The sequence below is a fragment of the Pseudarthrobacter sp. MDT1-22 genome, assembly GCF_054511035.1.
Genome location: NZ_JBTNDK010000009.1, coordinates 55,944 through 113,099, shown reverse-complemented (window position 1 = coordinate 113,099; position 57,156 = coordinate 55,944). Strand labels below are relative to the sequence as shown.

Genomic DNA, 57,156 nt, shown 5'->3' with positions numbered 1-57,156 from the left:
AAGTCCAAGAAGATTATCGTGACCGGCTTTAACGCCAGTCAGGACGGACTTGATGCCGTGAAGAACGGAACCATCGATGCAACGTGGGACTACAAGCCGGTAGAGGTGGGCCAAACCTTGGGCCGTCTGATCCAAACCTCAGTGGTGGAAAAGAAGCCGATCGGGCACTTCTACCAGATGGACGTAAACATTGTCACACCGGAGAATGTTGCTTCGTTCGTGCCGTGGTCCGAACGGGTGAAACAGATCGCCGATGGAAAATACCTTGGCCTCCCCATCAATTAGTGTCCGCCGTTCCAGCGACTCGGAAGGACCATGATGCTCGAGATCAATAGCTTGGTGAAGACGTACCCGGGCACGACGGCGTTGGACGGCGTAAGCCTTTCAATCTCCTCCGGCGAAATACTCGCCATCGCCGGCGAAAACGGCTCCGGGAAATCAACCCTCATGAAGATTGTTGCAGGCCATTTAGCGGCCGATTCCGGCCAACTCCAGGTTGACGGGAAGGCAGTGAAGTTCAGCAGTCCCAGCGATGCGGTTGCGGCGGGTATAGGACTTGTGGAGCAGGAGCTGGCCGTCGCTCGTCACCTGACCGTTGCCGAGAACATCATGCTGGGGGCCCTTCCCACGCGGCGCGGAATCGGGTTGGGAGTCGACTGGACGCAGGTCCGGAAACGTGCCAGGGAGATTCTGGATGTCCTTGGGATTGATGTCGATCCGAAGGCCATCGTGGGGCAGCTACCCATCAATATCCAACAACTGGTGGCGATCGGCAGTGTCCTTGCACGCCGTCCCCGCCTGATGCTGCTGGACGAGGCAACCAGCTCGCTGTCCGAAGATGAGACCGACCGGCTGCTTGGCACCCTGCGGCGGCTCAAGGAGGACAACGGCATGGGGATTGTATTCATCTCCCACCGCATGCGTGAAATGCGCGAAATCGCCGACCGGATCGTCGTCCTTCGGGATGGGTGCGTCAGCGGTGCGGCCCCCATGCGAGATGTCTCAGATGGGGACGTCGTCAAGATGCTGGTCGGGCGCGTTCTGGATAATGTCTTCACGTCGGAACGGACGGTCACTGAACGAATCGTCCTCCAGACTGAGGCTTTGTGCGCTACCGAATTCATCGAAGACGTGACCATGACGGTGCACGCAGGCGAAGTGGTTGGCTTGGCCGGGCTGATGGGCTCCGGCCGCTCCACTCTGGCCCAGACCATTTTCGGCGCCGTCCCGCGGACTTCCGGGACCGTCAGGATTGACGGGCGGGAGGTCAGATTCACGCACCCCGCCCAGGCGCTGAAAGCCGGCGTCGGGTTCGTCGGGGAAAACCGGAAAGCTCAGGGAATCTTTCCCGGCAGATCCGTACGGGAAAACATGTCCGCCGCCAATCTGGCCAAGAACTCCCAAGCGGGAATCATGTCAGCGACACGTGAAAAAGGTCTCACCCGAAAGGCCATTTCAAAATTTGGCGTTAAATGCGCAGACATTGAGGACCGCATTGAGGCGCTTTCCGGCGGCAATCAGCAAAAAGTACTGCTGGCTCGTTCTATCGTTCGTGAACCGAAACTCCTGATCCTCGACGAACCAACGCGCGGCGTTGATGTCGGAGCTAAGGCCGAAATCTACGAACAGATCGCCCAGGCCGCTGCCAAGGGTATGGGCTTTTTGGTGGCCTCATCCGAGCTCACAGAACTGCTGGGCCTTTGTGACACCATCTACGTCCTCTCACAGGGACGAATCGTGGGACACCTCGATCGGGAATCAGCAACAGAAGAGCGCATTGCCGCGTTGGCCTTTCATTCAGAACAAGCTAAGGAAGTGGCCTGATCATGGCAATCTCAACACCGCAGACCACGAATTCTGCCAAGAACACCCCTGCAGCTCAGAAGCCGGCAGCAAAGATCATCTCCTTCAGCCCAAAAATCACACTCTCCATTGTCCTTGTTCTGCTGATCATCTTTTTTGCCGCATTCCAGCCCAACTTCCTGACCATGGAAAACTTTGTAAACATCCTGCGTCTTCAAACAGTTCCCCTGATATTAGCCGTGGGAATGACAATGGTCGTTCTGACAGGCGGCGCTGATCTGTCGATCGGATCCTCCTTGGCACTCTCGGGAATCCTCGCGGGAACGATGTATCTCGCCGGTGTCCCCGCGGTGGCCGTCATCGCCATCACCCTGCTCGCAGGCATCGCCTTGGGCCTCCTTAACGGCGTCCTGGTAGGCGTCCTGGGCATGTCATTCTTTGTGGTCACCCTGGGAACGCTGTCCGGATATCGAAGTCTTGCCCTGGTGGCCTCGGAGGGGAAATCCATCCAGCTCGGGGATGCGCCACTGTTCCTCCAAATTGGTGACGGAAGCCTTGGGCCCCTGCCCATTCCGGTGCTGATCGCCGCCATCGTGGTGGCCCTTGGCTACTTTGTCCTCGCTCATACGAGCTGGGGGCGCAAGATCTACGCGGTCGGCTCCAGCAGGGAAGCGGCACGGTTGGCCGGCATCCGGGTCCAACGTGTCCTGCTCTCCGTCTACGTGACGTCTGGCCTGCTGGCTGCACTGGCGTCCATTATTCAGATGGGCAGACTCACATCAGCCTCCCCCGTCGTGGGCACCGGAATCGAACTGCAGGTCATTGCCGCCGTACTACTTGGCGGGACCATCATGTCCGGCGGTTCCGGCGGGCTGGGCGGTACGGTCATGGCCGTCCTCATGATGGGTGTGCTCCAGAACGGCCTGACACTCTCCGGGGTCCCGGACTTCTGGCAGGGGGCCATCACCGGAACCATCCTCATCGTGGCCGTCTACATGGACCACGTACAGCGACGCCGCCGCGGCCTGGGCGCCGTTTGACGACCTTCCTGAGTCGGTCGCCGCGAAATGAAGAATTGCTGAAAATCCTGAGATTTATCTAATGAGGAGCTCGAAAAATGGTTACATCAAGTTTACTGACTTCGGCCTTTAGCCCGCTAAAGAAGAAGATACGGGACGGTCGGATCGAGGCCCTGTGGGCAGAGATGAAGTCTGAAGGCCTGGGCGCACTGATCGTGGCAGGACGAGGACTCATCACCCAATACGGGTATCTCGAATACGTGACAGGCTACTGCCCGCAGGTTCGTCTCGCGTATGCAGTAGTCATTCCCGGCGAGGAACCGATCATGGTCCTACCCACCACCTCCGATGCGTGGTTCGCCAAACAGGCCACACAGTTGGCAGACGTCAGGGCAGCGGGCCAGGGTGATGTGATCTCTGACCAGGACAGCCTTCCCCAGGTGATCGCCGCCGTCGTCAATGAACACCACGCCGACGGCGGGAAGATCGGGGTCGTCGGCCTTCGTCACATCGTTCCCGTCGGAGACTACGAAATGCTGCGGGCCGCCCTGCCAAATGCGCAACTGACTGACGCAACCGCACTGGTGGGCCGGATCAAGGCCGTGAAGGTCCAGGAGGAAATCGATGAAGTCCTGCGGTCCGCAGTCATTGCCGATGCAGGCCTGCAAGTCTTCCACGAACGCGCGGCCGTCGGAGTTTCCGGCTGGGAGTTGTGGGGGGACATGCAGCGCGAGGTCCGCCGGAGGGGAGCGCGTGAGGTCCTGATCATGGTGGGGACCAAACCGTACTTCAACGACGTTCCAACGGCTGATCCGCTCGTTGAAGGCGATCTCGCCAGCGTCTATGTGGAAATCACGGGGCCCAACGGATTCTGGGTAGAGAAGGCAAGCCTGTTCGCCATCGGCCAGATCAGTAGCGAGAAGCGCCGTATGGCCGAGACCACACTGGCCGCCCATGAGGCCGCGCAAACCCAGATGCGGGTGGGCAAGACTGCAGCTGACGTAGCAACCGCGATTGAAAAGATTGCGGCGCCGGAAGGCGTCGATTTCGGGATCTGGCACGGTCATGGCGTTGGTATCGACCATGACACGCCCGTCCTGACCGAGAGCGACAACACGATGCTGCTCGAGGGCATGGTCCTGGCATTGCACCCGAATTTCGTGAATTCACAACTCACTGAAGGGGCAAGCGTCGCAGATACCTTCATCATCCGGCAGGGCGCTCCCCTGCAGGCTTCCAACATTGCTCAAGAAATATTCCAGATCGGAGAGGGAAACTAATGTCCTATCAAGTTGGTGTCGACGTCGGCGGAACGTTTACAGATTTCCTGCTGGTCAATCAGGCAACAGGCGCGAAGCGCCAGCACAAGACCTCGACGACTCCTGCGGACCCCTCCAATGGGATCCTGAACGGGCTGTCGGAATTGGCGGTTCTCGAAGAGCTATCGGAACAGGATTTCTTTTCGCAGATTGAGCTCATCGTGCATGGCACTACCGTAGCCACAAATGCGGTCTTGACAGGGCGGGGCGCCAAGACGGGGCTCATCACGACAGAGGGGTTCCGCGACATCCTGGAGATGCGCCGCGGCATTCGGAGCCGAAAGCACCTTTACGACAACAAGTACGTAGCGCCAGCACCTCTTGTGCCCCGGGATCTGCGTAAGACTGTTTCCGAGCGCGTAGATGTAGATGGCAGCGTCGTAACACCCCTGGAGGTGGAATCACTTCGTCAAGCAGTCGCGGAACTGGTCGCCGAGGGCGTTGAGGCCATCGCCGTCTGTTTCGTCCACTCCTATCAGAACGCGGCACATGAGCAGGAAGCCCGGAAGATCATCGAAGAGTGTGCGCCGGGGGTCTTCCTGTCCATCTCATCTGAAGTGCTGCCGCAGATTCGGCTCTACCCACGGATCAGCACCACGGCCATGAATGCCTACCTTGGCCCTGTGGTTCAGCGGTACATGAAGAAGATTGTTGGGCGGTTGGCCGAACGTGGCGCTCACGGGACGCTGATGGTGATGCAATCCAACGGCGGAATCACGTTGCCCGCGACCGTGGCCCATCTGCCAGCCTCAATAACGATGTCCGGGCCTGCGGCCGGTCCCGTGGCCGCATTGGCCTACGTGGGACAGCGCGGCTGGGCAGACTGCACAGTGGTTGATATGGGAGGCACAAGCTTTGACGCCTCCTTGGTCAAGGACGGTGAAGTCCAGATCACCCGTGAAGGCGAGATCAACCGCCATGTGATCTCCCTGCCGACGACGCACGTAAATACCATCGGCGCGGGCGGCGGATCCATCGCCTGGATCGACGACGGCGGCATGTTGCGCGTGGGTCCGCAGAGCGCGGGCGCCGATCCGGGGCCCGTTGCTTATGGCAAGGGCGGTGAGGAACCAACCGTCACGGACGCCGGCGTCGTCCTCGGGTATATAGACCCCGACTATTTCCTGGGCGGACGGGTAAAGCTGCGGAGTGATCTTGCGGCCGCAGCCATTGCGAACAAGGTAGCCGGTCCGCTGGGCCTCACCGTCGAAGAGGCAGCTGCCGGTATCTACGAGATGGTCAACCTGGAGATGGCCGCGGGAACCAAAAACATTTCCGTAGAACGAGGCTACGACCCCAGGGAATTCCCGATGGTGGTGGCTGGCGGCGCCGGACCCGTCCACGCGGGCATGATTGCCCATGAGCTCGAGATACCTGTAGTGGTCATCCCGCGACTGTCCTCGGTGCTGTGTGCAGCGGGTATGTTGATGGCCGACCTGCGACACGATTTTGTCCGTGCTTTCAGTACCAGGTTCTCGCAGATCGACCTGAACCGGGCCCACGCGCTGATCACGGAAATGTCACATGAGGGCGACGCGCTGCTGGACCTCGAAGGGGTTGCCGCTGAGGATCGCGCCGTCATCGTTTCTGCCGACATGCGCTACATCGGACAGCACCACGAGGTTATTGTCAGCTTCAACGCCGGAGATTTGGATCCAGCGGATCCGGCCGGGCCGGGCAGGGTCGCCGAGCTTTTCCACTCCCGGCATGAACAGCTGTACGGCTTTTCAGCCGCCGGTGCCGACCTGGAGATGCTTAGCCTCCGGGTGGCCGTGGTCGGCCGCAGGCCGGCGCTAGACCTCACTGAGACTGCTGCCGGATCCGAGTCTGAAGCTCCTCCCAAGGGGCGCCGCGACGTCTACCTCAAGTCGCTGGGCCGGAAGGAGTCGGTGCCGGTTTACGACGGGCAGTCACTTCCTGTGGGACAGCAGATTGTAGGCCCGGCCATCGTTGAGGAACCAACCACGACGGTGTTTGTCCCGGAATTCTTTGACCTTGAGCTCGACGGCTCGGGTAGCTACGTCATGACGCGAAAAAACTTTGACGCCTCGTCTCTGCTCACGGAAGGACAAAAGTAGACATGTCACAGGTACAAGCACAGGCGAGGAAGGCTCTCAGCCCGATTCTTACCTCAGTCATAGCCAGCCGGATCAAGGCTATTGGCGAACGTATGGGCGTGGTGGTTGAACGCAGCACGAGATCCCCCCTGCTGGTGGAGGGCCGCGACTTCTCTTTGGGCATTTATGACCAGGATGGGCGGCTCATCGAGCAGACGGAATACATTCCGATCCTTGGCTATGCCGCTGCGCCGGCGATGCGCCATATCGCCGAAAAATTCAAAGGCAGAGTCAAGCAGGGAGACGTGATTCTCCACAATGATCCGTATACCGGCGGCAATCAGGCCTCCGACTGGAAGGTCACCAAGCCGGTCTTCCATGAGGGGGAACACATTGCCTGGGTTGTCATTACAGCCCATCAGGCCGACGTCGGCGGCGCGGTTCCGGGGTCATACAACCCCAACGCCACGGATCTCTGGCAGGAAGCGCTCAGGCTGACTGCAGTCAAGGTCTACGACGGCGGTGTCCTGCGCGATGACGTATGGGACCTGATCTTCGGCAATGTCCGTCTTGGCGTCGTTGCAGAGGACATTCGCGCAATGATCGGCGCTTGCACAGTTGGCGAACGCGAACTCCAGGTTCTGGTGGAGCGCTACTCAGTTGAGACATTCAAAGCCGTCGTCGACAGCATGCTCGACTCTGCCGAGGCCATGGCCCGTCAGATCATCACCAGGATGCCGGATGGTGTCTATAAGTCCCAGTGGCAGGTCAATTACGACGGCATCACCCCTGACAGCACCATGCAGATCAGGGTTGAGATTACGGTCAAGGGCGACCAGCTCGTCTTCGATTTTGCCGGAACGGATCCTCAGACACCCGGATACGTCAACGCGCCTTTGGCGGTGACCCTCTCCTCCGTCATGATTTCCTTCTTTATGTTGGCGGATACGGAAATTCCGCACAACGACGGCATCATGCGTTGCATCGAGGTCAAAGTACCCGAGGGCAGCATCCTGAATTGCCAATATCCGGCGGCCTCAGGATTCGGTAACCACCTTTCAGACCAGATCTGTTCAGCCATCATGCTGGCCTTCTCCGAGGCCCTTCCGGAGCGCGTAACCGCCGGCTGGAACCCGCTGCTGTGCTCCATTCTGAACGGGCAGGAAGATCGGAACGATTCACCCTTCGTGGACATACTCATCAACGCCTGCAAGGGCGGCGGAGGCGGGACCCAGGGTGCCGACGGTTACGACCATGTGGGGCTCATAGCTTCCGGCGGCGCGCTCGGGGCGCAGGACCCAGAGATGTTCGAACTGATGATGCCCATCTTCATTCGTAAGTTTGAATACCTGCAGGACTCCGGCGGCGCAGGAGAGTGGCGCGGCGGGCTGGGGGTCGAGTCGATCTTCGAGTTCAAGGCCCCCAGCATCCAGGCCAGCATCTTCGGCGACGGCGATACAGACGAATCAGCCGCGCCAGGGCTCAACGAGGGGATGCCCGGCTCGGTGAACCTTATCGAATTCACTTACCCGGACGGTGACGTAGTCGTCCCGAAGTCTAAGGATCTGATCACAGGGCTGCCGGCTGGGACGCTGTATCGGCAGCTCGCCGGCGGTGGTGGCGGATTCGGAAATCCCCGAGTGCGTCCAGCCGAACGGGTAGCTGAAGAAGTCCGATTCGGATATGTGTCCGTTGCCTCAGCCCGTGAACACTACGGTGTTGTTGTTGATGAAGCGGGGATAATCGATCAGGTATCCACTGACGCACTTCGCGGCGTCGCATAGCAGAGGGTTCTGGGACGCCAGCCGCTGGCCCGGGCACCACGGTCCGGGCCAGCGCGTTGAAGTATCAAAATTCGTTGGCCTGCGTCCCTGGCCACTATGCAATGTCGGATCTGGCGCACCTGCGTCTCTCGCGAACGTACAGCACGTCCCCCGTTACCTGCGTCTCTCGCGAACGTACAGCACGTCCCCCGTTACCTGCGTCTCTTGCCGGCTGAGGGTGCTTCACGAGTGCACCTGCATCTTGCGCGCGTTCAGGGCTCGTTGTGAACTCACCTCCGCGTCTTGTGCACACGGATCCCCGCTCTCTCGTTCACCCGCCAGCCGGCATTGGACCCCCTCTGGCTTCTCCTGCTAGCGCGGTCCAACTGGGGCGGCTGCCCACAGCCGCGAAAAACCCCCCCCTCGGATCAGGCCGGACCTCCCGCGCGGGAGTGCCGAGGCGTTGACAAGAATTCCAAGCACATGGCCTGTGGTCAGGGCGTCAGGACCAGTCGCCCGACGCTATGAACCACGCCGCTGCCCCGATGTGGCTTGGCCAAACAATCGCGACCTCATCGCAAAGCGACCAGCCCCCGGCCACGTGGGCAGGACTGCCGCGAGAATCAGGAAGAACGTACGGAGTCGTTGGAGCTGCGTGTCCACTTGGCCAAACACCTTACCGTCACCAGCGACACTGGGCTTGAGACCTTGGGCCGCTGGACATCGCCTAGCCAGAGCTCCGCCCCCCAGAGACCTAACATTCCGGGCGAGCCCGGCAACGAAGACGTGGGGGCAACGCTCACGTGTAGAACTACGACAACCGGTACTTCAACGATGGCGCCCGCCGGGGCGCGTCACACACCTATCAGCCACTCAACCATTTTTCACTCGCGATGGATGTGGGCCAGTAGGCTTCAACTGCAGGGATGGCACCCTCGAGTCCGGTTAGACCGGCTTCTCGGCCTGCAGCTTTTTACGCTTGCGCCGCAGCAGGTGGTGGCCAGGTCGGTGGTGAACCAGAGCCAGATCGCCACTACAGCCCAGTACAGCACGTTGAGTGCGGTAGCTGCGTAGTCGCTCATTGTGCGCGGCAATGGATCACCTGCCCATTCTTATTGACGCTTGTGATTTCGATTATCCGCCCCGGCGCGTGGCATGGCCACAGAGGACGTCGGTAGATAGGGGGTGGGGGGAGACCCTAAACCGGTATCGGCCCCCTCCCGGCCGTGGTAGCGCCTGGGGTCGCGTACGGGTTAAAAAGCAACTGAAATAGGTTGATAAAGTGATTGATCAGCCGGTATGGGCTTCGATCCAATCCAGTACCTTATCGATGGTCTGGCGCCGCATGGGGGTGATCTGCTTCGCGCTGGTGAACCTCCAGGACGCGGACGCCATGGTTCTGAGTTTGGGACGGAACACCTTCTCCGCCGGTCAACCGTCGTCGTGGCCGCGCGCCTATGTAGACGCCCCGGCCCGGCGAAGCAAGCCTAACCGAGCTGCTCCAGCCGGGATCTCAACCGGGCAAATACTTCCGACGGCGCCGCCGGATGCGGCTGCACCAGGGGCGGCGGCTCCGGCTGCTGCTGCTGCTGCTCCGCCCGCTCCTCGGCTTCCTGGAAGTCGCGGACCCATGCGCCCTTGTCCTGGGCGGCGTACCACCTGCGGGTCCCCGTCCACTTCCGCCAGTAGCCTCCCCCCGCTGCGGGGCCAGGGGACTCCGCCCACGGCTTCGGCGGCTCAACGCTGCCAGCGCTGCCGGTCGCCGCTCCACCGGCCTGCTCCAGCTTGGAATTCAATCGGCCATATACCTCCGCTGGGACCGGCTTCGGCTTCGCCAGCACCGCCAGCTTCGGCTTCGGCTTTTTGAAGGCCATGAAGAGGAAAATTAAGAAAGCCGGGATACCGACGTAACAGAACAGCACCCAGAGCAACATCAAAAGTAGCGTCTCCATGGCCAACGTTAACTTCTAAGCGGTCCATTACGGAAGGGTCCGGCCTTGTCGGCACCGGTCCAATACTTCTCCCCGTTCTCGGGAGTGGGCGGGTTAAATGTGGCCTCCGGATCTGCAGCCGTTGTGGTGGCGACGGACATACAGGTGGCATGCTCCATTGCGGCGCGGAGTAATGCGTAGTGGTAACACCGCCACTGGACGGTGGCAGAATCATCGGCGCTGGGGCCTCAGCCTCCCGCTCGAGCGGTGAGCTTTCGAAATGCACGCCGGATCAGGCCGTCTCATCCCATCCAGGCATGAACAATGCCTCCCAGGCCATGCGCCCGACCGGTTTCACGCACTCCTTCGCTGCCGGTCAACGGCGCGCCAGCGGCCCTTTTGGTGACGCTGTCAGCCGACGAGGAACTTCCGGTGCCATACACCAGCACCGTTGTCAGAAATACTCCGCACAGGGCCTGTCGCGTGGCATTCTGGCACGTATCGTGGGAGAAGTTTCGCGCCACCGCGGGAGGGTCCGGGCACAGCCAGGTGGGCGGCACCGACACCGCTGGCTGGAGGCCATGCACATGTATCCCTTCGGCCCTGCCAAGCCAGGCGGGCCTGGAAGCCGCTTCGCCAACGGCAACATTGTTATTGTGCCGTTGGGGCGCGACGGCACGCTCGGAATCGTGCTCACCACTTTCATGCGGGAAGGGCAACGGCCCGAAGAACCGGAATAACGTCGGCCCAGTCCTTCGTTTCGCAACTGTTCAACGCCGGGTCCTGGGCGTTTCTATTGACGCTGTCAGGCGGGGACGGGCTCCTGGGAGCCGTGCATGGCTACCGGTGTCAGAATTTCCCCGTACAAGGCCGCTACTGACTCATGTCGGGGCGGACACCGACCGAGAACTTGGCCCCGCTACGCGGTGAGTCGGAGCGCCACTTTCCTGGCCTGGCGCGAGGAAACCTATCAACGATCGGCTGGCACTCGTGGCAGGGCTGCTTGGTGACCCTGGAGAACCCCAGCTGGTGTCCCCACGCAGCCTGCGCGGCGCAAGCGCGGCAAAGTCCGAGACGCTCATAGTGGCGTTTTTTGGTTTCAAAGGACTTCGCCTGCCGGAGAGTTTCAACGCGATCCTGGGCGCGATGGGACATGGAAGCTTTCATGGTGGCCTCGGGTTCTTGTCGTTTGGTTGGTTGCATTTGACACTGAGCAATGCGAGAAATCGTTGAGTTGCGCGGAGCTTGCTCCGCCCTCCGGGCTGCGCGGCGCTCCGCTGGCCTTCACAGCCGAATCGATGGTTCGGTTGCGGACCGGCTCGGATGACCTTGCCCTCAAGGCAAGGGTCATCTCTTTCCTTGACCAGGAAATGGGCGGCCAGGGATGGAGTTGCCTGGTTCTCCCTTCCTTCGGGAAGGGTGCCCCTTGTTTTAGGCAAGGGGCACCAAGGATTCATCCCACTCAGTGCGGGACCGGTAGAGAGGTAGTTGCTGTTGAGGTAGTTGTTATTGAGGTAGAACTACTGAGGTAGTTCTCCCTGAGGTAGAAAGCTGAGGTAGTTAGGGGCGGGTATTTCCGGGGTCCCGGGAAAGGAAACCAGGGGTGCGGGCAGACGACCTTTTTGGGGTAGCCCCCGGGCTTCTGGCCACCCATACATGGCCTTACCCGGGTGCCGCCTCAGTGATTTCTTGGGTGTTAGTAAGGCCGCCTAGTAAGAATCGGGGTCTCCGCTCCAGGTCTCAAAGACCAGTGGCCTCGCCGGCGCCTCCTCCGCCGTACTGGTGATCGGGGGCGCAGGGGCTTCCTCCACGACGGGGGCAGGGACGGTGATGTAGTAGTCGATTGAGCTGTTGAACTTCCGCACCTTCCGCAGATATCCGGCTGCTTCTGCATGGCCCGTGTGCTTCGAGACGGTTTCCCCGGAGAGCCCCACGGCCGTAGCTATCTGTTCTACGGTCGGGAAGGCCTTCCCCGTCTTGTTGTTGGCGAAGGTGGCAATCGCCCAGCAAGTCGCCCTGACGCCCGACGGCAGATTGGACTCCCTGATAGCTTTCCCGTACTGCAAAGGACGTGATGGCTGGCTCGGTACTACGCTCACAGCTCTTCCTCCGGAATCAGGAGCGTCCAGCCGTAGACAAACGGGTCGTCGACGTCGCGGTCGAGGTATCCCTCCAACTCGAGTTCTGACATGATCTCGAACACCGCGAGATCCCTCCTGTCGCGCCCAAGCGCGGCGTTGATGCGCTGCCAGTCAGTTAAGGCCACGCGGCCGAAACCAACGGAGCGGGCCATCACGCTTGCTACGGCGAGTGCTTCGGACGGCAGACGGTTGTCGAAGGCGATCTCGCGAAGCCAAAGGACCAGGAACTGGTTCGTTTCGGCGACCACCAGGCTGATGCCGGTGTTCTGTTCGGCGCGCCGCGGCTCGTCGGTTTGCGGCGGAGGGCCGACCTCAGATGAGGACAGATCGGTCAAGTGGGACATTGGTTACCTCCATTAGTGGGGAAGAAGACATGGCCGATGCGGCCTGAAATGGTCAAATAATTAGGACGAAGGAACGGACTGGCCTCCTGCCTTTGGCGGCGGGGATTTCTCTCGCCGGCTTCGGACCAAATGAGAGTCCCGCTAGTGCCGGCCTTCATGGGTGGACATGAAGGCGTCTAGGGCTGCGACCGAGTAGCGCACGAGACCCCCCACCTTGATGTATCTCGGCCCGCGCCTCGCATTGTTGGCGAGCCAGGATGAGGGCACGTTCAGGTAGCGCGCCGCTTCCGCCCGGGTCAGGTAAATCGAGCGTGAAGCGTCCGGCTCCGGGACGTCGAGAAGTTGCCCTCCGTGCGGTTCTGCCATGGCGTCCTTCCAAGTGGTAGTCTTCGATTCAAAGCTTGTGGGTTTAAACGGAACGACATAAACTTAGGGAGATGGAATCGAAGTTGTCAACTACGGACCGAAGAAGATGACTATGAGCCACTACTGTGAGGTTATGAAGTCCGAAGACGCCAGTCCTGCCCTCCGGAAGCTCACCGAGAATTTCGCTCGGCATATGATCCACGGGCTTCCTCCGACGGAGCGCATCGACGAGACGTTTGTTCTGCTCGTCTGCCCTGCGGGCGACGACTGGGCAATTGGCCTGAGGATTGACTTCAGTTCGGAATCATGGTCCATCGCTGAGGTCGTGGCCCTGCCGGCGGGGCCAGTACGGACGCTTCCCGATGCGAACAGTGTGGGTGTGCGGTCCTACGTTGAAGCCGCTGTCGACAAGGCGAGGGCTAGGCGGCGAATAGGGGCGGAGCAGTTGATGAAGCTGAGAGAAAATGCCGAGTTCATTCAGGAACGCTTTGAAGCGTGGCGGGACAAGGCTTCGCCGAAGAGCAACGTCGAGTACGCGGCGCTGGCGGCCAAGTACGCGGAGCAGATTCGTGAGGGCAACACCCGAGCCACGGCAACCCTTGCGGACCTGGTGAATATGTCGCCTTCAGTCATGGCGCAGCGGATCAAGGAGGCCCGGCGACGGGCACTCCTGACCCCTGGTGAGCGGGGCAGGGCCTCCGGTGCGCTCACTCCGCTTGGGGTCCTTTATGCCGATCCCGAATTCCCTGGGGTCTCCCAGCTGAGGGCGGCAGGCATGACCGAACGGCGAATTGCTGACAAATTTGGAATAAGTGAATCGCTCGTGTGGCGGGCTATCGCCGCATCGCATGGTCCTGACGAAGCGGAGATCTTCCCTGAAAGCGCTCAAATGTCAACGGAAGTTTTTTTGCCTGAATACGGTCGGGGGGAGTAGGCATGGCAATTCGGAAATTGGATTGGGCTGTTTCGTATTCGGCGGTCTCGGGAAAGCGGCTCCGAAACGAGTACGACATTGAGGTCAGGGCCCGGGATTTTGCGGCCCGGCAGGCGACGCGCGCGCGCGACCTGCGCCTAGACCCGCCGGTCGTCTCCCGGCTGAGGCCGCGGCGGTGGGAGGCCGGCTATCAGGACCCCCAAGGCAAATGGAAGACTCGCCGGTTTGCAACCCGAGAAGAGGCCGCCGAGTTCGTTGAGGACCAGGCTAAGTCCGTAAGGGCCGGTACTTACATCGATCCCAAATCCGCGGCGGGAATGACTGTCGCCGATCTGCATGGAGTATGGATCGATCGAATCAAATCGGCAGGTGCATCTGGCAGGCGCCCTGCGACGCCCAAGACGGTGCAGGGCTACGAGTGGCTGTATTCCCGAATGATAAAGCCTCATTGGGGGGACTACCCACTAAGTAGGGTGACATATTTAGGTGTCGCCCGGTGGACGCAGACTATGAAGGGGGTCGATGGCACTATCGCTAGCCCTGACACAAGGGCAAGAGCATCCAGGCAACTGTCAAGAATGCTCGATCACGCGGTCGGACTAAGAGTTTTGGGAATGAATCCTGCCAAGGATGCCGCCGGAGAACGAGACTACGTGCCACAAATGAACACACCCCGTCAGTCTGTTTACCTCACTCGTCCGCAGCTTGAACGGCTCGCTTTATGCTCCGGCCGATACGAACTCCTGGTCCGCTTCACTGGACTTACAGGCCTGAGATGGGGGGAGGTCACGGCGCTGGTCATCGGGGATCTCGATCTGGGCCCCAGGCCCTGCGTTTCCGTTTCCAAGGCCTATTCGGAGGTGAACGGTCGGCTCGTCCTCGGGGAAACAAAAGGCCACGCGGCCCGTGAGGTGCCTCTTCCAGCTTCACTTGTCGCGGATCTCCTTGCGCTAGTGGAGGGGAAGCCGGCACGGACTTTGTTGTTTCCATCCTCTCAGGGTTTGCCCATGCGCAACTCCAACTTCACGAGGCGATACTACGAGCCGGCCAGGCTGCTGGCGTCGACAAGTCTGAGCCGAATTCAGGCTGCTTTGGGTATCACTGAGACGAGGCGCGGCCAGCCAGTGTTCGGCGACGTTACCCTTGCGGCACTGACCGGCTTCCAGTATGACCGCGGGTTACCAGATCTCGGAGCCATCGGCCCGGGAACTTGGACGGAGCTCGCATCCGAAGCTGGCGTTACGGATGAGCAGCGTGATTTGCTTCTTCGGTCGGCAGGGATCGTACTCCTTTATGGGGACATGGACTTCAGGCCGCCTGTGTTCCATGACCTGCGACATACGGCTGTCAGTTTGTACCTGTCCGTAACCAAGAATGTAAAGCATGTTCAGCGGATCGCTGGTCACAAGGATGGTACGACAACCATCAACACATACGGGGAACTTTTCGATGACGACTTCTTCAAGGCTGCGGCCGGGCTAGATGCCCTGATTCAATAAAAAGATTGTAAGCACCTCTGGTAATCCTCTGGTAATGCAGCAACTCGACCTTGCAGACGTTGAAATCAAGGCTCATTCACCCTCCGACTGAAAATCGAAAGGTCACCGGATCGACGCCGGTCGGAGCCACCACTGGGAAGCATCAGTTCTTCGGAACTGGTGCTTTTCTTCTTTAACGGCCCGTCCTACGACGCGCATACTCCTTGTCGACGCGCAGATTCCCTGGCGACACCGAAATATAGGTGTCGCCAAGGATTTTCCGTGTCGGAGGGTAATTTGCGTGTCGTGAGATCCGATACCAGGCGCAGTCAGGCACGCTGACGGTTGACCGGTCCGCGGCCGGGACCTCAAACTTTTCGGACAAGTTCAGCCCCTACCACCAGGTGAGCCTGCCACTGGTGGACGGAAAACTGAAGCTGCGGATCCTGCTCGATACCTTGTCAGTGGAGGTGTTCGCCCCCGGAAGCGGCACTGTTGTCACAGACCTCTTCCTGCCCGACTGGGCCGACACCGATACGTCGGTGTTCAGCGAAGGCGGAAAGGCCGGATTTACGCTGACCGGCCGGAAGCTGGCCTGACTCGCCACGGATTCCCGTGCGTTCCCACACGCACGGGATAGGGTTGGGATCAACAGAAGGGGAAGTGTCTGATGGAATACCAGAACCCACAACCCGATGCGGGCGTCGAGCGCCGGCTCGCTACCAGCCAGCCTGCTACCAGCCACCATGCCGCCAGCCAGGCGCCCGTGCCCGGTCATGGCCGGACCGTGATCGCTGAGACCGCCGTGGCAAAAGTTGCCGGCATCGCTGCCCGTGCCGTGCCCGGCGTCTATTTTTTGGGCTCGGCTCCGTCGCGTGCGCTGGGGGCCATCCGGGACGCCGTCGGCAGTTCGGACCATGCTGCAGGCGTCCGAGCCGAGGTCGGTGAGACGCAGGTGGCGGTGGACATCAGCCTGGTGGCCTCCTACGGCACGCCCCTGCATTCCCTGGCCAATCAGGTGAGAGCAGCCGTTTACCGCGCGGTCGAGGAACTCGTCGGCCTGCAGGTCATTGAAGTGAATGTCGAAATAACCGATGTCTACGTGGCGCCGCCGGCGAAGGCCGGAGCCCCTGCCGTCGCCGAGAGGGAGGCACTGCTGTGAATCTGACCGTTGTGGGCATCGCCATGGGCGCCTTCGTGGCGTTTATGTCCTTCCAGTTCGGGCTATGGGGCTTTCTGGTCTCGCTTCTCTTTATGGCCATCGGCGCCCTCCTGGGCCGCGCAGCGGAAGGGAAACTGGACCTGCGCGGCGTCCTGGATGCCATCATCGGCCGGCGCTCATCGTCATGACGGCAGCCGCACCATCCATTCAGGGTCGGGTCCTGAGCGGCCACAACCGCATCAGCACGCAGGCCCTGACCAGCCTTGCCAGGACAGCCGCCGCGGAAGCCCTGGGTGTGGAGCCCCACGATGTCCGGGCGGACTGGACGGACGACGACGGCCTGCTGGCGTTGTCGCTGGTGTCACCGATCAGGATCCCGCCGCTGGCCACCGTGCTCAGGGATGCAAGCCGGGTGGCCGCATTCGGTGGATCCATTTGGGACCGGACGGTCGATGCCAAATCCAGGATCATGTCAACGGTCACGGCCCTCAGCGGCGCCAGTCTGAGCAGGGTGGATATCCGCATCAGCGGCGTTAAGCCGATCGAGGGAGGCCGGGTCCAGTGACCGGAGGATCAGTGGACGGGGACCTGGATTCGAGGCAAACAAACCGCGCCCGAGCCCAGCGGCCACCTGATATGCGCAGGGTCGTCTACCGGGAAACCCATTCCTCGCGGGCAGCGGTGGCCACGGTGGCAGCGGTCCTGGTGATGGGGCTGGCCGGTTACGGTCTTCTCGAATCGGCCGTGCACGCCATTGGTCAGCCGGCCTGGCTGATCGAACCGCAACTGGCGGCGGAGCGCATCGTTGCTCTTCCGGCGGGTATCCCGCCGTTGCTGCTCGGTGCCAGCGGCGGCGTAGTAGCCATGGTGGGGCTGTTTTTCCTGCTCAACGCCGTCCTGCCGGGAAGACGAGCCCGGCACGTGCTGAACGGCACCACGCTGAACGGCACCGGAAATTCGTCCGCCGTGGTGGTCGATGACGAGGTCATCGCCTCCGCCCTGGCACGCAGCGCACGGCTCGCTGCCAATGTCACCCCGGAGCAGGTCATGGTGGTGGTGTCCCGGCGGCAGATTATCGTCAACGTGCGCCCCACCTCAGGGGTTCCAGTAGCGGAAGCGGCGGTGCTGGCCGCGGTCCAGGACGAACTCAGCGGGATGTCACTGGTCCCGGTGCCTGACGTCCGCGTGAACATTTCCAACGTAGGAGTGATTGGAGCATGACGGCCACACCCTCGCTCCTCAACCGGATCCTGCTCGGCATCCTCGGCCTCAAGCTGCTCGCCGTGGGCATCCTGCTCGTCCTGCTGGCCACCGTTCCACCCGTGGCAACCTGGTGGCATGCCTGGTCCGGATCGGCCTGGCGCAGCGTCAAACAGTTCTTCGACAACACCCGCTTTCCGGGACGTCCGGAAAGCTGGCTCTGGATTGTGATGGCGTTTGCCCTGGTGGTTCTGATTGGCCTGATGGTTGCCTGGATTGCGCAGCAGGGCAAAGGCCGGAGCAACTTGCTGGTGGCCGAGTACGATCCCGGGACAGTAGCCGGAGACGTCCGGATCAGCGGGGGAGTAGCGGAGCAGGCGTTGAAACACGCCTTGGCTGAACGGCCCGATCTGGCGGGTGCCACGGTGGCAACCTACGATGTCCAGGGCAGCCCCGCCCTGAAAATCCGGCTCCAGCCGCGCCAGGGCGTGGCGCCGCATCTCCTTGCGGCCGAGGTCTCTGCCCTGGTGGACGCCTTGGACCAAGTGGTGGGAAAACAGACACCCGTCCTGATTCACATTGGTGCCGGGGCCAGGACACGGTTCAGCCGCGCTGAGCGCGTCCATTAGTGTGATCCGGGGGACATCTGTTGTGCCGATGCCGGCGGACATCGCCTGGCAACGGGCCACCACCACTGTCCGGATCGAATATCCGGGGAATCAAGGGGAATACCATGAGCGAGCAAGTAACTGGCAGCGGAGCGGCAAACGAAGGCGCGGCAGAAAAGGCCAAGGAATTCGCTGGCGAGGCTGCGGAGAACGTGAAGGAATTCGCTGGCGAAGCTGCAGAAAACGTTAAGGAGTTCTTCGACGGCGACGTGGCTGAGAACGCCAAGGAACTCGTGGGCGATGTTGCTGAAAACGCCAAGGGACTGGCCGGCAGCGTGACCGAGAACGTGAAGGGCTTTGGCGCGAAGATCGCCGGTCTGTTCAAGGGCGGCAAATAGGCCCAACCATGGGGTATGCCCCACGATGCCTAAAGGGCGCCGCGCTCCCCGGGGAGCGCGGCGCCTTTCCTTTGTGCGCCCTTTGTGGGCATAGCCGCATGTCGAAGCCGTCTCACGGTCCCGGGCATCATCGCTGCGGCGCCCAAACTCCCGTGGACGGGGGCCTAGATATCCTTTCGGACACAACCGGATGTAAACGCTTGCATTCATGGCCGGAGCCTGATTAGTATGTGATTCAGACCACGCAATGATGTCCGTTGCCTTTGTCTCACCTGTTGAAGTTCTGTAACTCACCGAGGAGTCCTCAGCATGAAAAACCGCAAATACCTGCTTCCGGTTGCTGCCACCGGAATTCTGGCGCTGTCCCTGACGGCCTGTAGTCCCGGCGGGGGCGGTGGCGGCACCACCGGCAGTGACTGCTCTCCCTATGAGAGTTACGGCAAGCACGACGGCAAGACCGTCTCCGTCTACTCCACCATCGTGGACATCGAAGCTACCAACCTGGAAACCGCCTGGGCAACGTTTGAGGAATGCACCGGCGCAACCATCAAGTACGAGGGCAGCAAGGAATTCGAGACCCAGATCGGTGTCCGGGCCAAGGCTGGAAACGCCCCGGACGTCGCCATCTTCCCGCAGCCAGGCCTCCTGGCCGATCAGGCCAAGGCAGGCGGCCTGAAGCCGGCTCCGAAGGCAGTCTCGGATCTTGTGGACAAGAACTGGTCCGCTGACTGGAAGAAGTACGGCACGGTGGACGGGACCTTCTACGCGGCACCGATGCTCGCGAACGTCAAGGGTTACGTCTGGTACGCCCCGAAGACGTTCAAGGACAAGGGCTGGGAAGTTCCCAAGACCTGGGACGAAATGCTGACACTGTCCAAGAAGATCGCCGATGACGGCACCATGAAGCCGTGGTGTGCCGGCTTCGAATCCGGCGAAGCGACCGGCTGGCCGGGCACTGACTGGGTCGAGGATGTTGTCCTCCGCGCTCAGGGCCCCGAGGTCTACGACCAGTGGGTCACGCACGGGATTCCCTTCAACGACCCCAAGATTGTGGATGCGCTGAACCAGACCGGCGAGATCCTCCTGAACTCCGACTATGTCAACGGCGGATTTGGCGACGTTCGTTCAATCCTGACCACCGGCTTCGCGCAGGCAGGTCAGCCCGTCCTCGATGGCCAGTGCGCCATGCACCACCAGGCCAACTTCCAGGCAGCCAACTGGCCGGAAGGGACCGCTGTGGCTCCCGATGGCGACGTCTGGGCCTTCATGACGCCTCCGATCGACCCCAGCAAGGGCCAGGCAATCACCGGCGGCGGCGAGATGGTGGGCGCTTACAAGGACACCCCGGAGGCGCAGGCCTTCCTGGCTTACTTGGCCAGCGCCGAGTTCGCCAACAACCGAGTCAAGCTCGGTGGCGTCATCAGTGCCAACAAGGGACTGGACCCGGCGAGTGCCCAGACGGAACTCGACAAGCAGTCCATCGCACTGCTCCAGGATCCGGACACCGTCTTCCGCTTCGACGGCTCTGACCTGATGCCGGGCGCCGTAGGCTCCAACTCCTTCTGGAAGGGCATCGTTGCATGGATCAACGGCACTCCCGCCCAGCAGGTTGCCGACAGCATCGAAGGCAGCTGGCCTAAGAGCTAACCTCCTTCGCATCGCGCCCTTGGGACATCAAGTCCCAAGGGCGCGATGTCGATTCAGAACAAACAGATCCACGCACACCACGGAGGTTGGGCAATGGAGTTTCTTGGAGGAAAATTTCTTCAAGTTTTTATCGCCTTGGCGGTTTTTGCCGCGCTAATTGGGCTGATCATGCTGATTGTGGACAGGGCTCCCAAATCAGTCAAAGACAAACTGACGATCGTTGGCTTTTTGGCGCCGGCGGCAATCCTGATGCTGGTCGGCCTGGTTTATCCCGCCGTGCAGACATCATTCCTGGCATTCACGAATGCCTCCGGCCAACCCAACGGAGTCGATAACTTCGTCTGGATGTTTACCCAGCCCGAGGCGCTGGCCACCCTCCGCAACACGGTGATCTGGACCGTTCTGGTGCCGTTGCTGTCCACGGTCTTCGGTCTCGCTTACGCGGTGTTCATTGACAAGGCGCGCGGCGAAAATGCCCTCAAAGCTTTGGTCTTTATGCCGGTGGGCATCTCGATGGTGGGCGCCGGCATCATCTGGAAGCTTGTGTACGACTACCGCGGCCCCGGCATTGAACAGACTGGCGTCGTTAACGCTGTGCGGGTTGCCCTGGGCATGGACCCCAAGCAATTTCTTCTTGATGCCCCGGAAAACACCATCTTCCTCATCATCGTGATGGTTTGGATCCAAACAGGCTTTGCCATGGTGATCCTCTCCGCTGCCATCAAGGGCGTGCCGGTGGAACTGGTTGAGGCAGCGCGCCTGGACGGTGCCAACCCCTGGCAGCAGTTCCGCAATGTGACGGTTCCCGGCATTCGGGGCGCTTTGGTGGTGGTGCTGACAACCATCACCATCGCCACCCTTAAAGTCTTCGACATTGTCCGCACCATGACGGCGGGCAACTATGACACGTCCGTGATCGCCAACGAGATGTACACGCAGGCCTTCCGCGCCGGCGAACCGGGCAGGGGTGCGGCGCTGGCCCTCGTCCTGTTCCTTCTCGTACTGCCCATAGTGGTCTACAATGCCCGCGTACTTCGTCAGCAAAGGGAAATCCGATGACCGTCATGCCAGCGCCGGATGAGGCGGCCAACTCTTCCCGGACCCAGTCACGCAAAGACAAAGGCCGTCCCGCGACGCCGGAGGATTCCGCACCGATCATGCGGCGCGTCAAGACCAAGCTCACGTCACGCTGGGCCACTGCGGCCGCCGTGATCATTGCGACGATCTGGACCGTGCCCACCTTCGGTCTCCTGGTCTCCTCCATCCGTCCCGCGGCCAAGCAGGTGGGCCCGCGCTCGGATGGCTGGTGGAACTTCTTTGCCGACTGGGATTTTACTTTCAAGCACTACGTCGACGTCACGGCAGCAGCCGGATCGCAGTCTGCGAACCTTTCGCAGTACTTCATCAACTCCCTGGCGATTGTCATCCCGGTGACCGTCTTTGTCCTGGTGCTCGCCTCCATGGCGGCCTACATCTTCGCCTGGGGCAACTTCAGGGGCCGCGAGGCTACGTTCATCTTCGTGTTCGCGTTGCAGATCATTCCCCTGCAGATGGCACTCATCCCGCTGCTGTCATTGTTCACGCAGGTCCTGAAGCTCCCGCCCGGGTCCTATGCCCAGCTGTGGATCGCCCACACCATGTTTGGACTCCCGTTGGGCATCTTCCTGCTGCACAACTTCATCTCGGAGATCCCGGGCGAAGTGATCGAGGCCGCGAAGGTGGATGGGGCAGGACACACCACCATTTTCTGGCGGATCATCCTGCCGTTGTCCGTCCCGGCTCTGGCATCCCTGGCCATCTTCCAGTTCCTGTGGGTCTGGAATGACCTGCTGGTGGCCTTGGTGTTCTCGGGTGGAACGGCGGACGTAGCGCCCATCACCCAGCGGCTCGCTGAGATCTCCGGTACCCGCGGCAACAGGGACTTCCTGAACCCTGCCGCCGCGTTCGTCTCGATCATCGTCCCGCTGGCGGTGTTCCTTGGCCTGCAGCGCTTCTTTGTCCGTGGTCTCCTGGCCGGCGGCCTCAAGGGCTGACCGGGCTCAGGGCCGATCCGCATAGGCTGATCGGACGCAAGGGGAGGCAGGCAGGTAACACTGTGACGTCGGGCGGCCCGCAACCTAGCATGGCTTGGGGGCAACTGCATAGCGGAAATTAGGTTTGAACCCATGAGGGGAAACGGTGGCACGCATGGCTGAAAGGTCTCAACGGGGTGGCCACAGCGGCGTCAGCATTGAGGACGTGGCCGCAGCCGCAGGCGTCTCCACCGCCACCGTTTCCCGGGCCGTACGCGGGCTTCCCAGGGTTTCGCCCGCCACCAGGGAGAAGATCCTCGAGGTGGCGGGTGCTTTGGGTTATGTGGCGTCGTCGTCGGCGTCAGGTCTGGCCACCGGCCGAACCAAGACCATTGGCGTCCTGGCACCGTTCGTGAGCCGCTGGTTCTTCTCCAAGGCCATTGAGGGCGCGGACCGCGAACTTCACGCCCGCCACTACAATCTTTCCCTCTTCAACCTGGGCGGTCACGGCAGCAACCGGGAACGCCTGTTCAGCAAGACCATGGTTTACAAACAGATTGATGCCCTGCTTGTCCTTTGTATGGCGCTCAGCCACGAGGAACTGGACCATCTCCAAAAGATTGATATCCCGCTGATCGTGGTGGGCGGCCATGTGGAAGAGTGCGCGTACATCGGCATCGACGACTACGCTGCAGCGTCCACCGCCGTACGGCACCTGATCGACCTCGGCCACCGGGACATTGCCCTCCTGCACGGCGACGACGAAACGGACCTTAACTTCGACGTTCCCCGCGTGCGGATCCTGGCTTTCAAGGACGTTATGGCAGGAGCAGGGCTGCCCACCCGCCCCGAGTGGGACGAATGGGGCGATTTCACGGTCCGCAGCGGCCAAGAGGCATTCCGACGCCTCTGGACCCAGCCCGGCCCGAAGCCGACCGCCATCTTTTGCGCCTCAGACGAAATGGCCATGGGAGTCATCTTCGAAGCAGCACGCGTAGGCGTACGGGTCCCTGAGGACCTCTCGGTGGTGGGGATCGATGACCACGATTTCGCCGACGCGATGGGCCTGACCACCGTGGGACAACGGCCCGACGAACAGGCCGAGCTGGCTACCAAGATGCTCATCGACGAACTGGACGGCACGGTCGGGGCGGTCCAATCCGCCGTCGCGCCCCACCAGCTCATCATCAGGCGTACGACGGCGCCGCCTCGTTCCTGAGGAGGCGCGGCGCGGCATCCGGCCAGGATGCCGCGGCCAGGACGCCGGGTTCAGGAAGCCGCAGTCGCGAAGCCGTGTCTAGGAAAAAGCCGTGTCTAGGAAAAAGCGGTCAGGACGCGCGGGCGAGCTGCCGGATGGGAATCCAGCGGGAAGCCAGCCTGCGGTAGGCCGCGGCGGCGCCCGTCATGTCGCCCTCTGCCAGGCATTCGATGCCTAGCCGGATGTCCATGGGCGACTCGTCCGGGTACACCTTGTCCGCCACGGCGCCGTAGTCGAGTTCCACCATGGAATTGACGTGGAACAACTCCAGCCATTCGGTCAGCTGCGCGAGGTCGTCCAGCATGTCCAGGTCCGGGGCCGCCAGCGCCAGGTGGGCCACGGCGTACCGTGCCCGCTCCATGGCTTCGGTGATGGGAGCCCACACCCTGACGGTGAGGATGCGCCCGCCTGATTCCACCACGTCCTTATGATCGCCTTCCATAAACAGCGAGAACCAGCTGAAGGGGATGCCCCACGTGGAGGCGCGGGTATGCACACGGATGGCGCCGTCACGGGCTTTGACCTGGTCAATGCGTTCCTGGTGCTTGTCCCGCTGCTCTTCCGGAATCAGCATTTCGGCCAGCGGGCCGTGGATGCCTTCCATGAGGGCATTGGCCGCGAGGCCGGCGCGCAGGACCAGCTGGCTGGGGCAGTACAGAAGGACGCGCCCGGACCCAGCGTCACGCCCACCGTCGCCCCCAGCGTCACGCCCACCGTCGCCCCCAGCGTCAGGCCCAAAGCCGGAACCGGCGCCTATCCCGGTACCCAAGCCTGACTCGGCACTCGGGCCGGCGGCAGCACCGGCGTCGGAGGTTCCTGGCTGCGGGGTCCGCCCGGGGGGTACACCGGGAATGCTGGTGACCCGGACCAGATCCGTCCGCCCGGTGGGGAAGGGGTCCCCGCCGGAGCGGGTGATCCGGCCCAGCGAGGCCAGCAGTTCGGCGTTTTCGACGGCGGCCCGCGAGGCTGTGCGGGCACCGGCGGTCCGGATGGCCTCCCGCTGTCCTTCCGGGAAGGCCTCCAGCGGTTCGTAGACGCGCAGGGTGGAGGAGAACGGCAGCCCGGCCTGGCCCCTGTAGAGGTTTCCCGTCATTACAGTCTCCCTTCCTGGGCCCCGGCCGCAGCCATCAGTCCGCCAGTTCCACCAGAACGGGGGCGTGGTCCGAGGCGCCCTTGCCCTTGCGTTCCTCGCGGTCAATCGACGCGCCCGTGACGCGGGCCGCCAACGCGGGGGAGCCAAGGACAAAGTCAATGCGCATCCCCTCCTTTTTGGGGAAGCGCAGCTGGGTGTAATCCCAGTACGTGTACACGCCGGGACCGGGGGTGTACTCGCGTGCCACGTCCTTGAATCCGGCCTCTTCAAAGGCGTGGAACGCAGCACGTTCCGGCGGGCTGACATGGGTGTACTTGTTATTGACGAAAAGGTCGATGTCCCAGACGTCGTCGTCGAACGGCGCAATGTTCCAGTCGCCCATGAGGGCTACCTGAGCTGTCGGGTCGGCGGTCACCAGGCCCTGGGCGTGGGTCTTCAGGGATTCAAGCCACTTGATCTTGTACGGCATGTGTTCGTCGTCCAGGGAGCGGCCGTTGGGCACGTAGAGGCTCCAGACCCGGACGCCGCCGCAGGTCGCGGCCATGGCGCGGGCTTCCTGGACGGGGTCCTTGCCTTCTTTCCCGAACGGAGGCTGGTCCAGGAAGGTGCGCTCAACGTCTTCCAGGCCTACCCGGGACGCGATGGCCACGCCGTTCCACTGGTTCACACCGAAGTGGGCCACCTCGTAGCCCATGCGTTCGAAAAGTTCCCAGGGGAAGTTTTCGTCCTTGCATTTGGTCTCCTGGATGGCCAGGACGTCGCAATCGCTGCGCTGCAGCCAGGCCTCCACACGGTCGGCGCGGGCACGGAGGGAGTTCACATTCCAGGTAGCAATCTTCACAGTCCCTAACTTACCGAACTTGTTGCCCGGAGGCGTTGCCGTGGCTGGAACGTGCCCGCGAAGACGGGGCACTATGGCGCGGACACGCCGTCGAATCGCGTTTTGAGGGCCCAGATCCACGTCAACGTGCCCCGGGACGATGTGCCGCAACAAATGCCGACGACGGCGGCAGCGTGTGCCACGAGGGTTTTGGGACAGTCTGGAATTTAGTAGGAAGTCCGAGTATATTCGCTTGCAGAGATGACCTGGATCACATGCGAAGGAGCATTGCATCATGGTGCGCGAACTATCCCATTACGTAGACGGCCAGCGGGTGACGGGGACCTCCGGCCGCTTCAGTGACGTTTTTGACCCCTGCACGGGCCAAGTCCAGGCGCGCCTGCCCCTCGCCAGCGGAGAGGAGGTCCGGAACGTGGTGGCCGCCGCGGAGAAAGCGCAGGTCCATTGGGGCGCCATGAACCCGCAGCGCCGCGGCCGGATCCTGCTTAAGTTTGTTGACCTCGTCAACGAGAACATGGACGAACTGGCCACGCTGCTGTCCTCCGAGCACGGGAAGACCTTCGCCGATTCCAAGGGCGATATCCAGCGCGGCATTGAAGTGGTGGAGTTCGCGGCGGGCGCCCCCCACCTGCTCAAAGGCGAGTTCTCCGACGACGCCGGTGCGGGCATCGACGTCCACTCGCTGCGCCAGCCACTCGGCGTCGTCGCGGGCATCACCCCGTTCAACTTCCCGGCCATGATCCCCCTGTGGAAGTCCGGCCCGGCCCTCGCCGCCGGCAACGCCTTCATCCTCAAGCCCTCCGAGCGGGACCCCTCGGTTCCCCTGCGCCTGGCCGAACTGTTCACGGAGGCCGGGTTGCCGGACGGTGTGTTCAACGTGGTCAACGGGGACAAGGAAGCCGTTGACGCGCTGCTGGAAGATCCCCGCGTGAAGGCCATCGGCTTTGTGGGTTCAACGCCCATCGCCCAGTACATCTACACCACCGCGGCCGCCCACGGGAAGCGGGCCCAGTGCTTCGGCGGGGCCAAGAACCACATGGTGATCATGCCGGACGCTGACCTGGACATGGCCGCCGATGCCCTGATCGGCGCCGGCTTCGGTTCCGCCGGCGAGCGCTGCATGGCCATTTCCGTGGCCGTCCCGGTGGGGGAGAAGACCGCGGACGCCCTGGTGTCCAAGCTGGCCGAGCGCGTCAAGCATCTGCGCGTGGGCCACAGCCTGGACAAGGACTCGGACTTCGGGCCCGTGGTGGCGGCGAGTGCCAAGGAACGGATCGAGGGCTACATCCAGTCCGGCGTGGACGAGGGTGCCACCCTGCTGGCCGACGGGCGCGGCCTCACAGTGGAAGGCTATGACGACGGCTTCTGGGTGGGCCCCACGCTCTTCGACCACGTCACCAAGGACATGAAGATCTACCAGGAGGAAATCTTCGGTCCCGTCCTCAGCGTGCTCCGCGCCGCCGATTACGACGAAGCGCTCCGGCTGTGTTCCGAGCACGAATTCGGCAACGGCGTGGCCATCTTCACCCGCGACGGCGACGCCGCCCGGGACTTCGCCAGCCGGGTGGAGGTGGGCATGGTGGGTATTAACGTGCCCATTCCGGTTCCGATTGCGTACTACACGTTTGGCGGCTGGAAAGCATCCGGCTTCGGCGACCTGAACCAGCACGGCGCCGATGCGTTCCGTTTCTACACCAAGACCAAAACGGTCACCACGCGCTGGCCGTCCGGGATCCGCCAGGGCGCCAGCTTCATCATGCCGGAAGGCAGCTGATGACGCAGGTTCTGTTCGAGAAGCGCGGACACCTGGGCGTCATCACGCTCAACCGGCCCAAGGCCGTCAACGCCCTGAACGCCGGCATGGTGGACGCCATGCTGGCGCAGCTCACCGCCTGGGCGGACGACGACGGCGTGGCCACCGTCCTGGTGCGCGGCGCCGGCGAGCGTGGCCTCTGCGCCGGGGGCGACATTGTGGCGATCTACCGGGACATCCTCGGCGGCGGTGCGGAAACGGCTGACTTCTGGCAGAACGAATACCGGCTGAACTCCCTCATCGCCGCGTACCCCAAGCCCTATGTGGCCTTCATGGACGGACTGGTGCTCGGCGGCGGTGTGGGAATCTCCGCGCACGGCTCCGTGCGGGTGGTCACCGAACGGACCAGGACGGGAATGCCGGAGACCACCATCGGGTTTGTGCCCGACGTCGGCGGGACCTGGCTGCTGGCGAGGTCACCTGGGGAGACGGGCACCCATGCCGCGCTGACCGGAGCCCACCTGGCCGGGGCGGATGCGCTGTTCCTGGGCCTCGCGGACCTCTTTGTCCCGTCGGGGAGACTGCCGGAGCTGGCGGCCGCGCTCGAACACGAAAGTGCGGAAGCCGCCGTCGTACGTTTTGCCCAGAGCCCGCCGCCCTCCGGGCTGGAGGCGCAGCGCGGCTGGATCGATGCCGCCTATGCCAGCGACGACGTGGAGGACATTGTCCGGCGGCTGCGGACGCTGGATGAGGCCTCGGGCGGCGCGTCGGGCGGGGAGCCTGGGGACGAGGCAACCGAGGCTGCCACCACCATCGAGGCGAAGTCGCCGACGGCTGTGAAGGTGACCCTGGAGTCCCTCCGCCGGGCCAAGGGACTGACGCTGGACGAAGCACTGGCGCAGGAATACCGGGTAGGGCTTCGGTTCCTGGCCGCGCCGGACTTCCGCGAAGGAATCCGGGCGCAAGTGGTGGACAAGGACCGCAATCCGCAATGGAAGCCGGCCACGCTGCACGAGGTGCACGCGGCGGACGTGGAACGGTTCTTCGCGCCGCTGGGGGACCGGGAGCTCAACCTGCACACAAAGGAGCCGGACAATGCCTGAACAAATCACCGTCGCTTTCCTGGGCCTTGGCCACATGGGCGGGCCCATGGCAGTGAACCTGGTCCGTGCCGGCTACACCGTGGCGGGCTTCGACGTGGTCCCCGCCGCACTGGACGCCGCCCAAACGCACGGCGTCCCCACGGCGGCCAGCCCGCTGGACGCCATCGCCGGTGCCGACGTTGTGCTGACCATGTTCCCCAGCGGACAGCACGTGCTGGACGCCTACCGCGGCGCGGACGGACGGCCGGGCCTGCTGGCCGAGGCCAAACCGGGCACCATGTTCCTGGACTGCTCCACCATCAACGTTGACGAGGCGCGGGAAGCCTCCGCGCTCGCCATTGCGGCCGGCCACCGGGCTGTGGATGCCCCGGTCTCCGGCGGTGTGGTGGGTGCGGAAGCCGGCACGCTGACCTTTATGGTGGGCGGCGAGGCGGCGGACTTCGAGGAGGTCCGGCCGCTGCTCGAGGTGATGGGAAAACGGGTGGTCCACTGCGGCGGGCACGGCGGCGGCCAGGCCGCCAAGATCTGCAACAACCTCATCCTGGGGGTCTCCATGATCGCGGTCAGCGAAGCCTTTGTGCTGGGCGAGAAGCTGGGCTTGACGCACCAGGCGCTGTTCGACGTCGCCTCCAACGCCTCCGGACAATGCTGGGCCTTGACCACCAACTGCCCTGTTCCCGGTCCGGTCCCCACCAGCCCCGCCAACCGCGACTACCAGCCGGGCTTCGCGGGGGCGCTGATGGCGAAGGACCTGCGGCTGGCGCTGAATGCGCTGGAAAGTACCGGGGTGGCGGCCCGGCTGGGACCGCTCGCCTCGGAAATCTACGATACGTTTGCCGCTGAAGGCGGAGCCGGCCGGGACTTCTCCGGAATCATCACCGATATCCGCGACAAATCGCAGCACTAGCACCATCTGCAGCACTGGTAACTCTGCAGCACCAGCAACACGCGAAAACAGCTGAAAGGTTAGGCATGACGGAGTACACGAACATCCTGGTGGAACAGCGCGGCCGGGTAGGGCTGGTCACGCTTAACCGGCCGGAGGCGCTGAACGCCCTGGACAAAGCCACCATGGACCAGCTCGTGGCAGCCGTCGCCGCCATGGACGCCGACCCCGGCGTCGGTGCGGTGGTGATCACCGGCTCGAGCAAGGCGTTCGCCGCGGGTGCCGACATCAAGGAAATGGCCTCGCAGGGCTACATGGACATGTACGCCGCAGACTGGTTCCGGGGCTGGGAGGACTTCACCCGGCTGCGGATCCCTGTCATCGCGGCCGTGTCCGGCTTCGCGCTGGGCGGCGGCTGCGAGCTGGCCATGATGTGCGATTTCATCATCGCCGGGGACAACGCCAAGTTCGGCCAGCCGGAGATCAACCTCGGCGTGCTGCCGGGCATGGGCGGCTCCCAGCGGCTCACGCGCGCCGTGGGCAAGGCCAAGGCCATGGACATGATCCTCACCGGGCGCTTCATCGGCGCCGAGGAGGCTGAACGCTGGGGACTCGTCTCGCGCGTGGTGCCCGCGGAGAATGTGGTGGAGGAGGCGCTCAAGGCCGCGGAGGTAATCGCATCCAAGTCCAAGCCCGTGGCCATGCTCGCGAAGGAAGCCGTCAACGCGGCCTTTGAAACGGGACTCGCCCAGGGGGTCCTGTTCGAACGCCGGATCTTCCACTCGCTCTTCGCCAGCGAGGACCAGAAGGAAGGCATGGCCGCCTTTACGGAAAAACGGCAGCCCGAGTTCACCCACCGCTGACCCCCTCCCCATCGAGTGCTCCGTAGAAGCCCTTTTCAGTGCCCAAAACGGCGGTTACGGAGCAATCGATGGGTCAGTCGGTGAAGTCCCCGGCGTTCCGGCGGAACGTGCCCAGGATACGGATCAGCTGGTCCACGTCGGCCGCGTCGAAACCTGACTGGCCAAAAACCTCGGTGTTGAGCACCGCCGTCGCCCGTTTGGCAACGATCCGCCCCTCCGCGGTGAGCTCGATCAGGGTGGTGCGGCCGTCCGTAGGGTGCGGCGAACGTGCCACCAGTCCCGAGCCTTCCAAACGGTCGACGGCGTTCGTCACCGAGGTGGGATGGACCTGGAGCAGGGCGCTCGCCTTGTTCATGGGCAGCGCGCCGCTGCGGGCGAAGCTGAGGAGCGCGAGCAGTTCGTAGCGGGCGAAGGTCAGCCCGAACGGCTTCAGGGCGCCCTCGATCCGGGCCAGCAGGATCTGCTGGGTGCGCATGATCGCGGTGATCGCGGCCATGGGAGCGGCGACGTCGGCCCAGCCGTGCTCCTCCCAGTTCCGTTGGGCGTCCGCGATGGGGTCCCGGGGCAGTGGCACGGCCATCCTCAGCCCTTCAGCCCCGGGAAATCCGCCTCGGAGTACTCCACGCCGAAGCCGTCGGGATGGGTGCCCCCGCCATGCCGGAGCTCCTCATTGTGCCGCAGCTCCACACGGCGGATTTTGCCCGAGATGGTCTTGGGCAGCGCCGCGAATTCCAGCCGCCGGATCCGTTTGAACGGCGCCAGGTGTTCGCGGCAGTACCGCAGGATGTCCTCGGCCAGCTCCGGCCCCGGCTCCAGTCCGGGCACCAGCACAACATAGGCCTTGGGGACCGAAAGCTTGACCGCATCCGGCGACGGCACCACAGCCGCCTCGGCCACGGCGGGGTGTTCCAGCAGCACGCTCTCCAGTTCGAACGGCGAGAGCCGGTAGTCGGAGGATTTGAAGACGTCGTCGTCGCGGCCCACATAGGTGATGACGCCGTGTTTGTCACGACTGGCCATGTCGCCCGTGTGGTAGTAGCCGCCACGGAACGCCTCGGCGGTCCGTTCCGCGTCCCCGTAGTAACCCTTCATCAGCCCCACCGGCCGGGGGTCCAGGCGGAGGCACAGCTCGCCGTCGTTGGCTTCTTTCCCCGTGTTGGGGTCCACCAGCACTACGTCATAGCCGGGAAGCGGCCGCCCCATGGCGCCGATGGTGACCGGCTGGCTGGGCGTGTTGGCTACCTGGACGGTGGTTTCGGTCTGGCCGAAGCCGTCCCTGATGGTCTGGCCCCACGCGCGCTGGACCTGCTCGATCACTTCGGCGTTCAAAGGCTCGCCCGCGGAGACCACCTTGGTGGGCGGGGTCTTCAGCACTTTCAGGTCCGCCTGGATGAGCATCCGCCAGACTGTGGGCGGGGCGCAGAAGCTGGTGACGTGCTCGCGGTCCATCTGCTCCATCAGGGCGCGGGCGTCGAACCGTGCGTAGTTGTAGACAAATACGCACGCCTCCGCGATCCACGGGGCGAAGAAATTGGACCAGGCGTGTTTGCCCCAGCCCGGCGATGCCACGTTCAGGTGCACGTCGCCGGGTTCCAGGCCGATCCAGTACATCGTGGAGAGGTGCCCCACTGGGTACGAGGTGTGGGTGTGTTCCACCAGCTTGGCCTTCGATGTGGTTCCGGAGGTGAAATACAGCAGCAGCGTCTCGTCCGCCTGGGTGGGGGCGTCAGCCGTGAACGTGACTGCCGCCGTCGTCGAATCCGTGTACTGGAGGGCACCGGGGGTGCCGGCTGAACCGCCGCCGGCGCCGATTTCGATCAGGCGGTAATCGCCGGGAACGCCGGCAAATTTGCCGATGTTGGAACGTCCGACGGCGGCCCAGCCCGCCTCGCCGCGCTCCACGCGTTCGGCCAGGTCCTCCGGACCCATCAGGGTGGTGGTGGGGATCAGGACAATGCCCAGCTTGATGCCGGCCAGCATCAGCTCCCAGAGCTCCACCTGGTTGCCCAGCATGATGATCATCCGGTCCCCGCGGCGCATGCCCTGGCTTCTCAGCCAGGTGGCCACCTGGTTGGAACGGGCGGCCAGGTCCGCGAAGCTCCGGCGGGTGGCCGAACCGTCCTGCTCCACGATGACCAGGGCCGGATTGTTGGCCTTCTCAGGATCTGCGGCGATCTGATCGAACCAGTCGAGGGCAAAATTGAACTCCGTGAACCGCGGCCACACGAACTCGCGCCTGGCCTGGTGGTAGTCGGAATGCAGGGTCAGCAGGCGGTCGCGTGCCGCGCGGAAGTCATCGGTGACTGACAAGGGGACACCTTTCGTCCAGTGATGCGCATCACTAAGAATCCATCCCTGTGCAATATACTAGGACATCCAAGGGTTTGGAAGACCGAAGGGATATGAAGCGTGCAGCCACAAGGACGTGAGCGTGTTGTGACCGGAGCCCCGCCCTTCCCAGAGGCGGACCTGATGCACATCGTGGACCTCCTGCCCGCGGCGGAACGTGCGCGCTACCTGGAGATCCGGGCGTTCCTGCAGTCCACGGTGCGGCAGGCATCCATTGACTACTGGAACCGCGAGGAGTTCCCGTTCGGGCTACTGGCGGAGATGGGCAAGCACGGGCTTGGCACGTTGCAGACGGACGGCACGTCCAAGCTCTTCAAAGGCCTGATGTACGTCGAGGTGGCCAGGGCGGACGTTTCGCTGTCGGCCCTGGTGGGGATCCACAACGAACTGATCGTGGGAATGATCGACGCCCTCGGTTCGGAGGAACAGAAGCAGCGGTGGCTGCCTGGCCTGAGGAACTTTACCCAGCTGGGCGCCTTCGCCCTGACCGAGCCGGAGCACGGCTCGGATATCGCCGGCGGGCTGGAAACCTCCGCGCGGCTGGAGGGCGGCGAGTGGGTGATCAACGGCGCGAAGCGCTGGATCGGCTCCGGGACCATCGCGGACTTCGCGCTGGTGTGGGCGCGTGACGCAGCGGACGGGCACATCAAGGGCTTCATTGTGGAGACGGACCGCGCTGGGTACCGGGCAACCAAGATTGCCAACAAGATCGGCCTGCGGATCATGCAGAACGCGGACATTGTGCTGGACAACGTCAGGATTCCGGCGTCCAACATGTTGCCGGGCGCCACGGACTTCTCCAAAGCCAACGACCTCCTGCGGGATTCGCGCGCCTGGGTTGGCTGGCAGGGTGCCGGGATCCAGCTGGCCGCGTTCGACGTCGCCCGTTCCTACTCCCTGGAACGCAGGCAATTCGGCAAGGAACTGGCATGCTTCCAGCTGGTCCAGCAGCAACTGGCGGAGATCCTGGGCAACGCCTCCGCGTCACTGGCATTGATGGCCCAGCTCGCCCGGATCCAGACGGACGGCAAGCTGGAGATGGCGCAGGCGGCCATGGCAAAGTCCACGTGCACCCGGCTGGCCCGCGCGTCGGTGGCGATGGGACGGTCGCTGCTGGGCGGCAACGGGATCAGCTCGGACTTTGAAATGGGCAAGCTGTTTGGTGATGCCGAAATCCTCTATACCTATGAGGGCAGCTACGAAATCAATTCGCTGATTGTTGGCCGGGCCGTTACCGGAAAATCGGCCTTCGTCTAGCAATTCACGGGAAAAGAACTTAAGAAAAAACTGCCCTGGCCATGCTTTGCAGCACGGTCAGGGCAGTTGATCAGAACCTTAGAGCGGGCGAATATTCTCTGCCTGCGGGCCCTTGGGACCCTGGGTCACATCGAATTCGACTTTCTGGTTCTCATCCAGCGAGCGGTAGCCGCTGCTGGCGATTGCGGAATAGTGCGCGAAAACATCGGCGGATCCGTCGTCCGGAGCGATGAAACCAAAGCCCTTTTCAGCGTTGAACCATTTAACTGTGCCTGTTGCCATTGCTAACTTCCTTTGTAACCCTTTTCTGGTCCTGCTCGGACGGCAGGCAGACGCGGAGTCTGTAGTCCGCTGTCTCAAACCTAGGGGCTGCGCGGTGGGCGTGCAATAGCTGCAGTCATCAAGTGTCACCGCTGTTACAGAAGTGGTACGCGGGAATTGTCCACTGCGGGCTAGCGCATGCCCTCCCGGCGGATGGCCGTGGCGATCGCCGCGGAGCGGGTCTCCACACCGAGCTTGGCGTAGATATGCGCCAGATGGGTCTTGACGGTGGCCTCGGAGATGAAGAGCCGCTGGCCCAGTTCCCGGTTGCTGAGCCCCTCGGTCAGGAGGCTCAGCAGCTCCGCCTCCCGGGGCGTCAGGACCTCGTCGGGATTGCGCAGCTGCTGGAAGAGCCGGGAGGCCACGGGGGCGCTCATGACGCTCTTCCCTTGCACGGCACCGCGGATGGCGGCGAAGATTTCGTCCGGGGCGGCGTCCTTGAGGAGGTAGCCCATGGCGCCGGCGTCCACCGCCCGGACGATGTCCGCGTCGGAATCGTATGTGGTGAACACCAGGATGGCCTGCCGGCTGTTGCGCTGCCGCAGCTGCCTGATGGCCTCGATCCCGTCCATTCCGGCGCCCATGGCCAGATCCATCACCACCACGGCAGGGGAGTGGTGTTCCACCAGCCCCAGCGCTTCCTCGCCGGAGGCGGCCTCGGCCACCACGTCAAAGTCAGGCTGCGTACCCAGCAGTGCCTTGAGTCCGCTCCGGACCACCAGGTGGTCGTCCACCAGGAGGACAGTGATGGTAGTCATGCGTCCTCCGGTGTCATCTGCTGGCCAGGTGGCGCTGACTGCACCCGGGCCGGCACCTGTGCGGCCACGATGGTCCCTTCGCCGGGGGAACTTTCCACCGAGAATACCCCGCCCAGCTGCTCAACCCGCTGGCGCATTGCCCGCAGCCCGTAGCCTCCGGCGTCCGACGGCGGTGCTGCCGCCGACGGGTCAAAGCCCGTCCCGTCGTCGTAGATGTCAAGGGTGACCGAGTCAGGAAGGAACCCCAGCGTCAGGGTTGTGGTGGCGGCGTTTGCGTGCTGCTGGATGTTAGCGGCCGCGCTCTGGACCACCCGCAGCAGGGTGTGCCGGACTTCCGCAGGGACCTCCCTCGGTTCGCCGGTGACCAGGAGCCGGGCGTGCGGGACGTACTGGGCGGCCGCCTGGTGCAGGGCTTCGGGAAGCGGCGATGCGTCGAGGCCCGGGGAGGCGAGCTCGTGGACCAGATTGCGCGTCTCGGAGAGATTCCGGCGCAGCAGTTCCGTAGCCTGGTTGAGCTCCTGGCGCGATGCCTGGCCTGGCCACGAACGGTCAGCGGCCTCCAGGAGCAGCAGGCTGCTGGCCAGGCCCTGCGTCACGGTGTCGTGGATCTCTCGCGATACGCGCTCGCGTTCGGCGATGGTGCCGGCCAGGCGCTCGCTGGCCGCCAGCTGCCCGTGTGCCAGCGATACCTCCGCATGGAGACGGCGCTGCTCCGCGGCGTCGTGCTCGATCCGGTCATTGATCAGCGTAAGCATCACGCCGACGGCGAGCGGCCCCAGCAGCATCGCGAGGTCCGTCCCGTCGCTGAGCCGGAACAGCCCGACGGCGGTGGCGGCCGCCGTCGCGCCTGCCGCCACGTAACCCACGGCGCCCTTAAAGGCCGTCCGGCACAGGAAGAGGATCGCAAAGGAACACCAAGCGAAGCTGGGTGCGGCGATAACCAGCGCTGCCCAGACGGCCACAAACACGAGCATCCAGACCGCCCATGGGCGTCTCTGCCGGGCCAATACGGCGATGACGGCATACAGGGCGCACACCGCTCCTGCCAGGCCGAGGACCAGCAGGTTGTCCTGCAGGCTGTGCCGCATAGCATAGCGGACGGCCGAAGCGACGAGCAGGACAGCGAAGCCAAGGTGGACGGCGGTGTCGATCCGGCCGAACCGGCCAGGGGCGGCGGCCGGTCCAACAGGCAGGGCGCGTCCGGTGGTCAGCGAAGATCCGTCGGTCAGGGTTTTACGGGGAGTGGCTGGGGAGGGCATGGGGTCCGGTTCAGGTCAGGGGCGTTCCTATCCCATGCTATTGCCCGCGCCGTTGCTGGTCTCTCCGCCTTTTGGCTGATGCTGCTGGCCATCCGGGGGAGCGGGGCGCAGCCAAAGGCCCGATGTTTGTTCCGGCGGGGCCGGACAGGATGGATGGAGCCGATGCCCGTTCCAATGGATTCCGCCAGCGTGAGTCCAGCAACGTGCGTCCATCAACGTGAGTCCATCAACCCAAGGAGAAACACCGTGAAGAAGTCCAACAAGATTGCCGCCGCCGCTGCTGCCGCAGGAGCTTTGCTGCTGACGGGAGGGCTAACCGCTGCAGCCAACGCCGGGACCAGCCAGGCGGCGGCTCCCGCCGCGGTACCCGCCGTCGATATCCCGCAGGCGCCGCAGACCGTGGTGGCGCAGAACCGCATCACCGCGGGTGCCTCGGCCGATGCGGTCCGGGCAGCCCTTGCGAAATGCCAAGCTGACAAGCTGCCGTTCGTCACGGTGGCCCTGGTGGACAGGTTCGGCACCGTCCAGGCGCTCCTGCGCGGGGACAACGCCGCCGAGCACACGATCGAAGCAGCCCAGCAGAAGGCCTACACCGCGGCCGCTTTCGGCGCACCGACGAGCGAGCTGGCCAAGCGCGTCAACGGCAACGGGCCCAGCATCGCGGACCTCCCCGGCACCCTGTTCCTGCCCGGCGGCGTCCCGCTCAAGGTCAATGGTGTGTCCGTGGCAGGCATCGGCGTGGGCGGTGCCCCCGACGGCAACCTGGACGAAGCCTGCGCCACCGCCGGCGCCGAGGCCATCGCCGCTGCAGCTGCCGGCTCAGGCAAGTAGGCTCGGCTCCATGAGGCGGTTCAGGACCTGGCGCCGGGCACGCAGGGCGGCGGCAATTCTCTTTCTGGCGGGTGGTGTATCAGTTTGCCTGGCCGCCTGCCAGACGGGTCCCGGCGAGCCGCAACGGCAGGATTCGCCGCCGTCGTCCGTCCTGGGCAGCCCCGGCAGCCAGCCCCCGTCCGGACCGTCAGCTTGGCCGGGTACGTCCCCGCCTGCTTCCACCGCAACGGCAGCCACCAAACCACCAGCCCTGTCCGCCGAGGCCCAGACCCGGCTCGACCAGGAGCTTATCGCCGCCGCGAAGGCCAACAATGTGGCGCTGGCTGGTGAGCTGATCGGCCGCGGCGCCAACGTGAACGCCAAGGACGCCATCAAGGACTCGGCCTTCCTCTACGCCGGGGCAGAGGGCTTCAACGAGATCCTGCAGCTGACGCTCGCGAACGGAGCAGATGTTGCCAGCACCAACCGTTTCGGCGGCACAGCGTTGATTCCCGCGAGTGAACACGGCCACGTGGAAACGGTCCGGATCCTTATTGCCGCCGGAGTTCCCGTGAACCATGTCAACGACCTGGGCTGGACCGCCATGCAGGAAGCCATCCTGCTGAACAACGGCGGGCCACGGCAGCAAGACGTAGTCCGGCAGCTGCTGGCTGCCGGTGCGGACCCGGGCATACGCGATCCCCAAGGCCGGACGCCGTTGGAGAATGCGGAGCGGCTGGGCTTCGGCGAGATCGCTGCCCTGATCCGTGCCCGCTGACACAGGGCTAAAGCACGTCCTCGAACAACTCCACATATTTCCGCGTCATCGCCTCCGCGCTGAATCTGGTTTCGACGGCGGACCGGCAGTCATGCCGGTCCAGGCCGGACGCACGCTGCAGGCAGCTGGCCAGTGCATCGGTACTCGCGGCGAGGAAACCGGTGACTCCGTGCTCGATGATTTCCGGTGCGGAGCCCCGCGGAGTGGCCACAACGGGGGTGCCGGCGGCCAGCGCCTCGATCATGACCATTCCAAAGGGTTCGTCCCACTGCACAGGGTTGAGCAGCGCGACGGCATTGCCCAGCAGGGCGAACTTTCCGTCTGCGTCCAGTTCTCCGAGGAACTCTTCATCAGGCCCGAGCAAGGGAGCGACCACGGAGCGGAAATAATCCACTTCCGCCGGGTCGCTCATTTTTGCGGCGATCTTGAGCTGAATTCCCGCTCTGCGGGCCACCGCGATGGCCTCAGCGATGCCTTTGCACGGCGCCATTCGGCCCAGAAAACACGCGTAGCCACCAGCTCCGGCACCGGGTGGAACAGTTGCGGGATCGATGCCGTGGTGGATGACCCGTCGGATTCTCACATCCGGGGCGCTGTTGGCCTGGTGCTGCGAGATGGCCACCAGTGACACGTCCCGGCTGAAGGCTTCATATACCCGGCACAGCTCCGGCCGCATGTCCGAATGAATGGTGCTGACCACTGGAATCCCGGGTGGGCGGTGCCGGTACAACGGTCCCGCCAGGGTGTGGTCATGGATGATATCGACGTCGACCAGTTCGGCGTAGGCCCTGATCACGTGCGGCAACTCAGAGCTCGTTCTGCCCATGGCGGCACGCTCCGCCGGAGCGAAGCCGCCGATTCGTTCCACCGGGCAGGTGCTGTCGGCCGCCGCGGCAAGCACAACGCTGTGCCCGGCCGCCGCCAGCGAGGTGGCCAGCGCATGGATCATCGCCTCCGTTCCGCCGTAGCCTAGGGGCGGGACGGGGAGCCATGGTGGAGCTATCAGTCCTATCCGCAAGATGCGCGCTCCTGTTCGGGGTTTAGCCCGTCTTGTCCAGCTTCTCGGCGAGCTCAACCAGATCGGCAAGGGGGGGACGTGTCCCGCGGTGGAACGTCATCCCCGGCGGGAGCCCCTCGATCGTGGCCTGGCTGCCGGTCACGTCGATGGTGATCCGGCCATCGCCTATGGGGCAGTTGGTGATGTGGACCCGGCCCCAGGACTCCGGCAGCACAGGGTCCATCCACATACCGTTCATGGAGACGTGGGGGTCATACCGCAGCAGTGTGCGCAGCAAATGCACCGGGGTGGTGGCAGCCCAGGCCTGGGGCGAGCAAGCCGTCGGGTAAGGCACCGGTTCCGGGAAATCAGCGCGGTCAAATCCGCAGAACAATTCAGGCAAGCGGTGGTCCGTGAAATCCGCCGCCTCAATAAGTCCGCGGGCAACCCGCTGGGCCTCGTCCACAAATCCGTACCTCATCAGGCCCGTAGCAATCATCGCGTTGTCATGCGGCCACACGGATCCGTTGTGGTAGCTCGCCGGGTTGTAGGCACCCATGTCCGTGGCCAGGGTGCGGATCCCCCAGCCGCTGAACATTTCCGGCGACATCAGGCGGGCAGCCACCAGCGGCGCCTTGTCGGCGTCGATAATCCCGTTCCACAAGCAGTGCCCCATGTTGGAGGCACAGGCATCCACGGGTCTCTTGTCCCGGTCCAGGGCGATGGCGTAGTAGCCACGGTCCGGCAGCCAGAACTGTTCGTTGAACTGCTTTTTAAGCCGCGCCGCGCGTTCCCGCAACTCCCGCGCCAAAGCCAGGTCTCCGGCGTCGTACGCCATCCACGCCCGGGCGATGTAGGCGCCGTACACGTAACCCTGCACTTCGCAGAGGGCGATCGGCGGCTCTGCCATGCGGCCGTCCGCGAAATTTATGCCGTCCCAGGAATCCTTCCATCCCTGGTTGATCAGCCCCTGGTTGTTGAGCCGCTGATATTCCACAAAGCCGTCGCCGTCGCTGTCCCCGTAATCCCTGATCCATTCCAGCGCCCTGTCAGCGTTGGGCAGCAGTGCGGCCACCTGGTCCGCGGCGAGCCCCCAGCGGCTGACTTCGCCGAGCAGCGTGACGAACAACGGCGTGGCATCGGCCGTGCCGTAATAGGCGGACTTGCCGCCCAGTGCCAGGCCCGTGCTGACGCCCAGCCGGACCTCATGGAGGATCCGGCCGGGCTGCTCTTCGGTCAGCGCGTCCACCGCGTTGCCCTGCCTTTCGGCCAGCGTCTGCAAGGTGTCCAAGGCCAGCGACGGGTCCACAGGCAGCGCCATATAGGACGAGAGAAGCGAATCGCGGCCGAAGAGGGCCATGAACCATGGAGCACCCGCTGCGACGACGGTCCGGTCCGGATGCAGCGGGTCCTCGATCTGGAGGGCGCCGATGTCATCATGGCTGCGCTGCAGGGTGCGGGCAATCGACACGTTGCTGACGTACATCGCGGGGATCTTCCGGATCCACTCCTGGCGCCGTATTTCCGCAGGCGAGGTGCCGGTTGCCTGGCGCTGGAAGGGCGCGGGCGTTTCGGCTGTGTCCAGTAGCGGCGACACCGTCACCCTTGTGCGCCACTGGCCGTGCGGCGGCACCACGGTGCGGTAGCCCAGGCCTTCGTGGCTAAAAGTCGCGTCGGGAGCCTGGAGTACAACCCCCTTGTGTATTCCCCGCCAGACGCCTTTGATGGTGAGGGAGTCGCCTTCCGGGTGCCGGGACTGGTCCCAGTATCGGATGATCCGGGCGTCTTTCACCTCAAAGAGGTCCGCGAAGTCCGCGTCCATCGCCAGCTCCAGCACGCACACGGCAGGCTCGCGGGAATGGTTCCGGACGGTGATCTCTTCCTGGATGCCCGCGCCCACCTCGCGGTTTCGTTCCACGATCAAAGGGCTGTCCGCATGGCCGGCTGACCGGCCCGGACGACCTATGAAGACGGCCCGGTACGGTTCGAGGGCACGGGCGGCCAGCGGCTCCAAAGTCACATCATTGACCGTCAGTCTCCAGCGGGAGACGATGCGGGTGTCCTCATGGAACACGCCATGGGGGCGGTCGGAGTACATGTCGCCGGCAAGACCGGAAATGCAGAAGTTCGAGCCATCCACGAGTGTCACCGTGGCCCCCAGAGGGCCAGCCGCGGTGTCAGCATTCCATCCAGCCATCCCTGGCTCCTTTGACGCTCATCCTGTAAGCAACGCTGCGGGGCCCGTTCCTGTGGATCCCGCGGTGGATCAGAAGGGCTGCCGCCGCGGATCAATCAGTCGTGGGATCTTCGTCCTCGTCGGCTCCAACGGAGCCTGATGGGCAACAAATCTGTGATGGCCGACCTCCATCAGGAGCACGTTGGTTCTATGACCCTACGCTTGTGGTTCTGTGGACGCTAGGTGCGGAACCCACCACGTATCCCTAGACCGCTTCGAGGACGCTGACGTAGTTGGCAATGCCTACACCGCCCATGTTCTGGACGGCGGCGCGGCGAGGGCTGGCGAGCTGCATGTCGCCAGCCGTCCCGGTGAGCTGCATGGCGGCGATGACGTGCTGGGATACGCCGGTTGCACCCACGGGGTGGCCCTTGGCCTTGAGTCCGCCGGAGACGTTGATGGGCAGCTTCCCGTCCTTGAAGACCCAGCCTTCCTGCACAGCGCGGGCGCCCTGGCCGGGTTCGGTCAGTCCCATGGCCTCGTACATCAGCAGTTCGGCGATGGTGAAGCAGTCGTGGACTTCGGCGAAGTCCAGGTCTTCAAGCCCGACGCCGGCCATCCCCAGCGCGCGCTGCCAGGACATGCGCGTGGCGGCGAAAGCCGTAGGATCCCGGCGTTCAGCCGGGAAGAAGTCGTTCGCCTGGCCGAAGCCGGCGAGCCGCACCAGCGCTGTGGCCCCGCCGGTTGGCGACGTGCTGAGCACAACGGCAGCGGCGCCGTCGGACACGGGGGAGCAGTCGGTGCGGCGCAGCGGATCGGCCACCATGGGGTTCTTGTCCGAGACGGTGCGGCAGAACTCCTCGCCGAGGTCCTTGCGGAGCTGGGCATAGGGGTTGTCGACGCCGTTGCGGTGGTTCTTGGCCGCGATGGAGCCCAGCACGTCGCCCAGCTGTCCGTCGCCGCGACCGTAGCGCTTTTCGTAGTGCTTGGCGACGTCCGCGAACAGGCCCGTAAAGCCGGTGGTGGACGTCTGGCCGGCCATGTCGTAGTCGGCGCCCAGCAGGGCGGCCCCCACAACGTCGGCGCCGGCGTGGGTCATCTTCTCGGCGCCGATCACCAGCACGGTCTTCGCCGTCCCGGCAAGCAGCGACTTGGTGCCCTGCTGGAACGCGGCCGACCCGGAGGCGCAGGCGTTCTCCACACGCGTGGCGGCGACGTTGGCCAGCTGGTCCGAGACCTGCAATGCCAGCGAGGACGGGAACGCCAGCGGCATCATGCCGGAGTTGAACTGGCCCAGGTAGATCTCATCGATCTGGCCGGGCTCGATCCCGGCGTTGCTGATTGCCTCGGTGGCCACCTGGACGATCAGGGACTCAAGGGTCTCGTCCGTGAGCTTGCCGAACCGGCTGTGGCCCCAGCCGGTGAGCAGGACATCCTTGCCGAACTGTTCCTTGAGGCTCATGCCTCTACTCCCGCAGTTTCAAGCTCGACGTCGAATGCGGCTTCGGTCTTTTCGCGGATTTCCTCCACTGTGACCCCCGGCGCAAGGCGGGTCAGCGTGAGCTGCCGCCCGCCGTCGTCGTCCGATTTCACGATGTCGAAAACGGCGAGATCGCTGATGATCCGGTCCACGCAACGCAGGCCGGTGAGCGGCAGGGTGCACTCGGTGACGATCTTGGCCGTGCCGTCCTTGGCGTTGTGCTCGGTCAGGACCACCACGCGCGGCGTGCCGGCCACGAGGTCCATGGCGCCGCCCATGCCCTTGACCATTTTGCCGGGGATGGTCCAGTTGGCGAGGTCGCCGTTGCCGGAGACCTGCATGGCGCCCAGGATGGCCACCTTGACGTGGCCGCCGCGGATCATGCCGAACGATGTGGCGGAGTCGAAGATGCTGCCGCCGGGCAGGACCGTGACGGTCTGCTTGCCGGCGTTGATGAGGTCGGCGTCTTCGTCGCCCTCATAGGGGAACGGGCCCATGCCGAGCAGGCCGTTTTCGCTCTGCAGGACCACGCGGACGCCGTCGGGCAGGTTGTTGGCCACCAGCGTGGGGATGCCGATGCCCAGGTTCACGTAGTCGCCGTCGTGCAGTTCCTCGGCCGCGATGGCAGCCATTTCATCCCTGGTCCAGGCCATGGGGTTCTCCTTGGGGTTAGAAGTATGCGGGGGCTTAAGTGTTCGTTCGCGCTGCGGGGTGGGGCGGGCGAGTGGCGTTCACGCGGGGACTGTTGCCGCTTCCCGGGGGCGGACGGTGCGCTGTTCAATGTCCTTGACCCGGCCGCTCGCCTGGACCAGGTGCTGGACGTATACGCCCGGGGTGACGATGTGGTTGGGATCCAGTGCGCCGGGCTCCACGATGACTTCGGCTTCGGCGATGGTCACCAGGCCGGCGGTGGCCACCACGGGGTTGAAGTTCCGGGCCGTGTAGCGGTAGATCAGGTTGCCGTCCGTGTCCGCGGTGTGCGCGTGGACCAGCGCCACGTCGGCCCGGATGGCGCGCTCCTGGACGTACGTTTCGCCGTCGAACTCTGCGAGCGGTTTGCCTTCGGCGACCAGGGTTCCGACGCCGGTCTTGGTGTAGAAGGCGGGGATGCCGGCGCCGCCGGCACGGAGGCGCTCGGCCAGGGTGCCCTGCGGCGTGAACTCCACCTCAAGCAGGCCCGCGAGGTACTGCTCGGCGAAGAGTTTGTTCTCGCCCACATACGATGCGATCACCTTGCGGACCTGGCCGGCTTCGATCAGCACGCCCAGGCCTTTCCCGTCCACGCCCATGTTGTTCGACACCACGGTCAGGTCGCGCACACCGGAATCACGCACGGCCTCGATGAGGTCCGCCGGGATGCCGCCCAGGCCAAAACCGCCGACGGCGAGCGTCATGCCGTCCTGGAGCACTTCCGCCAGGGCCGCGGCGGCGTTGGATTTCAGTTTGGACATTCCGTCTCCTCATCATCGAGCGTGCAGAGCCATTCAGGTCCTCCACGTTGTGGACGCTGGGCCTGAAGAAGGAGCCTAGGGTGCTCAAGAAAGTTGGTCAACGGCGTAATTCTGCCCGCAAGGCAGATATTTCACAGCGTGGACGCTAGGCTTTGAGGTGTCCACATTGTGGAGGATTTCTTGAGAGTTGGTGATCCGAATGAAGAATCCAGTCCAAGGGGCTCAGGTGGTGGGCCGCGTGGCATCACTGCTCCGGCTTGTCGGCCGGAAGCCGGAGGGCAGCTCGATTGCCGGGCTGGTCCGGGAGTCCGGGCTGACGCGCCCCACCGTCCACCGGCTCCTGGCCTCCCTTGCCGCGGAGGGCCTCCTGGACCACGATGCCCGCAGCGGAAACTGGATCCTGGGCCCTGAGATTTTCCTGCTGGGATCAGTGGCGGCGGCCCGCTTCCCGTTTGAGGACCTGGCGCGGCCAAGCCTCCGCCGGCTGGCGGAGGAGACCGGCGAGAGCGCGTTCTATTCCATCCGCAGGGGCCAGGAGACGGTCTGCGTGCTGCGGGAAGAGGGCAGCTTCCCGGTACGTTCCTTCGTGCTGCACGAGGGAGTCCGATTTCCACTGGGTGTGGCCTCGGCCGGGACCGCCATCATGGCGTTCCTCCCGGATGAGGAACAGGAAGCCATCCTGTCCGGCTGGGACCAGCACGCCGGCAGTTTCGCGGCGGGCCACAGCATGGACGTGGTGCGCAGGAATCTGGAACGGACCCGGCTGCATGGATTCGCAGTGAATCCCGGCCTCGTGCTGGAAGGCAGCTGGGGAATGGGGACGGCCGTGTTCGACCAGCTGGGCAGGCCCGTGGGCGCGCTTTCACTCACCGGCATCGAACCCCGGTTCCGGCCGGAACGGCAGGGGTTCCTCGGCAAACTGCTGATGGAGGAAGCCCACCGGATCAGCACCACACTGAGTTCAACACTGACCGGCCGCTGAATCCACGGTCGTCGCCGCTGAGTTTCCCCGGCTTAGGGAAGGAACGACGACGGCGCGCCGCGTTTTCGGGGCGACGCGCCGCCGTCGTGCCCCAAAAGTGGGGAATTCCAGCGTTGTGTGGAGCGCTTACTTCCACCACGTATCGAAGATGGTGACCGGCACGGTGCGCTTGTGGCGTGTGCGGAGGTACTTCTGTTCGATCAGCTCGGCCGCCGCTTCGGGGATCTCCCGGCCTTCGAGGTAATCATCGATCTGGTCGTACTTGATTCCCAGTTCGTCCTCGTCGGTGCGTCCGGGCCTGCCGTCCAGGAGGTCGGCGGTGGGTACTTTTTCCCAGACACGGGCAGGGGCGCCCAGCTCGGCCAGCAGTTCGCGGTTCTGGCGTTTGTTGAGGCCGAACAGGGGCAGGATGTCCGCGCCGCCGTCGCCGAATTTAGTGAAGAACCCGGTGACGGACTCTGCGCCGTGGTCGGTGCCGATCACCAGGTAGTTGTGCTCCCCGGCCAGCGCGTACTGCGCGATCATCCGCGTGCGGGCCTTGGTGTTGCCCTTGTGGAAATCGGAAATCCCGTTGCCCACCGTCTTCTCGAATTCGTTCTCGAAGCCATCCACGGCGGCGGAGATGTTGAAGGTCCATTCCGTCTTGGCCTGGATGAAGTCCAGGGCGGCCTGGGCGTCGTCCTCGTCGTGCTGGACGCCGTACGGAAGGCGGACCGCCACGAAGTTGGCCTCCACGCCTTCGGCATCAAGCTCCTCCACGGCCAGCTGGGCCAGTCTGCCGGCGAGGGAGGAGTCCAGCCCGCCCGAGATGCCCAGGACAAAGCCCTTGGTGTGGGTTGCCCGGAGGTAATCCTTCAGGAAATCCACCCGCTTGCGCACCTCCCCGAGGGGGTCGATCCGGGGCTGCACGCCCATTTCTTCGATGATGGTGGCTTGGAGTTCGCGCATGTGATCCAGCCTAGTCAGCGCTGTCAACAACGCTCAACTGTGTCCACCCGAACCACCCACGTGTCCACCCGAACCACTCACAGCCCGGCGCGAACGGACACTTGGGGCCCGGACCTACAGCGCTGCCGGTGCCGCTCCCGTTGAACCGCGGACGGTGAGATGCGTAGGCATCAGCGACCGGCTGCGGCTGCCACCGCCCGCCAGCGGGTTGAGCTGGGCCAGGAGCATGGACACTGCTACGCGGCCTGCTTGTTCGATAGGGGACGTCATGGTGGTCAGCGGGGGATTGCAGAAGTCCGCGCCAAAGATGTCGTCGCAGCCCACCACGCTGATGTCCTCCGGGACCCGGATGCCGCGTTCGCGCAGCCGCTGAAGCATGCCGATGGCGATGAGGTCGTTAAAGGCAATGCAGGCGGTGACGCCGGAGTGCACGGCCGCATCGGCTGCGGCGGCACCTGATTGTGTCTTGGGGGCGAACGGTCCCAGCCTGCGCACGTCCACGCCGCGGTCCTCGGCGGCGGCCGCCAGGGCTGTCCAGCGAAGGGTGCTGGATTGGGACGTGAGTGGACCGGCCATGTAGGCGATGCGGGTGTGGCCGAGGGAAATCAGATGGTCCAGCGCCTGGCTGGTGGCGGAGGGAGTGTCAATCACGACGGCGGGAACGCCGGCTACGTCGCGGTTGATGGTCACCATGGGAATCCTGGCTGCGGCGGCCAGCAGCGCCTCATCGCTGAGCCTGGACGCGGCGACGATGATTCCGTCAGCGCTCTTGCGCAGCTGCTCCATGGTGGAGGCCTCCACTTCGTCGGACTCTTCGGTGTCCACGAGCAGCTGCGTGTAGCCGGCTGCCTTGAGCTGCAGCTGGGTGCCACGGATGAGATCGAAATAGAAGGGGTTGGTGATGTCGGGCACCAGGACGCCGACGGCGCCGGTGCGGCCGGAGCTCAGGGCTTTAGCTTGGCTGTTCGGCGTGTAGTTCAGCTCGGCCGCCGCCGCTTCGATGCGGGCGCGGGTTCGGATGTTGACCCGGTCCGGAGTGGAAAGTGCGCGGGACACGGTGGACGCGGCCACACCGCAGATCGCGGCGATGTCGTGGATGGTGGCAGGACGGTCTGTTCCGGCTGCTTGCATCGCCATGGCGCGCTCCTCACTGAACGGGATGACTGGGGGCTTGTGACGGTTGCCACAGCCCTATAGCTCCTAGATTGCCACAGCCTGCAATCATTTGGCAATCGGTTGTCATTGACAGTTGACGTGTCTAGACTTAGGGCAGCACTTGTTTGTGAACTGAGTCACCCGCGCGCCGGAGCGGCACCTAGGCTGTCCCGTCGCGGGCATACCTAAGGAGATTCCCGTGACCGAAGCAACAACCGCAGCAACAAGCACTGCCTGGACGCTCTCAGGATTCGGCGACGAGGTGGATACGGACCCCGCCATCCAGGCTGCTGTCCTGCTGGCGCTCGGCGCGAACTACATCGAAGTTCGCAGCGCCTGGGGCGTCAACGTCTCAGAAATGACGTCTGAGCAGGTAGCTGACCTCAAGGAACTCTTGGACGCCAAGGGCTTGAAGGTCTCAGCCGTGGCCAGCCCCATCGGCAAGGTGGACATCAGCCTGCCCGTGGAGCACGAGGTGGAGCGCCTTCGCCAGATCATCTCCGTAGCCAAGGGCCTGGATACCAAATACATCCGGATCTTCTCCTACTTCCGGAGTGAAGCCCAGACGCCGGAGGAAATCCGCGACGACGTCCTCACGCGCATGCGGGCACTGGCCGCTGAAGCCGAAAGCGCCGGCGTCGTACTCCTGCACGAGAACGAAAAGGACATCTACGGCGATACGCCGCAGCGCGTCCTGGACATCATGGAGTCCGTGGACTCTCCCGCACTGAGGATCGCCTGGGACAACGCCAACTTCGTCCAGGTAGGCGTCCGCCCCTACACCGATGGCTACGCCATGCTCCGCCCCTACCTCGAATACCTCCAGGTCAAGGACGCCATCATGGCTACGGGCGAGGTTGTGCCTTCCGGCCACGGCGACGGCGAACTGGACGCCACCATTGCTGCCCTGAAGGCGGACGGTTACGCAGGCTTTGCCTCACTCGAACCCCACCTCGCCAGCCACCACAAGCTGGGCGGCTTCTCCGGTCCGGTTGCCTTCGGCATGGCCGCGCGCGCCTTCGCGGTCCTTGCTGCCAAGAACGGAATCGAACTTTCGTGACCGGCCTCAAGGCCGCAGTTATTGGCTGCGGTGATGTGTCGGCAGTGCACTTTGAGGCCATCGCAAAGCTCGATGGCGCGCGGCTGGCTGGGGTCTGCGACTTGGATCCCGGCCGCCTTGCGGCCGCCGTGGCCGCCTACGGCGTCCCGGGTTTCCCCGATCATCTCAGCCTGATCGAGGCCGTCGGACCGGATGTTGTGCACATTACGACGCCGCACAACATGCACGCCACCATCGCCGTGGACTGCCTTGAACGCGGCGTGAACGTCATTGTCGAAAAGCCGCTCGCGCATACGCTTGAAGAAGGCCGCCGGCTGGTGGAGGCCGCCAAGGCGGGCACTGCCAAGATTGCCGTCTGCTTCCAGAACCGCTACAACGCCACCTCGCAGGCCATGCACGCACTGCTTTCCTCCGGCGAGCTAGGCGCGGTAGTAGGGGCGTCAGCAACGGTGCTGTGGCACCGCAATGCCGACTATTACCGCAGCCGGCCCTGGCGCGGCACCTGGGAGGGTGGCGGCGGCGGGCTCATGATGAACCAGGCCATTCACACCGTTGACCTGGTGCAGTGGCTGCTGGGCGACGTCGTTTCGTTGTCCGGCAATGCGGCCACCAGGTTCCTGGGCGAAACCATCGAGGTGGAGGACACTGCGGAATTTGTTGCCGAGCACGCCAACGGTGCGCGGAGCGCCTTCTATGCCACGCTGGCCAACGCCGTCAACGCCCCGGTTACGCTGGACATTGTCACGGAAAAAGCGACTCTCAGTCTTCGTGGGGACTTGACGGTCACTTATGCGAACGGCCGGGTTGAAGTGGTTCCCGAGCGTGTGGTGGAGACCGGCGGACGTGCCTACTGGGGCGTCTCGCACGAACTGCTCATCAGTGAATTCTATGCCCGCCTCGGTGACGAGGGCCCGTTCTGGATCGACCCTGGAGCAGCGGAAAAATCCCTGAGGATCGTCAAGGAAATTTACCGCCAGAGCTACCCGGACGCGGCGGAGAAAGTTTCCTGACCGCTTCACGGCAACCGGTTGAAGTCGCTTAGAACGTTTCATTCGCGGGCTTCGAAAATATAAGTTGCAACAAAATTGACAATCGGTTGCCAAGACTGGCAATTATGCGTACTCTGAATCTCGAACGTCGGTGTGTCCAACGCCACACCGGCCGGAATTCGCAACTCTCACGTTCCACAGATCCAGGAGCCAACAATGAAGTTAGGTCCCAAAGCGGCAGCAGCCGCTCTTATCACCAGCGCGGCCCTCGCGCTGACAGCCTGCGGCGGCGCCCCAGGCGCCAATAACCCCGGCGCCCCTAAAACGACCACCCTCACACTGGGCGCCGTTAGAGACATGACTTCCTGGGACCCCGCGCAAGCGCATGTGGGCCACGTCCTGCAGCCCTACCAGGCAGCCTACGACTCCCTGCTCCTGCGGGAACCGGATGGCAAGCTCAGCCCTATGCTGGCCACCGCGTGGAAGTACAACGACGCGGACACTCAGCTGACCGTTGACCTCCGCACAGACGTGACCTTCAGCGATGGCGCCAAGTTCGACGCCGAGGCTGCCAAGGCAAACCTGGACCACTTCAAAAAGGCCAATGGCCCGCAGATGGCCCAGCTCACCGCCGTCTCGGACGTGAAGGTGGTGGATGCCGATACCATCGAGCTCAACCTCGCCACTCCTGACCCTTCTCTGGAGTTCTACCTAAGCCAGGCCGCTGGCCTGATGGGCAGCCCCAAGGCCCTGGGCACCGAAAGCATCAAGACCGAGCCCGTGGGCAGCGGCCCGTACGTCATGGACAAGGCGGCCACGGTTAAGGACTCACAGTCGGTGTTCACGGCCCGCAAGGATTACTGGAACAAGGACAATCAGAAGTTCGAGAAACTCACCCTCAAGATCCTGACTGACCCGACCGCCCGGACCAACGCCTTGGTGTCGGGACAGGTGGACGCTACGTTGCTAGATCCCAAGACCGGTAAGCAAGCCGAGGGCAGGAAGATGAAGCTGGTCACCAACCAGGTGGACTGGCAGGGACTGTTGCTCCTGGATCGGGACGGCGCCAAGAATGCCCCCCTCAAGGATGTGAAGGTCCGTCAGGCCATTAACCACGCGTTCGACCGCAAGACGATCCTCGATCAGGTACTGCTGGGACAGGGCAGTCCGACGTCCCAGCCCTTCGGCAAGGAGAGCGGCGCGTGGGTGGAGGAACTTGAAAACAAGTACCCTTATGACCCGGCGAAGGCGAAGGCCCTGCTGAAGGAAGCCGGCTACGAAACCGGCGTGACCCTTGAGGTTCCGTCCGTTCCGGGCTTCGAAACCCAGCTCGCGGTGCTGAAGCAGCAGCTGTCGGACGTGGGGATCACCCTGAACGTCGGCGCAGCGATTACAAACACGTTCACGAGCGACGTCGCAGCCCAGAAATTCACCACCATGTACTTCTCGCTCTTCCAGGGGGAGCCGTGGGTGGCCATCAACCAGATTGTCTCCACGAAGGCGCTGTACAACCCGTTCAAGAACACCACTCCTGAGCTGCAGGCCAAGATCGACGCGGTGCAGAGCGGCGGCGAAAAAGCGGACGAGCTCGCCAAGGAAGTTAACAGGTACGTCGTGGAGCAGGCCTGGTTCGCCCCGCTGTTCCGGGTAAACCAGATGTACTACCACAACGACAAGGTCACTGTAACGCCCCAGATCCAGCAGGCCGTCCCGTCCATCTACAACTACTCGCCGGCCAAGTAAGACCCGGGTCAGGAAGCAACATAAACCGGCGCAGGTCCGGCAGCCCGACCACCACGGTGGCGGGCTGCCGGACCGGGCTGCCGGACCAGGCAGTCAAACCATGCCAGTTCAATGGAGCCAGCAATGATCACATTCATCCTTAAACGCCTAGGCAGCGGAATAGTAGTCCTGTTCGCCGTCTCGATCCTCGTTTTTTCCCTTCTTTACGTATCGAGCGGCAGCATTGCCCGGAACATCGTCGGAGACCAGGCCACGCCCGAGCAGGTAGCGCTGAAAGAAACAGAGCTCGGGCTGGATCAGCCCATTCTTACCCGCTATCTGGACTGGGTTGTCAACGCGCTGCAGGGAGACCTGGGAGCATCCTGGTTCACCTCTGAACCGGTGGCCGACGCCCTCGCCACCCGCATTCCGGTCACCATGACCATGGTGGTGGCAGCCATGCTCCTTATTTCCATCATCGCTACCCTCATCGGCGTTGCCGCAGCAGTGAAGCGTGGCTGGGTGGACCGGACGGTCCAGGTCGGCGCCATCATCGGCGACTCCATTCCCGGTTTCGTCATCGGCATTATCCTCGTCACCATCCTGGCCATCCAGATGGGCCTCTTCCCCGCCACCAGCACCATTTCCCCGGGTGCCGGAGCAGACGCCTGGGTGCTCTCGCTGACCCTGCCCGTCATAGCCCTCCTGATCAACGGCGTGACCGGCGGTGCCCAGCAGATCCGCAGCGCCGTGATCAAGCAGTTGGAACGCGACTACGTGCGGACTCTCCGCAGCCGCGGGATCCAGGAGCGGGAGATCCTTTTTAAGCATGTCCTGCGCAGCGCTGCCCCGGCGGGGCTTACAGTCCTCAGCCTGCAGCTGATCGGCATGCTCGGCGGCGTGGTCATCATCGAGCAGATTTTCGCCCTTCCCGGCATGGGCCCCCTTGCCGTGGCCGCCACCGGCCAGAGCGACCAGCCCGTGGTCATGGGCGTTGTTATGTACACCGTCGCCGTTGTCATCTTTGTCAATCTCATCGTTGACCTGCTCAACGGTTGGCTCAACCCGAAGGTGCGTGCCTCGTGAGCGAGTCCGTCGAAACCTCAGCCCTGACGCCGCTTCCCGGTACGACCGGCCAGACCGGTACCGTGGTCCGGTCCACGGTGCTCAAGCGTCTCTTCAAAAACCCCCTCGGCATTTTATCGATGATCATCCTGCTGACCATGGGTCTCCTAGCCGCGTTCGCCGATGTCCTGGCGCCGTTCGAGGAGAACTTTGCAAACATTTCAAAGACCCTCGCCGCCCCGGACTCCGTCAACATCCTCGGCACGGACAGCTCCGGGCGCGACGTCTGGAGCCGGCTTCTCTTTGGTGCGCAGCTGACGCTGCTCTCCGCGTTGCTGTGTGCCGCCGTTGCGATCGCGATTGGCCTGCCCGCGGGCCTGATTGCGGGCTACTACGCGGGCAAGTTCGAAGCTATGTCCAACTGGGTTGTCAGCATCCTCATGAGCCTTCCCGGCCTGATTGTGCTGCTGACTGTGCGTGCAGCCTTCGGGCCGTCGGTCTGGATTGCCATGCTCTTCCTGGGCATACTGCTGAGTCCCTCCTATTTCCGCCTGACACGATCTGCTGTGCAATCGGTCCGCAACGAGCTCTATGTCGACGCGGCCCGGGTCTCCGGGCTCTCTGACCTGAGTATCATCACCCGCCATATCTTCTCTGTGGTGCGGGCCCCTATCATCATCCAGACGGCGGCGATTGCCGGAGTTGCCATCGCCATCCAGTCAGGCCTTGAGTTCCTGGGCCTGGGTGATCCGTCAAAGGCATCCTGGGGCGTGATGCTCAGCGAGGGATTCAAGAACGTTTATCTCACGCCCAGCCTGCTCTTCTGGCCCGCGTTTGCCATGGCACTGACCATTGGTGCCTTGGTCCTTCTTGGGAACGCTATCCGCGATGCTTTGGAAGACCAAGAGAAGATCAAGCACCGCAGGAAGAAAGCACATGAGGCGGAAGACGCTGCGTCGGCCAGCGCCGCCAAGGCAGCAAGCAAGACTGTCGCCGCCGTCGAGGCCGGAACCGAACACCACCTGGTCAAAGTGACCAACCTGGGCGTCGGGTACCCGCAGGCGGACGGATCGGTCAAGAAGGTTGTTGATGACGTCTCCTTCCACGTTGACCGCGGCGAAATCCTTGGCATCGTGGGCGAGTCCGGTTCGGGCAAGTCCCAGACGGCCTTTTCCATCCTGGGCCTGCTGCCGGATACTGCACGCATCGTGGGCGGTGCCATCCAGTTCGATGGCAACTACACGGTGGCTCCCGGCGAAGACAACGTCAGCCAGGAACGGCTCTCCAAGCTGCGCGGCAAGCGGATTTCCTACATCCCGCAGGAACCCATGAGCAACCTGGACCCGGCCTTCACCGTCGGCTACCAGCTGGTTACCCCCATGGTGCGGGTCTTGGGAATCTCCAAGTCTGAAGCCACGAAGCGCGCCATGAAGCTGCTCTCCGACGTCGGCATTGTCAACCCGGACCGGACCTTCAAGGCTTACCCGCACGAGGTCTCCGGTGGCATGGCCCAGCGTGTGCTCATCGCCGGCGCCATCAGCTGCGAACCGGACCTCATCATTGCCGATGAGCCCACCACGGCACTGGACGTCACTGTGCAGGCCGATGTGCTGGACCTCATCCGCGACCTCCAGCGCCGGCTCGGCGTCGGCGTCATCCTGGTGACCCACAACTTTGGTGTTGTGGCTGACCTCTGCGACCGCGTTGTGGTCATGCAGAACGGACGGCTCGTGGAGGAAGGCCCCGTGCGGGACATACTGCGCGAACCGGAGGAACGCTACACCCAGACCCTGCTGGCTTCGATGCTCGAAGGCAAAGAACCGATGTCCATGCTGGTGCCATCGAGTGCTAAGGAGAACGTACTGTGACAGAAACTGCAGCCTTGGGCGCCGCGTTATCAGCGCCGGCACGTGAAGGACTCCTTCGGGTCGAGAACCTGGTGGTGGAGTACGCCGGCAAGGGGTTCCGGGCAAAGAAATTCCGTGCCCTGACGGACATCAACATCAGCATCGGCCATGGGGAGACCCTGGGCCTGGTGGGGGAGTCGGGCTCCGGCAAGACCACCCTGGGCCGGGCAGTGCTGGGGCTCGCGCCCGTAAGCGGTGGCAAGGTCACCTTCGAGGGCAAGGACATCAGCCAGGCCACCCGCAAGCAGCGCCGTGTCCTGAGCCGAGACATGCAAGTGGTCTTCCAGGATCCGTACACGTCGCTCAACCCTGCCCTGGAGATCGGCGACATCCTTGCCGAGCCCTTGGGCGTGCAGGGCATGGAGCAGGCAGCAGCCAAGAAGCGCGTCAGAGAGCTCCTGGACCAGGTAGGCCTGCCGTCGGACGCCATCCACCGTCTCCCGCGGGAGTTCAGCGGCGGCCAGCGCCAGCGCGTGGCCATCGCCCGCGCCCTGGCACTGTCGCCGAAACTCATCGTCTGTGATGAGCCGGTCAGTGCCCTGGACCTCTCCACGCAGGCCCGTGTCCTGGATCTGTTCCTGCAGATCCAGAAGGACACCGGCGTGTCCTACCTGTTTGTCTCCCACGACCTTGACGTGGTCCGCCACATCAGCCACCGTGTAGCCGTGATGTACCGTGGAGAAATCGTGGAGCAGGGGCCGGCAGAGATCGTCACGCGCAACCCCGACCACCCCTACACGCAGCGGTTGCTGCTCGCTTCACCCGTGCCGGATCCGGACCGCCAGGAGAAGCGCCGTGCCGAACGTCACCGGCTGCTCGAAGAACAGCGCCAGCAGAACGAGCAAGCGGCTGCCCTTGCCTAGGGCTCATGCCCGAACTAACTCAACAGCAACAACTATGGAGGAATAACGTGGCCAAAATTGGCGTACAGGCAATGATGCTGAAGGACAGCTTCACCGAAATCGGGGCGTTCGAAACCCTCCGTAAGGTCAGCGACATCGGCTACAACGCCGTCGAGATCTCCCAGATCCCGATGACGCCGGAAAACGTCGCTGAACTGGACCGCTCCCGCAGCGAGCTGGGCATGGACATCGCGGCCCTGTCCGTGGCCATGGAGACACCCAAGGGCCGGCCCGGCGATTCCCTGGCGGAGCACTTTGACAAGATCGTGGATGACGCAAAGAGCCTGGACTCGAAGCTGTTGCGGATCGGTATGCTGCCGTTCGAGGCAATGACGTCCATCGGCGCGGTAATTGACTTCGCCAAGCAGGCCAACGAATACGCCGAACGGCTGCAGGAGCAGGGCCTGGGCCTGTACTACCACAACCACCACATCGAGTTCGCGAAGTTCGACGGCAAATTCATGCTGGACATCATTGCGGAGAACTCCCCGGCCATGGGCATGGAAATCGACGTGCACTGGGTACAGCGCGGCGGCCTGGACCCAGTCCGCACGCTCGAAAAGTACGCCGGCCGCACCGCTATGGTGCACCTGAAGGACTACCGGATCGGCCAAATGCCGGAGTCGGCCATGGGGCTGCTGAATTCAGGGGACTTCGTTGGATTCATGACGGAGTTCAAGAACGTTGTCCAGTTCGCCGAAGTGGGCGAGGGCAACCTGGACTTCGCTTCCATCATCCCGGCCGCGGAGGCTGCCGGCGCGCAGTACCTGCTGGTGGAGCAGGACGAACTCTATGGCCGCACGGTCTGGGAAGCGCTGCAGACCTCCTACGACAACCTGGTTGCCTTGGGGCAGTCCGAGCTCTTCTAAGCGGACCCACTTCCACAATCTGGTTTCGACAAGCTCAACCAACAAAAAGGACAAATAACTGTGAGCAAGAAAGTACGCCTCGGCATCATCGGCCTGGGCCAGCAGGGCGGCGCTTACGCCAAGTTCATCACAGACGGCATGGTCCCCAACATGGTGATCGGCGCTATCTGCGACACCGATCCGGCCAAGAGGGAACTTGCCTCGGCCACGTACCCGGACGCTCCCTTCTATGACGACTACATCGCGATGCTGGAAAGCGGCGACGTTGACGCCGTCGTGACCTGCGTGCCGCACTTCCTGCACCCGGAAATGGGCATCGAGACCCTCAAGCGCAACATCCATGCGCTGGTGGAGAAGCCGGCCGGCGTCTACACCAAGCAGGTCAAGGAACTGAACGAGTTCGCTGCCAGCAAGCCGGAACTCTCCTTCGGCATCATGTTCAACCAGCGCAACAACCCGCTGTACAAGAAGCTCAAAGAGATTGTGGAAAACGGCGAGATCGGCAAGATCCGCCGCAGCAACTGGATCATCACCAACTGGTGGCGTCCGCAGGGCTACTACAACTCCAGCGAATGGCGCGCGACGTGGGGCGGCGAAGGCGGCGGCGTCCTGGTCAACCAGGCACCGCACCAGCTGGACCTGTGGCAGTGGATCTGCGGCGTCCCGAAGTCCGTCTACTCCAAGGTTTCCTTCGGCTTCCGCCGCGACATCGCCGTCGAAGATGAAGTGACTGCGGTGGTTGACTACGGAGACGGCGTTACCGGCGTTTTTGTCACCGCCACGCACGACCTGACCGGGACCGACCGCTTCGAGATCCTGGGCGACCAGGGCAAGATCGTGGTCGAGGGCAGCAAGACCGCCACCGTGACGCGCTTGCACAAGCCCGAGCGCGAACTCAGCGACGGCATGGGCATGGACGATGTCCGCAAGCTCTTTATGGGCGAGTTGAACCCGGAGGAGTACTACACCACCGAGGTCATCGAGTTCGAGTCCGCCTGGGGTGCACAGCACTCAGGTGTCCTGGAGAACTTCGCCGCCAACATCCTGGACGGCACGCCGCTGCTCGCTCCGGGCTCGGACGGTATAAACGGTGTCCGCCTGGCCAACGCCATCCACCTCTCCGCATGGACCGGTAAGGAAGTTGGACTGGACTTCGACGAGAACGAGTTCCTCGCCGAGCTCAACAAGCGCATCGCCGAAGAGGGCAAGTTCCCCCAGCGCGCGTAACCTCCTGAGGGAGTACCGGTGCTGAGTAGCAGCTGTGGCCGTTTTGGACCATCAAAACGGCCACAGCTGCGACCTGCTTAAGTGGTTTCATCGTTAGGATGGGGCGGTGACTGAACCCCAAACGCCGGACACCGCCCCATCAACGGGTTCGGTCAAAAAGCATGGCCGCGACGGCAAGTCCAATGCGACCATCTACGACATCGCCAAGTTGGCCGGCGTCAACGCGTCCACCGTTTCCCGGGCACTCAGCAAGCCGGGCAGGGTCAGCTCCAAAACACAGAAGCTCATCGAGGATGCGGCCGCCCAGCTGAACTACCAGGTCAATCCGTTTGCGCGCGCACTTCCCACGGGCAAGACCAACACGTTCGGCCTCATCGTCGCGGACATCACCAACCCCACATTCTTTGACATCATCCGCGGCGCCGAGACCACCGCAACCAGCAGGGATTACACCCTGGTGCTCGCCGAGTCGGCGGAGTCCCCGGCTACTGAACTGACTGCCGCCCGGCGGCTCATGGCCACCGTCGACGGCCTCATTCTCGCGAGCCCGCGCATGGACGATGACAACATCCGCGCCCTGGCCCAGGACAAGCCCGTGGTGGTCATCAACCGCGAAGTAGAGGGCGTGCCGTGCGTGGTGCCGGACGTCAACAAGGGGATCAGCGAGGCAATCCGGAGCATGGCCGCCAACGGACACCAGCGGATCGCCTTTGTA

At 63.5% G+C, this 57,156-nt stretch carries 53 protein-coding genes (2 of these 53 running past the window's edge); 36 read left to right on the top strand and 17 right to left on the bottom strand.

Annotated elements, in window-relative coordinates; genetic code table 11:
- The 6 genes from ACX80M_RS09615 to ACX80M_RS09590 all read left to right on the top strand — a co-directional run.
- Nucleotides 1-285: the final stretch of a sugar ABC transporter substrate-binding protein gene (locus ACX80M_RS09615; protein ID WP_459309457.1), read on the top strand. 750 nt of this gene lie to the left of the window's left edge; 285 of the gene's 1,035 nt are visible here — the last part of the coding sequence; the start codon falls outside the window, past its left edge; its stop codon occupies nt 283-285.
- 30 nt (nt 286-315) lie between these two features.
- On the top strand, nt 316-1,824 hold the full coding sequence (locus ACX80M_RS09610) for a sugar ABC transporter ATP-binding protein (protein ID WP_459309456.1): 1,509 nt from the start codon (nt 316-318) through the stop codon (nt 1,822-1,824).
- A gap of 2 nt (nt 1,825-1,826) precedes the next feature.
- On the top strand, nt 1,827-2,843 hold the full coding sequence (locus tag ACX80M_RS09605) for an ABC transporter permease (protein WP_459309455.1): 1,017 nt from the start codon (nt 1,827-1,829) through the stop codon (nt 2,841-2,843).
- Nucleotides 2,844-2,920: 77 nt separating this feature from the next.
- A complete protein-coding gene (locus ACX80M_RS09600; RefSeq protein ID WP_459309454.1) occupies nt 2,921-4,102 on the top strand; it encodes a M24 family metallopeptidase in 1,182 nt (393 codons plus the stop codon).
- A complete protein-coding gene (locus ACX80M_RS09595) occupies nt 4,102-6,219 on the top strand; it encodes a hydantoinase/oxoprolinase family protein (protein ID WP_459309453.1) in 2,118 nt (705 codons plus the stop codon). Before ACX80M_RS09600 ends, ACX80M_RS09595 begins: the two co-directional genes overlap by 1 nt.
- Before the next feature lie 2 nt (nt 6,220-6,221).
- On the top strand, nt 6,222-7,982 hold the full coding sequence (locus ACX80M_RS09590) for a hydantoinase B/oxoprolinase family protein (RefSeq protein ID WP_459309452.1): 1,761 nt from the start codon (nt 6,222-6,224) through the stop codon (nt 7,980-7,982).
- Nucleotides 7,983-9,448: 1,466 nt separating this feature from the next.
- Here ACX80M_RS09590 and ACX80M_RS09585 read toward each other — a convergent pair.
- From ACX80M_RS09585 to ACX80M_RS09575, 3 genes are all read right to left on the bottom strand, one after another.
- The gene (locus ACX80M_RS09585) at nt 9,449-9,913 is read right to left on the bottom strand and encodes a hypothetical protein (protein ID WP_459309451.1); all 465 of its coding nucleotides are present in this window, start codon (nt 9,911-9,913) and stop codon (nt 9,449-9,451) included.
- Nucleotides 9,914-11,601: 1,688 nt separating this feature from the next.
- Nucleotides 11,602-11,991, bottom strand: a complete 390-nt coding sequence (locus ACX80M_RS09580) for a helix-turn-helix domain-containing protein (RefSeq protein WP_459309450.1) — start codon at nt 11,989-11,991, stop codon at nt 11,602-11,604.
- Nucleotides 11,988-12,377, bottom strand: a complete 390-nt coding sequence (locus ACX80M_RS09575; protein ID WP_459309449.1) for a hypothetical protein — start codon at nt 12,375-12,377, stop codon at nt 11,988-11,990. Before ACX80M_RS09575 ends, ACX80M_RS09580 begins: the two co-directional genes overlap by 4 nt.
- Before the next feature lie 499 nt (nt 12,378-12,876).
- Between ACX80M_RS09575 and ACX80M_RS09570 the strand changes: the two genes are divergently transcribed.
- The 13 genes from ACX80M_RS09570 to ACX80M_RS09510 all read left to right on the top strand — a co-directional run bounded on the left by ACX80M_RS09570 (nt 12,877) and on the right by ACX80M_RS09510 (nt 23,401).
- On the top strand, nt 12,877-13,677 hold the full coding sequence (locus ACX80M_RS09570; protein WP_459309448.1) for a hypothetical protein: 801 nt from the start codon (nt 12,877-12,879) through the stop codon (nt 13,675-13,677).
- A 2-nt stretch (nt 13,678-13,679) separates the two neighbouring features.
- On the top strand, nt 13,680-15,176 hold the full coding sequence (locus ACX80M_RS09565) for a hypothetical protein (protein WP_459309447.1): 1,497 nt from the start codon (nt 13,680-13,682) through the stop codon (nt 15,174-15,176).
- Nucleotides 15,177-15,466: 290 nt separating this feature from the next.
- Complete coding sequence (locus tag ACX80M_RS09560) at nt 15,467-15,754, top strand: GH32 C-terminal domain-containing protein (RefSeq protein ID WP_308293038.1); 288 nt, start codon at nt 15,467-15,469, stop codon at nt 15,752-15,754.
- 71 nt (nt 15,755-15,825) lie between these two features.
- A complete protein-coding gene (locus ACX80M_RS09555) occupies nt 15,826-16,317 on the top strand; it encodes an Asp23/Gls24 family envelope stress response protein (protein WP_252602710.1) in 492 nt (163 codons plus the stop codon).
- Entirely contained in the window at nt 16,314-16,505 is a 192-nt protein-coding gene (locus ACX80M_RS09550; RefSeq protein ID WP_111907359.1) for a hypothetical protein, read from the top strand. Before ACX80M_RS09555 ends, ACX80M_RS09550 begins: the two co-directional genes overlap by 4 nt.
- Nucleotides 16,502-16,882: a hypothetical protein gene (locus ACX80M_RS09545; protein WP_252602713.1), complete on the top strand. Its 381-nt coding sequence runs from the start codon at nt 16,502-16,504 to the stop codon at nt 16,880-16,882. The genes ACX80M_RS09550 and ACX80M_RS09545 overlap by 4 nt, the downstream gene beginning before the upstream one ends.
- Before the next feature lie 71 nt (nt 16,883-16,953).
- Nucleotides 16,954-17,538 carry a DUF6286 domain-containing protein gene (locus ACX80M_RS09540; RefSeq protein WP_252602716.1) on the top strand — a complete coding sequence of 195 codons (585 nt, stop codon included), beginning with the start codon at nt 16,954-16,956 and terminating at the stop codon, nt 17,536-17,538.
- Complete coding sequence (locus tag ACX80M_RS09535; RefSeq protein ID WP_252614007.1) at nt 17,535-18,146, top strand: hypothetical protein; 612 nt, start codon at nt 17,535-17,537, stop codon at nt 18,144-18,146. Before ACX80M_RS09540 ends, ACX80M_RS09535 begins: the two co-directional genes overlap by 4 nt.
- 104 nt (nt 18,147-18,250) lie before the next feature.
- Entirely contained in the window at nt 18,251-18,523 is a 273-nt protein-coding gene (locus tag ACX80M_RS09530) for a hypothetical protein (protein WP_252602722.1), read from the top strand.
- 309 nt (nt 18,524-18,832) lie between these two features.
- Nucleotides 18,833-20,170 (top strand): ABC transporter substrate-binding protein, encoded by a 1,338-nt coding sequence (locus ACX80M_RS09525; protein ID WP_252602725.1) that lies wholly within the window; start codon nt 18,833-18,835, stop codon nt 20,168-20,170.
- Nucleotides 20,171-20,263: 93 nt separating this feature from the next.
- Complete coding sequence (locus ACX80M_RS09520) at nt 20,264-21,229, top strand: carbohydrate ABC transporter permease (RefSeq protein ID WP_056348751.1); 966 nt, start codon at nt 20,264-20,266, stop codon at nt 21,227-21,229.
- Complete coding sequence (locus ACX80M_RS09515; RefSeq protein WP_141139288.1) at nt 21,226-22,203, top strand: carbohydrate ABC transporter permease; 978 nt, start codon at nt 21,226-21,228, stop codon at nt 22,201-22,203. The genes ACX80M_RS09520 and ACX80M_RS09515 overlap by 4 nt, the downstream gene beginning before the upstream one ends.
- A gap of 145 nt (nt 22,204-22,348) precedes the next feature.
- The gene (locus ACX80M_RS09510) at nt 22,349-23,401 is read left to right on the top strand and encodes a LacI family DNA-binding transcriptional regulator (protein WP_252602728.1); all 1,053 of its coding nucleotides are present in this window, start codon (nt 22,349-22,351) and stop codon (nt 23,399-23,401) included.
- Between the two features lie 109 nt (nt 23,402-23,510).
- Here the strand turns inward: ACX80M_RS09510 and ACX80M_RS09505 are convergent, their stop codons facing one another.
- Nucleotides 23,511-24,533: a hypothetical protein gene (locus ACX80M_RS09505; protein WP_459309446.1), complete on the bottom strand. Its 1,023-nt coding sequence runs from the start codon at nt 24,531-24,533 to the stop codon at nt 23,511-23,513.
- A gap of 34 nt (nt 24,534-24,567) precedes the next feature.
- On the bottom strand, nt 24,568-25,374 hold the full coding sequence (locus tag ACX80M_RS09500; protein ID WP_459309445.1) for an exodeoxyribonuclease III: 807 nt from the start codon (nt 25,372-25,374) through the stop codon (nt 24,568-24,570).
- Nucleotides 25,375-25,648: 274 nt separating this feature from the next.
- Here ACX80M_RS09500 and ACX80M_RS09495 point away from each other — a divergent pair, with 274 nt between their 5' ends.
- From ACX80M_RS09495 to ACX80M_RS09480, 4 genes are all read left to right on the top strand, one after another.
- A complete protein-coding gene (locus ACX80M_RS09495) occupies nt 25,649-27,148 on the top strand; it encodes a CoA-acylating methylmalonate-semialdehyde dehydrogenase (RefSeq protein WP_459309444.1) in 1,500 nt (499 codons plus the stop codon).
- Entirely contained in the window at nt 27,148-28,230 is a 1,083-nt protein-coding gene (locus ACX80M_RS09490) for an enoyl-CoA hydratase/isomerase family protein (RefSeq protein ID WP_459309443.1), read from the top strand. Before ACX80M_RS09495 ends, ACX80M_RS09490 begins: the two co-directional genes overlap by 1 nt.
- Nucleotides 28,223-29,137: a 3-hydroxyisobutyrate dehydrogenase gene (gene mmsB / locus ACX80M_RS09485; RefSeq protein ID WP_459309442.1), complete on the top strand. Its 915-nt coding sequence runs from the start codon at nt 28,223-28,225 to the stop codon at nt 29,135-29,137. The genes ACX80M_RS09490 and mmsB overlap by 8 nt, the downstream gene beginning before the upstream one ends.
- A gap of 65 nt (nt 29,138-29,202) precedes the next feature.
- Nucleotides 29,203-29,979, top strand: coding sequence for an enoyl-CoA hydratase (locus ACX80M_RS09480; protein WP_252614003.1), 777 nt, complete (start codon nt 29,203-29,205; stop codon nt 29,977-29,979).
- Between the two features lie 73 nt (nt 29,980-30,052).
- On the opposite strand, the gene ACX80M_RS09475 is transcribed toward ACX80M_RS09480, so the two are convergent.
- Nucleotides 30,053-30,559 (bottom strand): MarR family winged helix-turn-helix transcriptional regulator, encoded by a 507-nt coding sequence (locus tag ACX80M_RS09475; protein WP_252614002.1) that lies wholly within the window; start codon nt 30,557-30,559, stop codon nt 30,053-30,055.
- Nucleotides 30,560-30,561: 2 nt separating this feature from the next.
- Nucleotides 30,562-32,289, bottom strand: a complete 1,728-nt coding sequence (locus ACX80M_RS09470) for an AMP-binding protein (protein ID WP_252614001.1) — start codon at nt 32,287-32,289, stop codon at nt 30,562-30,564.
- Nucleotides 32,290-32,451: 162 nt separating this feature from the next.
- Here ACX80M_RS09470 and ACX80M_RS09465 point away from each other — a divergent pair, with 162 nt between their 5' ends.
- Nucleotides 32,452-33,585 carry an acyl-CoA dehydrogenase family protein gene (locus tag ACX80M_RS09465; protein WP_252602778.1) on the top strand — a complete coding sequence of 378 codons (1,134 nt, stop codon included), beginning with the start codon at nt 32,452-32,454 and terminating at the stop codon, nt 33,583-33,585.
- A gap of 78 nt (nt 33,586-33,663) precedes the next feature.
- On the opposite strand, the gene ACX80M_RS09460 is transcribed toward ACX80M_RS09465, so the two are convergent.
- From ACX80M_RS09460 to ACX80M_RS09450, 3 genes are all read right to left on the bottom strand, one after another.
- Complete coding sequence (locus tag ACX80M_RS09460; RefSeq protein ID WP_013599688.1) at nt 33,664-33,867, bottom strand: cold-shock protein; 204 nt, start codon at nt 33,865-33,867, stop codon at nt 33,664-33,666.
- Between the two features lie 170 nt (nt 33,868-34,037).
- On the bottom strand, nt 34,038-34,664 hold the full coding sequence (locus ACX80M_RS09455) for a response regulator (protein WP_252602747.1): 627 nt from the start codon (nt 34,662-34,664) through the stop codon (nt 34,038-34,040).
- A complete protein-coding gene (locus tag ACX80M_RS09450) occupies nt 34,661-35,923 on the bottom strand; it encodes a sensor histidine kinase (RefSeq protein ID WP_252610061.1) in 1,263 nt (420 codons plus the stop codon). Before ACX80M_RS09450 ends, ACX80M_RS09455 begins: the two co-directional genes overlap by 4 nt.
- 246 nt (nt 35,924-36,169) lie before the next feature.
- On the opposite strand from ACX80M_RS09450, the gene ACX80M_RS09445 reads away from it, so the two are divergent.
- Complete coding sequence (locus ACX80M_RS09445; RefSeq protein WP_252602752.1) at nt 36,170-36,754, top strand: GlcG/HbpS family heme-binding protein; 585 nt, start codon at nt 36,170-36,172, stop codon at nt 36,752-36,754.
- A gap of 10 nt (nt 36,755-36,764) precedes the next feature.
- Nucleotides 36,765-37,511 (top strand): ankyrin repeat domain-containing protein, encoded by a 747-nt coding sequence (locus ACX80M_RS09440; protein WP_459309441.1) that lies wholly within the window; start codon nt 36,765-36,767, stop codon nt 37,509-37,511.
- A 7-nt stretch (nt 37,512-37,518) separates the two neighbouring features.
- Here ACX80M_RS09440 and ACX80M_RS09435 read toward each other — a convergent pair whose 3' ends face one another.
- The 5 genes from ACX80M_RS09435 to ACX80M_RS09415 all read right to left on the bottom strand — a co-directional run bounded on the left by ACX80M_RS09435 (nt 37,519) and on the right by ACX80M_RS09415 (nt 43,615).
- Nucleotides 37,519-38,529, bottom strand: a complete 1,011-nt coding sequence (locus tag ACX80M_RS09435; protein WP_459309440.1) for a glycosyltransferase family 4 protein — start codon at nt 38,527-38,529, stop codon at nt 37,519-37,521.
- Between the two features lie 22 nt (nt 38,530-38,551).
- Complete coding sequence (locus tag ACX80M_RS09430; protein ID WP_252602761.1) at nt 38,552-40,705, bottom strand: amylo-alpha-1,6-glucosidase; 2,154 nt, start codon at nt 40,703-40,705, stop codon at nt 38,552-38,554.
- Nucleotides 40,706-40,949: 244 nt separating this feature from the next.
- Nucleotides 40,950-42,146: an acetyl-CoA acetyltransferase gene (locus ACX80M_RS09425; RefSeq protein WP_252602763.1), complete on the bottom strand. Its 1,197-nt coding sequence runs from the start codon at nt 42,144-42,146 to the stop codon at nt 40,950-40,952.
- Entirely contained in the window at nt 42,143-42,817 is a 675-nt protein-coding gene (locus tag ACX80M_RS09420; protein ID WP_459309439.1) for a CoA transferase subunit B, read from the bottom strand. Before ACX80M_RS09420 ends, ACX80M_RS09425 begins: the two co-directional genes overlap by 4 nt.
- Before the next feature lie 78 nt (nt 42,818-42,895).
- Entirely contained in the window at nt 42,896-43,615 is a 720-nt protein-coding gene (locus ACX80M_RS09415; protein WP_252613996.1) for a CoA transferase subunit A, read from the bottom strand.
- Nucleotides 43,616-43,814: 199 nt separating this feature from the next.
- Here ACX80M_RS09415 and ACX80M_RS09410 point away from each other — a divergent pair, with 199 nt between their 5' ends.
- Nucleotides 43,815-44,597 (top strand): IclR family transcriptional regulator, encoded by a 783-nt coding sequence (locus tag ACX80M_RS09410; RefSeq protein ID WP_252602772.1) that lies wholly within the window; start codon nt 43,815-43,817, stop codon nt 44,595-44,597.
- A 126-nt stretch (nt 44,598-44,723) separates the two neighbouring features.
- Here the strand turns inward: ACX80M_RS09410 and nadE are convergent, their stop codons facing one another.
- Nucleotides 44,724-45,545: an ammonia-dependent NAD(+) synthetase gene (nadE, locus tag ACX80M_RS09405; protein WP_252602126.1), complete on the bottom strand. Its 822-nt coding sequence runs from the start codon at nt 45,543-45,545 to the stop codon at nt 44,724-44,726.
- 114 nt (nt 45,546-45,659) lie between these two features.
- Nucleotides 45,660-46,676 (bottom strand): LacI family DNA-binding transcriptional regulator, encoded by a 1,017-nt coding sequence (locus ACX80M_RS09400; RefSeq protein WP_252602232.1) that lies wholly within the window; start codon nt 46,674-46,676, stop codon nt 45,660-45,662.
- A gap of 223 nt (nt 46,677-46,899) precedes the next feature.
- Here ACX80M_RS09400 and ACX80M_RS09395 point away from each other — a divergent pair, with 223 nt between their 5' ends.
- The 9 genes from ACX80M_RS09395 to ACX80M_RS09355 form a co-directional block, all read left to right on the top strand.
- The gene (locus ACX80M_RS09395; RefSeq protein WP_459309438.1) at nt 46,900-47,760 is read left to right on the top strand and encodes a sugar phosphate isomerase/epimerase family protein; all 861 of its coding nucleotides are present in this window, start codon (nt 46,900-46,902) and stop codon (nt 47,758-47,760) included.
- Nucleotides 47,757-48,770, top strand: coding sequence for a Gfo/Idh/MocA family protein (locus tag ACX80M_RS09390; protein ID WP_459309437.1), 1,014 nt, complete (start codon nt 47,757-47,759; stop codon nt 48,768-48,770). The genes ACX80M_RS09395 and ACX80M_RS09390 overlap by 4 nt, the downstream gene beginning before the upstream one ends.
- A 195-nt stretch (nt 48,771-48,965) precedes the next feature.
- A complete protein-coding gene (locus ACX80M_RS09385; RefSeq protein ID WP_459309436.1) occupies nt 48,966-50,492 on the top strand; it encodes an ABC transporter substrate-binding protein in 1,527 nt (508 codons plus the stop codon).
- A gap of 123 nt (nt 50,493-50,615) precedes the next feature.
- Nucleotides 50,616-51,557: an ABC transporter permease gene (locus ACX80M_RS09380; RefSeq protein ID WP_252602138.1), complete on the top strand. Its 942-nt coding sequence runs from the start codon at nt 50,616-50,618 to the stop codon at nt 51,555-51,557.
- Nucleotides 51,554-53,404, top strand: a complete 1,851-nt coding sequence (locus ACX80M_RS09375) for a dipeptide/oligopeptide/nickel ABC transporter permease/ATP-binding protein (RefSeq protein WP_252602141.1) — start codon at nt 51,554-51,556, stop codon at nt 53,402-53,404. Before ACX80M_RS09380 ends, ACX80M_RS09375 begins: the two co-directional genes overlap by 4 nt.
- Entirely contained in the window at nt 53,401-54,306 is a 906-nt protein-coding gene (locus tag ACX80M_RS09370; protein WP_252602144.1) for an ATP-binding cassette domain-containing protein, read from the top strand. The genes ACX80M_RS09375 and ACX80M_RS09370 overlap by 4 nt, the downstream gene beginning before the upstream one ends.
- A gap of 47 nt (nt 54,307-54,353) precedes the next feature.
- A complete protein-coding gene (locus ACX80M_RS09365; protein ID WP_252602147.1) occupies nt 54,354-55,214 on the top strand; it encodes a sugar phosphate isomerase/epimerase family protein in 861 nt (286 codons plus the stop codon).
- Nucleotides 55,215-55,274: 60 nt separating this feature from the next.
- The gene (locus ACX80M_RS09360) at nt 55,275-56,441 is read left to right on the top strand and encodes a Gfo/Idh/MocA family protein (protein WP_252602150.1); all 1,167 of its coding nucleotides are present in this window, start codon (nt 55,275-55,277) and stop codon (nt 56,439-56,441) included.
- Between the two features lie 106 nt (nt 56,442-56,547).
- A protein-coding gene (locus ACX80M_RS09355) for a LacI family DNA-binding transcriptional regulator (protein WP_252602152.1) crosses the window boundary here: on the top strand, nt 56,548-57,156 show its 5' portion. 453 nt of this gene lie beyond the right edge of the window; only the first 609 of its 1,062 coding nucleotides appear in the window; the start codon lies at nt 56,548-56,550; its stop codon lies beyond the right edge, outside the window.

Excerpts from the sequence above, each read along its gene's own strand:
- ACX80M_RS09410 (WP_252602772.1), top strand. The coding sequence starts at position 43,815 with ATGAAGAATCCAGTCCAAGGGGCTCAGGTGGTGGGCCGCGTGGCATCA.
- ACX80M_RS09595 (WP_459309453.1), top strand. The coding sequence starts at position 4,102 with ATGTCCTATCAAGTTGGTGTCGACGTCGGCGGAACGTTTACAGATTTC.
- ACX80M_RS09585 (WP_459309451.1), bottom strand. The coding sequence starts at position 9,913 with ATGGAGACGCTACTTTTGATGTTGCTCTGGGTGCTGTTCTGTTACGTC.
- ACX80M_RS09440 (WP_459309441.1), top strand. The coding sequence starts at position 36,765 with ATGAGGCGGTTCAGGACCTGGCGCCGGGCACGCAGGGCGGCGGCAATT.
- ACX80M_RS09535 (WP_252614007.1), top strand. The coding sequence starts at position 17,535 with ATGACGGCCACACCCTCGCTCCTCAACCGGATCCTGCTCGGCATCCTC.
- ACX80M_RS09610 (WP_459309456.1), top strand. The coding sequence starts at position 316 with ATGATGCTCGAGATCAATAGCTTGGTGAAGACGTACCCGGGCACGACG.
- ACX80M_RS09505 (WP_459309446.1), bottom strand. The coding sequence starts at position 24,533 with ATGACGGGAAACCTCTACAGGGGCCAGGCCGGGCTGCCGTTCTCCTCC.
- ACX80M_RS09455 (WP_252602747.1), bottom strand. The coding sequence starts at position 34,664 with ATGACTACCATCACTGTCCTCCTGGTGGACGACCACCTGGTGGTCCGG.
- mmsB (WP_459309442.1), top strand. The coding sequence starts at position 28,223 with ATGCCTGAACAAATCACCGTCGCTTTCCTGGGCCTTGGCCACATGGGC.
- ACX80M_RS09430 (WP_252602761.1), bottom strand. The coding sequence starts at position 40,705 with ATGGCTGGATGGAATGCTGACACCGCGGCTGGCCCTCTGGGGGCCACG.
- ACX80M_RS09540 (WP_252602716.1), top strand. The coding sequence starts at position 16,954 with ATGCGCAGGGTCGTCTACCGGGAAACCCATTCCTCGCGGGCAGCGGTG.
- ACX80M_RS09605 (WP_459309455.1), top strand. The coding sequence starts at position 1,827 with ATGGCAATCTCAACACCGCAGACCACGAATTCTGCCAAGAACACCCCT.
- ACX80M_RS09460 (WP_013599688.1), bottom strand. The coding sequence starts at position 33,867 with ATGGCAACAGGCACAGTTAAATGGTTCAACGCTGAAAAGGGCTTTGGT.
- ACX80M_RS09495 (WP_459309444.1), top strand. The coding sequence starts at position 25,649 with ATGGTGCGCGAACTATCCCATTACGTAGACGGCCAGCGGGTGACGGGG.
- ACX80M_RS09530 (WP_252602722.1), top strand. The coding sequence starts at position 18,251 with ATGAGCGAGCAAGTAACTGGCAGCGGAGCGGCAAACGAAGGCGCGGCA.
- ACX80M_RS09565 (WP_459309447.1), top strand. The coding sequence starts at position 13,680 with ATGGCAATTCGGAAATTGGATTGGGCTGTTTCGTATTCGGCGGTCTCG.
- ACX80M_RS09480 (WP_252614003.1), top strand. The coding sequence starts at position 29,203 with ATGACGGAGTACACGAACATCCTGGTGGAACAGCGCGGCCGGGTAGGG.
- ACX80M_RS09575 (WP_459309449.1), bottom strand. The coding sequence starts at position 12,377 with ATGTCCCACTTGACCGATCTGTCCTCATCTGAGGTCGGCCCTCCGCCG.
- ACX80M_RS09520 (WP_056348751.1), top strand. The coding sequence starts at position 20,264 with ATGGAGTTTCTTGGAGGAAAATTTCTTCAAGTTTTTATCGCCTTGGCG.
- ACX80M_RS09425 (WP_252602763.1), bottom strand. The coding sequence starts at position 42,146 with ATGAGCCTCAAGGAACAGTTCGGCAAGGATGTCCTGCTCACCGGCTGG.
- ACX80M_RS09600 (WP_459309454.1), top strand. The coding sequence starts at position 2,921 with ATGGTTACATCAAGTTTACTGACTTCGGCCTTTAGCCCGCTAAAGAAG.
- nadE (WP_252602126.1), bottom strand. The coding sequence starts at position 45,545 with ATGCGCGAACTCCAAGCCACCATCATCGAAGAAATGGGCGTGCAGCCC.
- ACX80M_RS09545 (WP_252602713.1), top strand. The coding sequence starts at position 16,502 with ATGACGGCAGCCGCACCATCCATTCAGGGTCGGGTCCTGAGCGGCCAC.
- ACX80M_RS09380 (WP_252602138.1), top strand. The coding sequence starts at position 50,616 with ATGATCACATTCATCCTTAAACGCCTAGGCAGCGGAATAGTAGTCCTG.
- ACX80M_RS09465 (WP_252602778.1), top strand. The coding sequence starts at position 32,452 with ATGCACATCGTGGACCTCCTGCCCGCGGCGGAACGTGCGCGCTACCTG.
- ACX80M_RS09450 (WP_252610061.1), bottom strand. The coding sequence starts at position 35,923 with ATGCCCTCCCCAGCCACTCCCCGTAAAACCCTGACCGACGGATCTTCG.
- ACX80M_RS09515 (WP_141139288.1), top strand. The coding sequence starts at position 21,226 with ATGACCGTCATGCCAGCGCCGGATGAGGCGGCCAACTCTTCCCGGACC.
- ACX80M_RS09385 (WP_459309436.1), top strand. The coding sequence starts at position 48,966 with ATGAAGTTAGGTCCCAAAGCGGCAGCAGCCGCTCTTATCACCAGCGCG.
- ACX80M_RS09525 (WP_252602725.1), top strand. The coding sequence starts at position 18,833 with ATGAAAAACCGCAAATACCTGCTTCCGGTTGCTGCCACCGGAATTCTG.
- ACX80M_RS09420 (WP_459309439.1), bottom strand. The coding sequence starts at position 42,817 with ATGGCCTGGACCAGGGATGAAATGGCTGCCATCGCGGCCGAGGAACTG.
- ACX80M_RS09570 (WP_459309448.1), top strand. The coding sequence starts at position 12,877 with ATGAAGTCCGAAGACGCCAGTCCTGCCCTCCGGAAGCTCACCGAGAAT.
- ACX80M_RS09555 (WP_252602710.1), top strand. The coding sequence starts at position 15,826 with ATGGAATACCAGAACCCACAACCCGATGCGGGCGTCGAGCGCCGGCTC.
- ACX80M_RS09415 (WP_252613996.1), bottom strand. The coding sequence starts at position 43,615 with ATGTCCAAACTGAAATCCAACGCCGCCGCGGCCCTGGCGGAAGTGCTC.
- ACX80M_RS09400 (WP_252602232.1), bottom strand. The coding sequence starts at position 46,676 with ATGCAAGCAGCCGGAACAGACCGTCCTGCCACCATCCACGACATCGCC.
- ACX80M_RS09490 (WP_459309443.1), top strand. The coding sequence starts at position 27,148 with ATGACGCAGGTTCTGTTCGAGAAGCGCGGACACCTGGGCGTCATCACG.
- ACX80M_RS09475 (WP_252614002.1), bottom strand. The coding sequence starts at position 30,559 with ATGGCCGTGCCACTGCCCCGGGACCCCATCGCGGACGCCCAACGGAAC.
- ACX80M_RS09590 (WP_459309452.1), top strand. The coding sequence starts at position 6,222 with ATGTCACAGGTACAAGCACAGGCGAGGAAGGCTCTCAGCCCGATTCTT.